The 57,671-nt window shown below is 74.8% G+C and carries 42 protein-coding genes and 1 pseudogene (1 of these 43 running past the window's edge); 24 read left to right on the top strand and 19 right to left on the bottom strand.

The window, feature by feature from the left end:
• From ACFWJ4_RS14810 to ACFWJ4_RS14820, 3 genes are all read left to right on the top strand, one after another.
• On the top strand, positions 1 to 4,851 hold a 4,851-nt coding region (locus tag ACFWJ4_RS14810; RefSeq protein ID WP_380543482.1), incomplete at its 5' end, for an amino acid adenylation domain-containing protein.
• Between the two features lie 311 nt (positions 4,852 to 5,162).
• Positions 5,163 to 6,590 (top strand): APC family permease, encoded by a 1,428-nt coding sequence (locus tag ACFWJ4_RS14815; RefSeq protein WP_380543641.1) that lies wholly within the window; start codon positions 5,163 to 5,165, stop codon positions 6,588 to 6,590.
• Positions 6,591 to 6,642: 52 nt separating this feature from the next.
• Positions 6,643 to 8,280 carry an amidohydrolase gene (locus ACFWJ4_RS14820; RefSeq protein ID WP_380543485.1) on the top strand — a complete coding sequence of 546 codons (1,638 nt, stop codon included), beginning with the start codon at positions 6,643 to 6,645 and terminating at the stop codon, positions 8,278 to 8,280.
• 190 nt (positions 8,281 to 8,470) lie between these two features.
• On the opposite strand, the gene ACFWJ4_RS14825 is transcribed toward ACFWJ4_RS14820, so the two are convergent.
• The 3 genes from ACFWJ4_RS14825 to ACFWJ4_RS14835 form a co-directional block, all read right to left on the bottom strand.
• Positions 8,471 to 9,178 (bottom strand): TetR/AcrR family transcriptional regulator, encoded by a 708-nt coding sequence (locus tag ACFWJ4_RS14825; protein WP_380543488.1) that lies wholly within the window; start codon positions 9,176 to 9,178, stop codon positions 8,471 to 8,473.
• A 72-nt stretch (positions 9,179 to 9,250) separates the two neighbouring features.
• Positions 9,251 to 10,606 (bottom strand): helix-turn-helix domain-containing protein, encoded by a 1,356-nt coding sequence (locus ACFWJ4_RS14830; RefSeq protein WP_380543491.1) that lies wholly within the window; start codon positions 10,604 to 10,606, stop codon positions 9,251 to 9,253.
• A 109-nt stretch (positions 10,607 to 10,715) separates the two neighbouring features.
• Complete coding sequence (locus tag ACFWJ4_RS14835) at positions 10,716 to 11,456, bottom strand: hypothetical protein (protein ID WP_380543494.1); 741 nt, start codon at positions 11,454 to 11,456, stop codon at positions 10,716 to 10,718.
• Positions 11,457 to 11,912: 456 nt separating this feature from the next.
• Between ACFWJ4_RS14835 and ACFWJ4_RS14840 the strand changes: the two genes are divergently transcribed.
• Positions 11,913 to 12,323 carry a metalloregulator ArsR/SmtB family transcription factor gene (locus ACFWJ4_RS14840; protein WP_359897608.1) on the top strand — a complete coding sequence of 137 codons (411 nt, stop codon included), beginning with the start codon at positions 11,913 to 11,915 and terminating at the stop codon, positions 12,321 to 12,323.
• A gap of 49 nt (positions 12,324 to 12,372) precedes the next feature.
• On the opposite strand, the gene ACFWJ4_RS14845 is transcribed toward ACFWJ4_RS14840, so the two are convergent.
• The 4 genes from ACFWJ4_RS14845 to ACFWJ4_RS14860 form a co-directional block, all read right to left on the bottom strand.
• On the bottom strand, positions 12,373 to 13,758 hold the full coding sequence (locus ACFWJ4_RS14845; protein ID WP_380543497.1) for a nitrate/sulfonate/bicarbonate ABC transporter ATP-binding protein: 1,386 nt from the start codon (positions 13,756 to 13,758) through the stop codon (positions 12,373 to 12,375).
• A gap of 14 nt (positions 13,759 to 13,772) precedes the next feature.
• The gene (locus tag ACFWJ4_RS14850) at positions 13,773 to 15,578 is read right to left on the bottom strand and encodes an ABC transporter permease (RefSeq protein ID WP_380543500.1); all 1,806 of its coding nucleotides are present in this window, start codon (positions 15,576 to 15,578) and stop codon (positions 13,773 to 13,775) included.
• Between the two features lie 148 nt (positions 15,579 to 15,726).
• A complete protein-coding gene (locus tag ACFWJ4_RS14855) occupies positions 15,727 to 16,110 on the bottom strand; it encodes a winged helix-turn-helix domain-containing protein (protein ID WP_380543503.1) in 384 nt (127 codons plus the stop codon).
• A gap of 26 nt (positions 16,111 to 16,136) precedes the next feature.
• On the bottom strand, positions 16,137 to 17,786 hold the full coding sequence (locus tag ACFWJ4_RS14860) for an NRAMP family divalent metal transporter (protein ID WP_380543506.1): 1,650 nt from the start codon (positions 17,784 to 17,786) through the stop codon (positions 16,137 to 16,139).
• Between the two features lie 649 nt (positions 17,787 to 18,435).
• On the opposite strand from ACFWJ4_RS14860, the gene ACFWJ4_RS14865 reads away from it, so the two are divergent.
• On the top strand, positions 18,436 to 19,746 hold the full coding sequence (locus tag ACFWJ4_RS14865; RefSeq protein WP_380543509.1) for a YhgE/Pip domain-containing protein: 1,311 nt from the start codon (positions 18,436 to 18,438) through the stop codon (positions 19,744 to 19,746).
• Between the two features lie 43 nt (positions 19,747 to 19,789).
• On the opposite strand, the gene ACFWJ4_RS14870 is transcribed toward ACFWJ4_RS14865, so the two are convergent.
• The 6 genes from ACFWJ4_RS14870 to ACFWJ4_RS14895 all read right to left on the bottom strand — a co-directional run bounded on the left by ACFWJ4_RS14870 (position 19,790) and on the right by ACFWJ4_RS14895 (position 28,369).
• The gene (locus tag ACFWJ4_RS14870) at positions 19,790 to 22,120 is read right to left on the bottom strand and encodes an FdhF/YdeP family oxidoreductase (protein WP_380543512.1); all 2,331 of its coding nucleotides are present in this window, start codon (positions 22,118 to 22,120) and stop codon (positions 19,790 to 19,792) included.
• A 128-nt stretch (positions 22,121 to 22,248) separates the two neighbouring features.
• Positions 22,249 to 23,166 carry a LysR family transcriptional regulator gene (locus tag ACFWJ4_RS14875; RefSeq protein WP_380543515.1) on the bottom strand — a complete coding sequence of 306 codons (918 nt, stop codon included), beginning with the start codon at positions 23,164 to 23,166 and terminating at the stop codon, positions 22,249 to 22,251.
• Between the two features lie 3 nt (positions 23,167 to 23,169).
• On the bottom strand, positions 23,170 to 24,057 hold the full coding sequence (gene fdhD / locus ACFWJ4_RS14880) for a formate dehydrogenase accessory sulfurtransferase FdhD (RefSeq protein ID WP_380543518.1): 888 nt from the start codon (positions 24,055 to 24,057) through the stop codon (positions 23,170 to 23,172).
• 26 nt (positions 24,058 to 24,083) lie between these two features.
• Entirely contained in the window at positions 24,084 to 25,346 is a 1,263-nt protein-coding gene (locus ACFWJ4_RS14885) for an MFS transporter (RefSeq protein WP_380543521.1), read from the bottom strand.
• 262 nt (positions 25,347 to 25,608) lie between these two features.
• Positions 25,609 to 26,076 (bottom strand): GreA/GreB family elongation factor, encoded by a 468-nt coding sequence (locus ACFWJ4_RS14890; protein ID WP_359897621.1) that lies wholly within the window; start codon positions 26,074 to 26,076, stop codon positions 25,609 to 25,611.
• 142 nt (positions 26,077 to 26,218) lie between these two features.
• The gene (locus ACFWJ4_RS14895) at positions 26,219 to 28,369 is read right to left on the bottom strand and encodes a UvrD-helicase domain-containing protein (RefSeq protein ID WP_380543524.1); all 2,151 of its coding nucleotides are present in this window, start codon (positions 28,367 to 28,369) and stop codon (positions 26,219 to 26,221) included.
• 257 nt (positions 28,370 to 28,626) lie between these two features.
• On the opposite strand from ACFWJ4_RS14895, the gene ACFWJ4_RS14900 reads away from it, so the two are divergent.
• The 5 genes from ACFWJ4_RS14900 (at position 28,627) to ACFWJ4_RS14920 (ending at position 37,209) form a co-directional block, all read left to right on the top strand.
• Positions 28,627 to 30,069 (top strand): glyceraldehyde-3-phosphate dehydrogenase, encoded by a 1,443-nt coding sequence (locus ACFWJ4_RS14900; RefSeq protein WP_380353038.1) that lies wholly within the window; start codon positions 28,627 to 28,629, stop codon positions 30,067 to 30,069.
• A 416-nt stretch (positions 30,070 to 30,485) separates the two neighbouring features.
• The gene (locus ACFWJ4_RS14905; RefSeq protein WP_380543527.1) at positions 30,486 to 31,025 is read left to right on the top strand and encodes a hypothetical protein; all 540 of its coding nucleotides are present in this window, start codon (positions 30,486 to 30,488) and stop codon (positions 31,023 to 31,025) included.
• A gap of 129 nt (positions 31,026 to 31,154) precedes the next feature.
• Entirely contained in the window at positions 31,155 to 32,201 is a 1,047-nt protein-coding gene (locus ACFWJ4_RS14910; protein WP_380543530.1) for a hypothetical protein, read from the top strand.
• 92 nt (positions 32,202 to 32,293) lie between these two features.
• Positions 32,294 to 34,162, top strand: coding sequence for an HSP90 family protein (locus tag ACFWJ4_RS14915; RefSeq protein ID WP_380543532.1), 1,869 nt, complete (start codon positions 32,294 to 32,296; stop codon positions 34,160 to 34,162).
• The gene (locus ACFWJ4_RS14920; protein ID WP_380543535.1) at positions 34,162 to 37,209 is read left to right on the top strand and encodes a hypothetical protein; all 3,048 of its coding nucleotides are present in this window, start codon (positions 34,162 to 34,164) and stop codon (positions 37,207 to 37,209) included. The genes ACFWJ4_RS14915 and ACFWJ4_RS14920 overlap by 1 nt, the downstream gene beginning before the upstream one ends.
• A gap of 84 nt (positions 37,210 to 37,293) precedes the next feature.
• Here the strand turns inward: ACFWJ4_RS14920 and ACFWJ4_RS14925 are convergent.
• Positions 37,294 to 37,377 (bottom strand): annotated as a pseudogene (locus tag ACFWJ4_RS14925) (hypothetical protein); the annotation flags it as partial.
• Positions 37,378 to 37,431: 54 nt separating this feature from the next.
• On the bottom strand, positions 37,432 to 37,983 hold the full coding sequence (locus tag ACFWJ4_RS14930) for a hypothetical protein (RefSeq protein ID WP_380543538.1): 552 nt from the start codon (positions 37,981 to 37,983) through the stop codon (positions 37,432 to 37,434).
• A gap of 210 nt (positions 37,984 to 38,193) precedes the next feature.
• Here ACFWJ4_RS14930 and ACFWJ4_RS14935 point away from each other — a divergent pair, with 210 nt between their 5' ends.
• Positions 38,194 to 38,514, top strand: coding sequence for a hypothetical protein (locus ACFWJ4_RS14935; RefSeq protein WP_380543541.1), 321 nt, complete (start codon positions 38,194 to 38,196; stop codon positions 38,512 to 38,514).
• 18 nt (positions 38,515 to 38,532) lie between these two features.
• Here the strand turns inward: ACFWJ4_RS14935 and ACFWJ4_RS14940 are convergent, their stop codons facing one another.
• Complete coding sequence (locus ACFWJ4_RS14940; protein WP_380543544.1) at positions 38,533 to 39,417, bottom strand: LysR family transcriptional regulator; 885 nt, start codon at positions 39,415 to 39,417, stop codon at positions 38,533 to 38,535.
• A gap of 185 nt (positions 39,418 to 39,602) precedes the next feature.
• On the opposite strand from ACFWJ4_RS14940, the gene ACFWJ4_RS14945 reads away from it, so the two are divergent.
• The 4 genes from ACFWJ4_RS14945 to ACFWJ4_RS14960 all read left to right on the top strand — a co-directional run bounded on the left by ACFWJ4_RS14945 (position 39,603) and on the right by ACFWJ4_RS14960 (position 42,979).
• Positions 39,603 to 40,547 (top strand): DMT family transporter, encoded by a 945-nt coding sequence (locus ACFWJ4_RS14945; RefSeq protein WP_380543547.1) that lies wholly within the window; start codon positions 39,603 to 39,605, stop codon positions 40,545 to 40,547.
• Between the two features lie 91 nt (positions 40,548 to 40,638).
• Positions 40,639 to 41,907 (top strand): sensor histidine kinase, encoded by a 1,269-nt coding sequence (locus tag ACFWJ4_RS14950; RefSeq protein WP_380543644.1) that lies wholly within the window; start codon positions 40,639 to 40,641, stop codon positions 41,905 to 41,907.
• Positions 41,892 to 42,548, top strand: coding sequence for a response regulator (locus tag ACFWJ4_RS14955; RefSeq protein WP_380543550.1), 657 nt, complete (start codon positions 41,892 to 41,894; stop codon positions 42,546 to 42,548). Before ACFWJ4_RS14950 ends, ACFWJ4_RS14955 begins: the two co-directional genes overlap by 16 nt.
• Before the next feature lie 68 nt (positions 42,549 to 42,616).
• Positions 42,617 to 42,979: a hypothetical protein gene (locus ACFWJ4_RS14960; protein WP_359897633.1), complete on the top strand. Its 363-nt coding sequence runs from the start codon at positions 42,617 to 42,619 to the stop codon at positions 42,977 to 42,979.
• On the opposite strand, the gene ACFWJ4_RS14965 is transcribed toward ACFWJ4_RS14960, so the two are convergent.
• Both ACFWJ4_RS14965 and ACFWJ4_RS14970 read right to left on the bottom strand, forming a co-directional pair.
• A complete protein-coding gene (locus tag ACFWJ4_RS14965; protein ID WP_380543553.1) occupies positions 42,951 to 44,111 on the bottom strand; it encodes a glycosyltransferase family 4 protein in 1,161 nt (386 codons plus the stop codon). The two genes, ACFWJ4_RS14960 and ACFWJ4_RS14965, sit on opposite strands and share 29 nt — an antisense overlap.
• The gene (locus ACFWJ4_RS14970) at positions 44,018 to 45,361 is read right to left on the bottom strand and encodes a hypothetical protein (RefSeq protein ID WP_380543556.1); all 1,344 of its coding nucleotides are present in this window, start codon (positions 45,359 to 45,361) and stop codon (positions 44,018 to 44,020) included. The genes ACFWJ4_RS14965 and ACFWJ4_RS14970 overlap by 94 nt, the downstream gene beginning before the upstream one ends.
• 223 nt (positions 45,362 to 45,584) lie before the next feature.
• Between ACFWJ4_RS14970 and ACFWJ4_RS14975 the strand changes: the two genes are divergently transcribed.
• The 7 genes from ACFWJ4_RS14975 to ACFWJ4_RS15005 all read left to right on the top strand — a co-directional run bounded on the left by ACFWJ4_RS14975 (position 45,585) and on the right by ACFWJ4_RS15005 (position 54,689).
• Positions 45,585 to 46,616, top strand: coding sequence for a GNAT family N-acetyltransferase (locus ACFWJ4_RS14975; protein WP_380543559.1), 1,032 nt, complete (start codon positions 45,585 to 45,587; stop codon positions 46,614 to 46,616).
• Positions 46,609 to 47,403: an aminotransferase class IV gene (locus ACFWJ4_RS14980; RefSeq protein ID WP_380543562.1), complete on the top strand. Its 795-nt coding sequence runs from the start codon at positions 46,609 to 46,611 to the stop codon at positions 47,401 to 47,403. Before ACFWJ4_RS14975 ends, ACFWJ4_RS14980 begins: the two co-directional genes overlap by 8 nt.
• Before the next feature lie 113 nt (positions 47,404 to 47,516).
• Positions 47,517 to 48,398 (top strand): ABC transporter ATP-binding protein, encoded by an 882-nt coding sequence (locus ACFWJ4_RS14985; protein ID WP_380543565.1) that lies wholly within the window; start codon positions 47,517 to 47,519, stop codon positions 48,396 to 48,398.
• Entirely contained in the window at positions 48,395 to 50,920 is a 2,526-nt protein-coding gene (locus ACFWJ4_RS14990; protein WP_380543568.1) for an FtsX-like permease family protein, read from the top strand. The genes ACFWJ4_RS14985 and ACFWJ4_RS14990 overlap by 4 nt, the downstream gene beginning before the upstream one ends.
• Positions 50,921 to 51,119: 199 nt before the next feature.
• Positions 51,120 to 51,602: a hypothetical protein gene (locus ACFWJ4_RS14995; RefSeq protein WP_380543571.1), complete on the top strand. Its 483-nt coding sequence runs from the start codon at positions 51,120 to 51,122 to the stop codon at positions 51,600 to 51,602.
• The gene (locus ACFWJ4_RS15000) at positions 51,599 to 53,221 is read left to right on the top strand and encodes a multicopper oxidase family protein (RefSeq protein ID WP_380543574.1); all 1,623 of its coding nucleotides are present in this window, start codon (positions 51,599 to 51,601) and stop codon (positions 53,219 to 53,221) included. The genes ACFWJ4_RS14995 and ACFWJ4_RS15000 overlap by 4 nt, the downstream gene beginning before the upstream one ends.
• A 109-nt stretch (positions 53,222 to 53,330) precedes the next feature.
• Positions 53,331 to 54,689 (top strand): DUF2252 domain-containing protein, encoded by a 1,359-nt coding sequence (locus ACFWJ4_RS15005; RefSeq protein ID WP_380543577.1) that lies wholly within the window; start codon positions 53,331 to 53,333, stop codon positions 54,687 to 54,689.
• A gap of 131 nt (positions 54,690 to 54,820) precedes the next feature.
• On the opposite strand, the gene ACFWJ4_RS15010 is transcribed toward ACFWJ4_RS15005, so the two are convergent.
• The gene (locus tag ACFWJ4_RS15010; protein ID WP_380543580.1) at positions 54,821 to 55,969 is read right to left on the bottom strand and encodes a Cmx/CmrA family chloramphenicol efflux MFS transporter; all 1,149 of its coding nucleotides are present in this window, start codon (positions 55,967 to 55,969) and stop codon (positions 54,821 to 54,823) included.
• 304 nt (positions 55,970 to 56,273) lie between these two features.
• Here ACFWJ4_RS15010 and ACFWJ4_RS15015 point away from each other — a divergent pair, with 304 nt between their 5' ends.
• Complete coding sequence (locus tag ACFWJ4_RS15015; RefSeq protein WP_380543583.1) at positions 56,274 to 56,873, top strand: hypothetical protein; 600 nt, start codon at positions 56,274 to 56,276, stop codon at positions 56,871 to 56,873.
• Between the two features lie 197 nt (positions 56,874 to 57,070).
• A protein-coding gene (locus ACFWJ4_RS15020; protein ID WP_380543586.1) for a hypothetical protein crosses the window boundary here: on the top strand, positions 57,071 to 57,671 show its 5' portion. It continues 20 nt past the right edge of the window; 601 of the gene's 621 nt are visible here — the first part of the coding sequence; its start codon is at positions 57,071 to 57,073; its stop codon lies beyond the right edge, outside the window.

The raw sequence follows: 57,671 nt of genomic DNA on the forward strand, positions 1-57,671 counted from the left end.
GGGACGGCGACGGTGCCGATCGGTGGGCCGGTCGGCAACACCCGGGTGTACGTGCTGGACGCGGCCCTGCGTCCGGTTCCGGTCGGTGTGGCAGGTGAGTTGTACCTCGCCGGTGTGCAGTTGGCACGTGGGTATCTGAACCGTCCGGGTCTGACGGCGGAGCGCTTCGTGGCCTGCCCGTTCGGCGAGTCCGGGGAGCGGATGTACCGCACGGGTGACCTCGCCCGTTGGCGCGAGGACGGCACGCTCGACTACCTGGGCCGGACCGACGACCAGGTGAAGGTGCGCGGTTACCGCATCGAGCTGGGCGAGATCGAGGCGGCCGTCCTCGGTCGGTCGGGTGTCGCGCAGGCGGCCGTGATCGTCCGCGAGGACGTTCCGGGCGACAAGCGCATTGCCGCCTACATCGTCCCCGCCGCCGCTGCGGAGATCGATACCGCCGCCTTGCGCGGCACCCTCGCGACGGTGTTGCCGGAGTACATGGTCCCGTCCGCGATCGTGCTGCTGGACGCGCTCCCGCTGACGGTCAACGGCAAGCTGGACCGCCGCGCTCTGCCGGCCCCCGAGATCACCGCGATCCAGGAGGCCTACCGGGCGCCGCGCACGGCGGACGAGCAGGTGGTCTGCGAGGTGTTCGCCGAGGTCCTGGGCCTGCCCCAGGTGGGCATCGACGACAACTTCTTCGAGCTGGGCGGTCACTCCCTGCTGGCGGTCACCCTGGTCGAGCGCCTGCGCTCGCGCGGCCTCCAGGTCTCGGTGCGTGGACTGTTCCAGGTGCCGACGCCCGCCGGGCTGGCGGCCGCCGACACCGGCCGGGCCTTCGTGGTGCCGGAGAACCGGATCCCGAGGGACGCGACCGCGCTGACCCCGGACATGGTCACGCTGGCCGAGCTGAGCCAGGCGGACCTCGACCGGATCAGTGCGGCGGTCCCGGGCGGTGCGGCGAACGTCGCGGACGTCTATCCGCTGGCGCCGCTGCAGGAGGGGATCTTCTTCCACCATCTGCTGGACGCGGACCAGGGGCGCGATGTCTACATCGTTCCGGTCGTTCTGGGCTTCGATTCGCGTGGGCGCATGGACGACTTCGTCGCCGCGCTCCAGCACGTCGTCGACCGGCACGACATCCTGCGGACGGCCGTGCTGTGGGAGAGCCTGCCCCAGCCGCTCCAGGTCGTCCTGCGCCGGGCAACTCTGCCCGTTCACGAGGTCACGCTGTCCCGTGACTCCCGTGACTCCCGTGACTCCGGTGATTTCGGCGACGACGCGGTGGCCCGGCTGCTGGCGGCGTGCCCGCCCTCGATGGACATCAGCCGCGCACCCATGATCGATCTGACGATCACTCAGGACGGTGAATCCGGGCAGTGGTTGATGGCTCTGCGCAGCCACCACCTCACTCGCGACCACCAGGCCCTGGAGATCCTCTTCGACGAGGTGCGCGCGCACCTGGAGCACGAGGAGGACCGCCTGCCCGAGCCGGCGCCGTACCGCGACTTCGTCGCCCACGCCCGCCTGGCGGTCACCGCCGAGCAGCACCGCGCGTACTTCGAGCGGGCGCTCGGTGACGTCGAGGAGCCGACCGCGCCGTACGGCGTGCTCGACACCCACGGCGACGGCAGCGGCACCGGCGAGGCGATCGTCGAGCTGTCGGCCGAACTGGCCGGCCGGGTCCGTGAGCAGGCGCGTCGCCACGGCGTCAGCGCGGCGGCGTTCTTCCACCTGGCCTGGGCCCGCGTCGCGGCCGCGACGACCGGGCAGACGCACCCCGTGTTCGGCACGGTGTTCCTGGGCCGGATGGACGCGGGAGGCACCGCGCACCGGACGCCGGGTCTGTACATCAACACCCTGCCGATCCGGATCGACGCGACCCGGGCACTGGACGCCGGACTGCGGGCCGCGCAGGTGCAGTTGGGCGAGCTGCTGCGGCACGAGCACGCCCCGCTGACCCTCGCCCAGCAGGCCACCGGCCTGCCGGCGCAGAGCCCGCTGTTCACCTCGCTCCTCAACTACCGCCACAGCCCCGGCGCGACGGGCGAGGGCACCGGCCTCGCCGGGATCCGGGTGCTGTACGGGCACGAGCGGACCAACTACCCGCTCACGGCCTCGGTGGACGACACCGGTGCCGGCTTCCGGCTCTCGGTGCAGGCGGGTTCGCCGATCGACCCGGACGCGGTGTGCGGTCTGCTGCACACGGCGGTCGAGAACATGGTCGGCGCGCTGGAGCGGGACGCCGGTACGTCGCTGGAGCGGATTCCCGTCCTCGACGACCGGCAGCGCGACCGGCTGCTGACCGCGTGGAACGACACCGCCTCCGACGTTCCGGCCGCGACGGTCGGCGAGCTCTTCGAGGCCCAGGTGGCGCGGCTGCCGGAGGCGGTCGCGGTGGCCGCCGACGGGGCCGAGGTGTCCTACCGGGAGCTGGACGCCCGGGCGAACCGCCTGGCCAGGCTGCTGGTGTCGCGGGGCGTGGGCGCGGAGTCCGTGGTCGGCGTCTGCCTGGAGCGCGGGGTCGGGCTGATGGTCGCGCTGCTGGCGGTGGTCAAGGCCGGCGGTGCGTACATGCCGATCGACCCGGCGTACCCGGCGGACCGGATCGGCTACATGCTGGAGGACGCGAGGCCGGTGACGGTGCTGGCCTCGGCGGGCACGGTGTCGGCTCTGCCCGGTTCCGGCGCGCTGGTCCTGGACGCGCCGGAGACGGTGGCGGAGCTGGCCGGCCTGGACGGCGGCGCGCTGGTGGACCGCGTGGTGCGGACCGCGGACGCGGCGTACGTGATCTACACCTCCGGGTCGACCGGTCGCCCCAAGGGCGTGCTGGTCTCCCACGCGGGTGTGGCGAGCCTGGTGGCCGGTCAGGTGCGGTACCTGGGGGTCGGCTCCGGGTCGAGGGTCGGGCAGTTCGCCTCGGCGGGCTTCGACACCTTCGGCTGGGAGTGGTTCATGGCCCTGCTGACCGGCGCGGCCCTGGTGGTGATCCCGCAGGACCGCCGCCTGGGCGAGGCCCTGCCGCACTTCCTGGCGGAGCAGCGGGTCACCCATGTGACGCTGCCGCCGGCCGTGCTGGCGACGCTGGACGAGCGGTCGATCGCCGACGACGTCGTCCTGGTGACCGCCGGTGAGGCCTGTCCGCCGGACGTGATGGCCCGCTGGATGCGCGACCACCGGGTGTTCAACTCGTACGGCCCGACCGAGACGACGGTGGACGCCACGATGTGGCCGTGCGATCCGTCGGCGGGCGTGGTGTCGATCGGTTCGCCGGTGGTCGACACCCGGGTGTTCGTGCTGGACAGGTTCCTCGCACCGGTTCCGGTCGGGGTGCCCGGCGAGATGTACGTGGCGGGTGCCGGCCTGGCCCGGGGCTACCTGGGCCGCCGGGGTCTGACGGCGGAGCGGTTCGTGGCCTGCCCGTTCGGTTCGGCCGGGGGTGGGCCCCTCGCCCCCAGCCTGGCGGCTGGGAGGTGCCCCCAGCCCGGTGGCGGGCAAGGAGGGAGGATGTACCGCACCGGTGACCTGGCTCGCTGGCGCGAGGACGGGACGCTGGAGTACCTGGGCCGTACCGACGACCAGGTGAAGATCCGCGGCCACCGCATCGAGCTGGGCGAGATCGAGGCCGCCCTGCTCGGCCGGCCCGGGATCGCGCAGGCCACCGTGATCGTCCGCGAGGACGTCCCCGGTGACCGGCGCATCGCCGCCTACGTCGTCCCGGCCGTGGCCGCGGAGGTGGACGTCGCCGAGGTCCGGGCCGGGCTGGGCGGGGTGCTGCCGGAGTACATGGTCCCGTCCGCGATCACGGTGCTGGACGCGCTGCCGCTGACGGTCAACGGCAAGCTGGACCGTCGTGCGCTGCCGGCGCCGGACCGGGCGGAGCTGCTGGAGTCGTCCTACCGGGCGCCGCGCACGGCGGACGAGCGGCTGGTCTGCGAGGTGTTCGCCGAGGTCCTGGGCCTGCCCCGGGTCGGCATCGACGACAACTTCTTCGAGCTGGGCGGGCATTCGCTGCTGGCGGTGACACTGGTCGACCGGCTGCGGTCGACGCTCGGGGTCGCGGTGGGGGTCCGGAACCTCTTCGAGGGCCCCACGGTCGAGTCCCTGGTCCGGGGGCTGCGCCGGCCGGCGGGCGCGGAGGGGCTCAAGGTCCTGCTCCCGCTGCGCGCGGGTGGCGAGCGGCCGCCGTTCTTCGCGGTGCACCCGGCCGGTGGTCTCAGCTGGTGCTACGCCCCGCTGACCGGGATCATGCCCGAGGAATGGCCGCTGTACGGCCTCCAGGCGCGCGGTCTGAGCGAGCCGGGCGCGTTGCCGGGTTCGGTCAAGGAGATGGCGGCGGACTACGTCGAGCAGGTCCGGGCGGTGCAGCCGAGCGGCCCGTACCACCTGCTGGGCTGGTCGCTGGGCGGTGTCGTCGCGCACGAGATGGCGGTGCAGCTGCAGGCCGTCGGCGAGGAGGTCGGCGCGCTGGTCGCGCTCGACGCCTACCCGTCGGTCACCGTGGACCAGGGCGTGGACGAGCCCGGGATCGAGGAGGTCGACTGGACCGACGCCGTCCTGCGGGTCGGCGAGCGCTTCGGCCTCGACCTCTCCGACGAGGAGCTGGCCGTGGCCGAGGGCGTCCGGGCGAACAACGTCGAGATCGCGACGGCGCACGTTCCGGGGACGTTCCAGGGCGACCTGATCCACGTGGCGGCGCTGCTGGGCAAGCCGGCCGGGACGCCGCTCGGGGTCCGGTGGAAGCCGTACGTCACCGGCGAGGTGGTGCAGACGGCCCTGCCGTGCGGGCACCACGAGCTGGCCCGGCCGGAGGCGCTGCGGGCGGCCTGGGACGCGACGAGCCGGTGGCTGGAGGGCCCGGAGGGTTAGGACCCCGGCAGGAAGCACCGGGAAGAGCAGGAGACACCGAGGGGCCCGCCGGACGACCGGCGGGCCCCTCGGGCCGGGCCGGGCCGGGCCGGGACGGGCGGCGATGGCGCGGAGGCTTATGACAACGCCATTGACGTGTGGCGGGGCCGCCGGTTTCATGGCTCGCACTTCCCGCCCGCGTCACCCTCTGCGACCGGTGCCGGGATTCCCCCACACGCGCACCCCACGACCAAGGCGGTGATCCGTTGGCATCGACGGTGAAGGACACGGGCGGCGGCCCGAGAGCGGACGCGCGAAGCTCCCACGTCACGATGCGCAAGTCGCTCGGCCTGGTGGACGGAGCGGTGATCGCCGCCTCCAGCACGGCCGCCACCAGCAGCATCGGGATCGGCCTGGGCCTGATGGCCGGGGTGGTCGGCCTGCACCTTCCGGCGATCATGCTGCTGGCCTTCCTGCCGGTGCTCGCCATCGCCGGCGGGTACGGGCGGCTGAACGCCGTCGAGCCGGACGCGGGCAGCAGCTACCGGTGGGTCGGGCGCATCCTCAGCCCCTGGCTGGGCTTCCTGACCGGGTGGGTGAACACCGTGGGGACCGTGGTCTTCATGGCGTACACCACGACCGTCACCGGCTCCTCGATCGTCCAGCTGCTGGACCAGGCCCACGTCCGCAGCGTCGCCGGGCTGCGGCTCGACGCCGACTCGACCGTCCAGTGCACCCTGATCGGCCTGGTGGTGCTGGTGGGCGCCGCACTGGTCGCGGTGCGCGGGCTGGACCTGGCGGCCAGGCTGCAGAAGGCGCTGCTGGTCTTCGAGTACGCCGTGCTGCTCGGCTTCTGCGGCTACGGGCTGTTCGCCGGCGACCAGCCGTTCTCGCTCCAGTGGTACAACCCCTTCGACATCCCCTCCTTCGACGCGGTCGCCCAGGGCATGGTGCTCGCGGTGTTCTGCTACTGGGGCTTCGAGTCGGTGTTCAGCGTCGGCGAGGAGGTGCGCGACCCGCGGGACGCCTCCCGGGGCGGTCTGCTGGCCCTGATGGTGATGCTGGCGCTGTTCCTGCTCGCCGGAACGGCCTTCCAGCGGGTGCTGCCGATCGACGAGTTGGCCGACAACGGCGCTCACGGGCTGACCTACTTCGGCACCAAGCTCGCCGAACAGCCGCTGGCCGCACTGCCGTTGATCGCGCTGATGTTCTCCGCCGTGGCCTCGCTGCAGTCCTCGGTGATCCCGACCGCCCGCGGGATGTACGCGATGGGGCGCGACCGGGTGCTCGGCCCGGTCTGGACCCGGCTGCACACCCGGCACGCCACGCCCGCCGTCGGCACCCTGCTGATCACCGGCGTCGCGGTCCTGCTGGCGCTGGCCTCGATCGCCATCCCGACCGTCAACGACCTGATCTCGGCCGCGGTCAACGCGATCGGCATCGTCGTCGCGCTCTACTACGCGCTGACCGCCGTCGCCGCCGCCGTCCGGTTCCGCGGGCTGCTGCGCACCGACCTGCCGGAGGGGCTGCGCGCGGTCGTCGGGCCGCTGCTGGGCGCGGCGGCGCTGCTCGCCGTCGGCGGGTACCTGGCCTGGAGCTTCTACGACTCCACGGACCACTTCGAACTCGCCGCGGACAACGGGTGGTTCGAGCTGTCCGTGGTGATCATGATGGTGGTCAGCGGGCTGCCGGCGGCGGCCTGGGCCCGCTGGCGGCGGCGCTCGCCGTACTTCCTGCGGGAGGGCGCCGTGGCCGAGTGACCCCGCGGTACGGCAGGACGAATCACGAGGACGCGAGAACGGAGCACCACCCATGACCGAGGCCGATCTGGTCTTCACCCACGGCCCCGTCCACACCGGCGACGCGGCCCGCACCCGGGCGAGCGGCCTGGCGGTCGTCGGCGAACGGATCACCGCCGTCGGGCACGACGAGGTCCGGGAGCTGATCGGGCCGAGGACGGAGGTCGTCGACCTCACCGGCAAACTGCTGCTGCCCGGCTTCCAGGACGCGCACATCCACGCGGTGTTCGGCGGCGCCGAGCTGGCTTCCTGCGACCTCACCGGGACGGTCGGCGTCGCCGACTACCTGGAGCGCGTCCGGGCGTACGCCGACGCCAACCCGGAGCAGGAGTGGATCACCGGCAGCGGGTGGTCGATGGAGAGCTTCGAGGGCGGACTGCCCACCCGGCAGCTGCTCGACTCCGTCGTCCCCGACCGGCCGGTGTACCTGACCAACCGGGACCACCACGGCGCCTGGGCCAACACCAGGGCGCTGGAACTCGCCGGGCTCACCGCCGACACCCCCGACCCGGCCGACGGACGGATCGAGCGCGAGGCCGACGGCACTCCCGGCGGCACCCTCCAGGAGGGCGCCACCGCCCTGGTCGCCCGGCTGGTGCCGCCCTCGACCGCCGCAGACCGGCTCGACGGACTGCTGCGCGCCCAGCGGCTGCTGCACTCGCTCGGCATCACCGGCTGGCAGGACGCGCTGCTCGGCGAGTTCAACGGCCAGCCGGACCCGTCGGACGCCTACCTGGCCGCCGCCCGCTCCGGCGCGCTGACCGCCCGGGTGACCGGCGCACTGTGGTGGGAGCGGGACCGGGGCGCCGAACAGATCCCCGAACTCGTTCGGCGACGCGCGGAGTTGAGCCACGGACGGTTCCGGGCCGGCTCGGTGAAGATCATGCAGGACGGCATCGCGGAGAACTTCACCGCCGCGATGACCAGCCCCTACCTGGACGGCTGCGGCTGCGCCACCGCCAACTCCGGCCTCAGCTTCGTCGATCCGGTGGCGCTGCGCGGCCACGTCACCGCACTGGACGCGCTCGACTTCCAGGTCCACTTCCACGCGCTCGGCGACCGGGCCGTGCGCGAGGCGCTGGACGCCGTCGAGGCCGCCCGCACCGCCAACGGCCGGCGCGGCGCCCGGCACCACCTCGCCCACCTCCAGGTGGTCCACCCGGACGACCTCCCGCGCTTCGCCCGGCTCGGCGCCGTCGCCAACATCCAGCCGCTGTGGGCCGCGCACGAGCCGCAGATGGACGAGCTGACCATCCCCTTCCTGGGGCCCGAACGGGCCGCCTGGCAGTACCCGTTCGGCGCCCTCCAGCGGGCCGGCGCCACCCTGGCGGCGGGCAGCGACTGGCCGGTGAGCAGCCCGGACCCGCTGGCGGGGCTGCACGTGGCGGTCAACCGGATGGAACCGGAGGCCACCGACGGGCGGGTCTTCCTGCCCGAGCAGCGGCTCGACCTGGGCTCGGCCATCGCCGCGTACACGGCCGGCAGCGCGTACCTCAACGGGCACGACGACGCCGGCGTGCTGGCGGCCGGGCGGCTCGCGGACCTGGTCGTGCTCGACCGGGACATCCTCACCGGGCCGCCGGAGGAGATCGCGCGGGCGCGGGTCCTGCGGACGTACGTCGGCGGCGAGTTGGTGCACGCGGCGGACTGAGCCGGGCAGGGGCCGGACCGGCCGTCGGCGGTGGGCGTACGGGGGCTCACCGCCGGCGGCCGGCGGCGTGCCCGGGCCCGGGCGGTGCCGCGCCGGGCGTCCGAGGCCGGCCGCCCCCGTCACCGCGCGCCGTGCCCGCCACGCCCGCCACGCCCGCCACGAGGAAGGTCACGCCGTCGGCCCGCCCGCCTCAGCCGCCCGCCGCTCGCAGCCGGGCCTCGGCGGCCTCCAGGAGCAGGTCCAGGGCGTACGGGTAGCCGCTGCGGCGCATGTCGGTGGTGAGCAGGTGGGCGGTGGCCGCGATGTGGGGGTGGTCGGCGGCGCCGAGCCGGGCGTAGGAGGCCTGCCAGACCTGGAGGTCGGCGTTCTGGGCAGGGGCCGGGAGGGCGAGCGTGGCGGCGTCCAGGGCGGCGAAGCCGAGGCTCTGGTCGACGAAGGCGTGGTAGATCCGGACGGCCTCCGGGTCCGGGAAGCCCGCCGTGCGCAGGACGCCGAGGATCGCCTCGACGGCGGCGATCTCGTGGGTGCGGCCGGTGGTGCGGTGGGCGGCGAGGATGGCGGCCTGCGGGTGGGCCAGGTAGCTGGCGTGGATGCGCAGACCGATGGCGCGCAGGTCGGCGCGCCAGTCGCCGGTGGGCCGCCAGCCGTGCTGGGCGCGGCCGATCAGCTCGTCGGCGACGGCGAGCAGCAGGTCGTCGGTGCTGTGGAAGTAGCGGTAGACCGCGCTCGGGTCGGCGCCGAGCGCGGCGCCGAGCCGCCGCACCGTGAGCGCCTCGGTGCCGTGGCTGCCGATCAGCCGGATCGCGGTCCCGACGATCAGCTCGGCGGACAGCACCACGCCCTGCTTGGTGGGGCGGCGTCGACGGCGCTGCGGTTCGGGGACTACGCGGTCGGTCATCCCCCGAGGTTATGCCCGCACCGTTGACGTAGGCCAGGGGTCGGGCGCCCCGGCCCCGGCCGTCGGCCGGACTCAGCCCTCGTTGTGGGCCGGGGCCCAGGAGGTGCCGTTGTGGATGTAGTTCGGCGCGCCCTGCATGCCGACGGTGCGGAACGGCTGCTGGTCGCCGAGGTCCACCCGCATCGTGCCCTTGCGGCCGTCCTTGCCGGTCCACACCAGTTCGAGGAACCAGCTGACGTCCTGGGAACGGGTGGCGGCGTCCACATCGATCACCTGCGGGTCGGTGGCCGAGATCCGGTACGGGAAGTCCGTCGTGCCGGTCCTCCGTTCGCCCTCCCGGCCCGCGACGGGGACGAGGCGCGGCGTGGCCGCGTCGAGGTCGACCGCGAAGGACGCCGGTTCGAGCCCGCCTCCGCAGCCGGACCCGGGCGTGTAGGCGTTCCACTTGGGGGCGGGCCGGGTGCTGACCACCTGTACGGACATGGAGTTCAGCACGACGGCGTCCGAGCTCGCGCCCAGGGCGGTCAGCTCGATGCGCAGGTGCCCGGCCGGGACCAGGCGCTGGGAGGCCGCCCAGCTGTCGATCCGGCCGGAGGACGACGGGGGCGGGGTCACCTGGGCGGGGGAGCGGGCGGAGAGGAACCACTGGTCGCAGGGGCTGCCCCAGCCGTTGCTGAGGACACTGACGTGGAAGGGCGCGGGGAGGTCCTCGGGGGCCGCCGGGGCGGCGGACGGGGTGTCCGGGGCGGCGGAGCCCGCGGGGGCCGGCGGCGCCGGGGCACCGGTGGGCGCGGTGCCGGCCCCCGCGGTGGCGGCGACGGACGGTGAGATGGGCGAGGAGGCGGGCGAGGAGGCGGAGGCGTTCGGGGTGCCGCCGGTGCCGCCGGTGCCGCCGGTGTCGCGCAGGAGGAGGCCGGAGGCCACGGCGGCCAGCGCGACCACGGCGGTCGCGCTCAGCAGCACCCGGGTGCGGATGCGGTGGCGCGGCCCGGCGGGCGGGGGCGCGAGGTGGGTGGTCGTCACCTCCTGTTCCTCCTCCGGCGCGGCGGCGGACTGCGGGTCGGGTGCGGCTTCCGGCCGGAGCCGCGGCTCCGCTTCCGGCTGCGGCTGCGGTGTCGGTGCGGGTGTCGGCGTGGGCGCCGGTGCGGCGGCGGCCGGGGTGCCCGCGGAGGAGGCCTCCCGGCGGCGGGCCGCGTCGGCCAGGATCCAGCGGCGGTGCAGCTCGACCAGTTCCTCGCCGCCGGCCCCGCAGACCCGGGCCAGCCGCTCCACCGGCGCGTACTCGGTCGGTACGGCGGCGCCGTTGCAGTAGCGGTGCAGGGTGGAGGTGCTGACGTGCAGCCGGGTGGCCAGGGCCCCGTAGCTGCGGCCCGAACGCTCCTTGAGTTCGCGCAGCATCGCCGCGAACTCCTCGGTCTCCACACTCATCTGCTGCCCTTCCCCCACCCCGGGCCCGGCCCGGGATGCCGTCGATCCGCGAATCACCGTACCGGCAGGCCGGGGCGGGGACCGGGGCAGGGGAGTGCGAAGCGGCAGGTCAGCTCCGGCCGGCCGTCTCCGTGGAGGCCGCCGCGTCGGCGACGCTCTCCCGGTACAGGCCGAGCTTCGGCTGCTTGCCCACCTTCGCGCCGGCGCCGAGCGGGAAGTTCCGGGTGTCGGCGTTGGGCATCTGGTCGTCGGGCAGGACGTTCAGCTGGTCCACGTCGGCCACCCCGCCGCTGCCGGGGTTGAGGTCCACCACCGCGTAGGTGCTCCTGCCGGGAGCCAGCGCGTAGGCCGGCGGGCCGCCCAGCCCGCCCGGAACCAGTGGGGTGAGGTCGTCGCCGTGCTGGGGGGCCTTCGAGCTGCCGAGGCCGATGAGCGGGTAGTAGCTCAGGCCGCAGTAGGCGGTGCCCTGGTTGTGGACCTCGATCACCCGCTGGTCGGGCGACCCGGCCCGGGCGGACACCTTGACCGTCAGCTTGTCGGCCTTGCAGGGGTGGGTGTAGGCGTACGCCTCGTCGCCGGCGGCTGCGGCCCCGCCGCCCGTGGCGGGGACCACGGGGGTCTTCGGGCGGGCGGAGCCGCCTGGGGTCGGCCGGTCGGCGGGCGCGGCGGGCGCGGCGGGCACGGCGGGTGCGGCGGGTGCCGCGGCACCGGGGGCGGTGCCGGCCGCGGTGGTCCCGGCGGGCTTCGCGGGCCGGGCCGCGTCGCCGCCGTCCGGCCCGCAGGCGGTCAGGGCGAGGGCGGCGCCCAGGGCGAGGGCGGCCGGGACGAACAGGGCACGGCGAGCGGACATGGAGGTTCCCCCGTGAGGTTGCGGATGAAGGAGGCGAGGAAGGCGGCGGGCCGTCGGCGCCGACCGCTGGGCAGCACTCTGGTCCGTCGTCCGGCCGGTCCGCCAGACCTCCCCGCCGAGCCGGGACGCTGGAACGGTTCCACCCCCGTTGACCTGCGGGTTCACACCCGCCTGGAACGGCCTCCCGGAACGCCGCGAGGCCCTCCGGGGCGCCGGCGGCGGAGCCGGGGCGCGTCGTGCGGACCTTCGCCGGGTGCACCACGCGCCCCCGGCGTCCGGCCGGGAGGTGCCCCCACCTCGGCCTCGCGAGGCACGCACTCCGAGGCCGCGCCCCGACGCCGCGTACACGACGCCGCGCCCCGATCCGACAGGACCCACCGGACACGTCCCGGGCCCGGCCGGTGCCATCGTCGAGGGGCGGGTCGGCGGGCCGGCGGGCGTCGGTACGATCCCTGTATGGGTGGTGCGCGGGAAGAGGCCTGGGACGCCGAGGCGGCGGAGCGGGCGGTGGCGGTGCTGAAGGCGGTGGCGGACCCGTCGCGGTACCGGCTGCTGTGGGCGCTGAGCCACCGGGAGCTGCCGGTGAGCGAGCTGGCCGAACTGCTGGGGGCGCACGTGTCGGCGACCTCGCAGCACCTGGCGAAGCTGCGCGCGGCCGGGCTGGTGGTGGCGCGCCGGGAGGGGACGCGGATCTTCTACCGGGCCACCGAGGTGCGCGGGCTGCTCACCGAGGCCGCGCTGATCGCCCACGACCTGCCCGCCCGCCGCGACGGCGACGACGACGGCGCCGCCCCGGCCGGTGCCACCGCGCCGCAGCCCTTCGCCCGCGCGGCCCGCGCGGTGCGCCGCCGCCCGGCGACCGGCTGAGCCCTCCCCGGCCCTCCGCAGTGCCTCGCCCGGCGTCGGGCCGGGCCGGTCAGCGGCCCGGCGCCGCCAGCCGGTACTCCTGCCGGTCGGCGTCGTACGCGAAGAGTCCCGCGTAGCGGCCCCAGTCGGTGGCGGTCTCCAACTGCCGGTCGGTCTGTTCGCCGGTGTAGTGGCGGCCGAGCAGGTCGCGCAGGAAGCCGGTGCGGACGGTGGCGCCGGGCCGGCCGCCGAGGCTGTTGGCGATCAGCTTGATCAGCGGGACCTCCAGGGCGGCGGCGGCGAAGACGGCGCGGGCCTCCTGGGCGTCGGCCCCGGTGTAGGCGGCGCCCGTCGCGGTGAGCAGCAGGTCGTCGCCGTGGACCTCGGCGAAGCCCAGCAGGTCGAGGGCGTCGACCTGGGGGAGCAGGTCGTCGATGTCCAGGCCGAGTTCGTCGGCGAGGCCGGCCAGGTCGCAGCTCCCGCCCCGGTGGGCGATCGTCTCGGCGAGACCGGAGAGGCCGTCCACGCCGGCGCTGGGCAGCGGGGTGGCGGCGACGGTGCGCCGTTCGGGGTCGGGTTCGGTGCGGCCGGACGGGCGGGTGTCCTTGGGCCGGCCGGTCATGATCCGGTACACCCGGTCCACCAGCTCGTCGAAGGCCGCCGAGTCGCGGTCGCGCGGCCGCTCCAGGGCGACCTCCACGGTCTCCCGGATCGTCCCGTACGGGCGGGCGCCGAGGACCACGATGCGGTCGGCCATCAGCACCGCCTCCTCGATGTTGTGGGTGACCAGGACGACGGCCCGGGTGGGGAACTGGCCGGACTCCCACAGCTCCATCAGCTCGCCGCGCAGGTTCTCGGCGGTGAGCACGTCGAGGGCGGAGAACGGCTCGTCCATCATCAGCACGTCCGGTTCGACGACCAGCGCCCGGGCGAAGCCGACCCGCTGGCGCATGCCGCCGGAGAGCTCCTTGGGGTAGGCGGAGGCGAAGCCGGTCAGGCCGATCAGGTCGATGGCCTGGTCGGCGGCCCGGGCGCGTTCCCGGGGCGGGACACCGCGGGCCTCCAGGCCGAGTTCGACGTTCTGCCGCACGGTCAGCCAGGGCAGCAGCGCGAAGGTCTGGAAGACCAGCGCGGTGCCGGGGTTGGCGCCGGTGAGCGGGGTGCCGCGGTAGCGGACGGTGCCGGAGCTGGGCGGGACCAGGCCGGCCAGGCAGCGCAGCAGGGTGGACTTGCCGGAGCCCGAGCGTCCGAGCACGGCGACGACCTCGCCGGCCCGGACGGTGAGGTCGATGCCGGAGAGCACCGGCAGTTCGCCGGCGGCCCCGGCGTAGGACTTGGTCAGACCGGCGGTCTCCAGCAGCGCCTCCCCGTCCCCGTCCCCGTCCTCGTGGGCGGCGGGTGCGGGTGCGGGGGCGGGTGCGGGCTCGGCGGCACGGTTGCGGAACGGGAAGCGCATCGGCGGACTCCGGACTACAGCGAGTAGCGGCGCTCGGCCAGCCGGTACAGCCGGCGCCAGAGCAGACGGTTGAGGGCGACGACGTACAGGCTCATCACCGCGACCCCGGCGAGCAGATGGGGGTGGTCGCCGCGCTCGGCGGCCCGGGCGATGTACGCGCCGAGGCCGGTCGCGGTCAGCGTGGTGGAGCCGAAGGTGACCACCTCGGCGACGATGGAGGCGTTCCAGGCGCCGCCGGAGGCGGTGATGCCGCCGGTGACGTACGCCGGGAAGACGCCGGGGAGGATCAGCCGCCGCCAGCGCTGCCACCCGCGTACGCCGAGGTCGTCCATGGCCTCGCGCAGGTCGGCGGGGACGGCCATGGCACCGGCGATGGCGTTGAACAGGATGTACCACTGGGAGCCGAGGGCCATCAGCAGGATGCCGCCGAGGTCGATCGACACCCCGGTGCGCAGCAGCAGCCAGACCACCAGGGGGAAGAGGAAGTTGGCGGGGAAGCCGGCCAGCACCTGGACGACGGGCTGGGCGATCCTGGTCAGCCGGGGCGAGAAGCCGATCTTCACGCCGATCGGCACCCAGACCACGGTGGCGACCGCGACCAGCACCACCACCCGGGCGAGGGTGGCGAGCCCGAGCAGCAGCGGCTCGCCGAAGACGCCGAGGCCGGTGCGGTCGGCCAGGTAGCGGCCGAGGTCGACGAGGCCCCACAGCACGATGCCGCCCGCGACGAGGGCGAAGGCCACGTCCCCGGCCCGCCGCCGGCCGGGGTGGACGGCCGGCGGGCGGTCGGCGGTGCCGAACACCCGCCCGGCCCGGTTCAGGGCCCGTCCGGCGGGGCGCAGCGCGCGGCCGAGTGCGGCGGGCAGCCGGGAGCGGCGCAGCAGGTCCAGCACGACCGAGCGCTGTACCTCGGTGGCCTCGGACTGCTCGTTCTTGAAGCGCTCGGCCCAGGCGGTGAGCGGCCGCCAGAACAGGAAGTTCACGCCGACCACCAGTACCACCATGGTGGCGATGGCCCAGCCGACCCGGCCGAGGTCCCCGGCGGCGATGGCCGCGCCCGCGTACGAGCCGACCCCGGGCAGCGCGTACCGCCGGCCGTCCACGGTGATCGCCTCGGAGGCGACCAGGAAGAACCAGCCGCCGCCGAAGCCGAGCATGCCGTTCCAGACCAGGCCGATCATGCCCGAGGGCAGCTCGACCTTCCAGAACCGCGTCCACCGGCTGAACCCGAAGGAGCGGGACAGCTCGTCGAGTTCGCGGGGCAGCGAGACCAGCGCCTGGTAGAAGGCGAAGGTCATGTTCCACGCCTGGGAGGTGAAGATGGCGAACACGGCGGCGCATTCGAGGCCGAGCACCGAGCCGGGGAAGAGGGCGAGGAAACCGGAGACCGCGAGGCTGAGGAAGGCGAGCACCGGCACCGACTGGAGGATGTCCAGCGCCGGGATCAGCACCCGTTCCAGCCGGCGGCTGCGGGCGGCCGCGTAGGCGTAGCAGAAGGTGAAGACGATCGAGAGGGCGAGCGCGGCGAACATCCGCAGCAGCGAGCGCGCCGCGTCGTACGGCAGCCGGGCCGGGTCGGTGTCGACGGCCGCGTCCAGGGTGGTGGAGAAGCGGACGGCGCCGCCCTGGCCGAGCCGCAGCACGAGGTAGAGCAGGACCAGGACGGCGGCCGCGACGACCAGGTCCGTCCAGACCCGCCCGCCGAGCCGGTGCGCGGTCCGGGTGGGCAGTGAGCCCCGGGACAGGCCCGGCAGCGAGCCCCGGGACACACCCGGCAGCGGGCTCCGGGACCGGCCCGGGGCGGGCTTCGTCAGGGTCATGGCGGTACCTCCGGGGCAAACCCGGGCAGTCTGCTCCCTCGGGACGTCCGTACGCAAACCCGCCCCGCCCCCACGGGGCCACCGGGTGCGCCCGGCCCCGGGTGGGGCGCCGTGTCCCGGCCCGGGGGCGCGCCGTCCCGGGCCGGGGTCAGGCGGTCCGGGCCAGCCGGGGGTCGTACTTGTAGCCGATCTGCCGGACGGTGGCGATCGCCTCCCGGTGCCCGGGGCCGAGCTTGCGCCGGATCCGGGCGATGTGGGTGGCGACGGTGCGGGAGTCGCCGGTGTCCGGGCGGCCCCAGACGTTCTCCATCAGCTGGCGCCGGGAGTGCACCCGCAGCGGGTTGCCGACCAGGTGCGCGAGCAGTTCGAACTCCAGGTACGGCATGGTGACGTGCCGGCCCTCGACGGTGACGGTGCGCTGGTCGGTGTCCACCACCAGGCCGGGCGCGGGCGCGGGTCGAGGGGCCGGGCGCCGGCCCGGGACGGGGTGGTGCGAGAAGACGGCGTCGAGCCTGGGGCGGTGCGGGACCATGGCGCGGGGGCTCCTTCGTGGTCGGCTCAGTGGTTCAGCGCGGTCTGGACGATCTTGACGACGACCATGGCCGTCGCGATCAGCAGGTAGGCGCGCAGCGCGCCCATGCCGACCTTGCGGGCGGTGGACAGCACCGGCTTGTCGAGGGTCTCCAGCGGCGGCATCCGCCAGTTCTCCCGGCCGGTGCGGTCGACGGGGTCCTCCTTGGTGCCGCGGCGCCCGAAGGTGAACGAGTACCCGGCGACGAGCACGCCCGCCACGCCGCAGCCGGCCATGATCCGGAGGATCGTCCCGGAGCCGATGCCGGGCCAGACCACGGCGGCGGTGAGGATCAGGGAGAGCATCACCAGGACGCCGACCACCAGCGAGGTGAAGGCGTTGGTCCGCGGCCCGTTCGTCCAGGGGCCCAGCACCGCGCGGTCGTTGCAGAGCAGCAGCAGGAAGACGGTCGCGGAGGGCAGCAGCACCCCGGCCAGCACCTGGACGAACTGGGTCATCAGGCCCTGGGTGTAGTCGGTGGAGAGCAGCGTGATCGCCGCCGCCGCGACCACCAGGCCCGCGTAGATCCCGTAGAAGCCCTTGGCGCCCTTCACCCCGCGGTGCAGGGAGTGCTTGATGCCGAAGACGTCGCCGATCGCGTACGCGGTGGACAGGGACACCGCGAAGGCGCCGATGATCGAGGCGTCCAGCAGGGCGATGGCGAACAGCACGCCGGCCAGGTGCCCGGCCTTGTCCTCGATGCCCCGGGCGACGGCGGCCGCGTCGGAGAAGTGCCCGAAGCCGTCGGTGCCCGCGAAGGCGGCGGCGGTGAGGCCCATCATGGCGGCGGCGCCGACGATCACGATCACGATGCCGATCCAGAGGTCGGCCTTCTCGTACGTCATGAAGCGCGGGGTGATCCGCTTGTCGATAACGTACGACTGCTGGAAGAACAGCTGCCAGGGCGCCACGGTGGTGCCGACGATGGAGATGATCACCAGCATCACGGCCGCCAGCCCGCCCGACCCGCCGGGCATGGCGGGCACCACGAAGTCGTGCGCCATCCGCGAGGTCTTCGGGTGGACCATGAAGTAGATCGGCACCAGCAGCAGCGAGCCCAGGCACAGCGTCACGGCGACCCGCTCGAAGCGCTGGAACGAGCCGGTGAAGGCCGAGGCGATGATGATCCCGGCGGCGAGCACCACCGAGGCCGCCTTCGGCAGGCCCAGGTACCCGGCCGCGAGGGTGACCCCGATGAACTCGGTGACCAGCGTCAGCGCGTTCAGCAGGAACAGGTCGATCACGCTGAACGCGCCCCAGAACCTCCCGAAGCGCTCCAGGATCAGCCGGGCGTGGCCGACGCCGGTGACGGCGCCCAGCCGCAGCACCATCTCCTGGTTGACGTACAGCACCGGGACCAGCATCAGCAGCGTCCACAGCAGCTGGGTGCCGTAGTTCTGCCCGGCCTGGCCGTAGGTGGAGAAGGCGCCGGCGTCGTTGTCGCCGACCATCACGATCAGGCCGGGCCCGACGATCGCGAGCAGGGTCTTCAGTCTCGCCGACAGGCCGTGCCGGGGCGTGGTGTCGTCGAGCCGGATGGTGCCGAGCGCGCCCTTGATGTCGCCGACGTGCGCGTCGTCGAGGACGGCCGAACGCGGCTCGGGCGGAGCGGAGTTGAGCGTGGCGTGGGTGGTCATGGGTTTCCTCCCTGGGCCCCGGAGGGGCGGTTCGGAGGCAGGCGGCGGCTCTCCCCGCGGGCGGGCACGGCGCATCGGCGCGCGGCTGCGCGGCCCGTACGGTGGCGTGCGGGCACGGCGGAGCCGCGTGCGGACATGGCGTGCCGTCGTCGCTGATGACTGCCGAAGAATGGTGACGGATCGTCAGGACGTGCTGCGGGGAAAGGTGTTACCGCATGCCGGAGGTGTGCGAGGGCAGGCGGGGGCAGGGGCAACTGTGGCCCGGACTACTGCAATCCATGTCTCTCGCCTCCTCCCGGCCGGCGCACCCCGTGGTGCGTGTCATCGACGCGGCAAGGAGCTCACCGGCCCGCGCGACGCGACCGCCGGTTCACCCCAACTCGTCAGAGCTTAGTCCCGCCCGGGAGCGATACTTGCGCACTTGGTAAAACCTTTACCTTTCTGTCGGCGTACGCCGGTGCCTGCCGTCGCTGCCCGCCACTGCCTGTCCGCGCCCGCCACTGCCCGCCGTTGCCCGCCGCCGCCCGTCCGCGCCCCGGGGCGGGCGGCGGCCGGCCGGGTGACGGGGGTTTGGCCGCCGGGCCGCCACGGAACGACTTCCCGCCGTACCGGCACCGGCACCAGGTCGTGCCCGAACCCGAGGGGTGGCATGGCGACCGCAGACTCCCAGGGGCCTCCCCGGCAGGCGCGGGCGCTGACGCTCGCACGGAACCCGAAACTGTGGCTCTTCCCGGGCGTCCTGTGCTGCCTGCTGGCCGTCCTCCTCTCCCTGCTCTACATGGGGGGCATCCTCAACCCGAGCGGGCACCTGCACCGGCTGCCGATCGCCCTGGTGAACGAGGACCAGGGCCCGCCGCCGCCCGGGCAGGCGGAGCCCCTCGGTGCCCGGCTGGCCGCGGCCGTGGTGGCCGGCACTCCCGACAGCACCGTCCAGTGGCGGCAGGTGGACGCGGCCGGACTGGGCGAACAGCTCGCCGCCGGCAAGGTCTACGGCGCGCTGGTCGTGCCGAAGGACTTCAGCGCCGACGTCACCGCGCTGGTCACCGGCGGCGCCGTCGAGCGGCCGACCGTCACCGTGCTGACCAACCCCGGCATGGGCAGCCTCGGCTCCTCGATCGCCGCGCAGATCGCCCAGAACGCCGCCCACCAGGCCTCGTCGGTGCTCGGCGGGCAGCTGCTGGCCGCCGTACCGGCCTCCGGCGCCCCGGGTCCGGACACCGGAGCCACCGCCCGACTGCTGCTCGCCGACCCGATCGCCGTCACCACCCAGGTCGGCCACCCGATCGGCGGCCACAGCGGGCTCGGCCTGAGCGCCTTCTACTTCACCCTGCTGGCCGTGCTGACCGGCTTCATCGGCGGCAACATCGTCCACAACGGCGTCGACGGCGCGCTCGGCTACAGCGACAGCGAGATCGGTCCCTGGCACACCCGCCGCCCGACCGTCCCGATCAACCGCACCCAGACCCTGCTGCTCAAGATGGTCATGACGGCCGGGATCATGCTGCTCACCACCTCGCTCGTGGTGCTCTGCTCGGTCGGCGTCCTGGGCATGGACGCCCCCCACCTGGCACAGCTGTGGATCTTCGCCTACTGCGCCAGCCTCGCCGTGGGCCTCGGAGTGCAGGCGATCAACGCCGCGTTCGGCGGGATCGGGCAGCTGGTGTCGATGTTCGTCTTCATCGCGCTGGCGCTGCCCTCCTCCGGCGCCACCGTCCCGCTCCAGGCGGTCCCCGGCTTCTACCGCTTCCTGAGCCTCTTCGAGCCGATGCGCCAGCTCAGCGACGGCATCCGGGCGATCCTCTTCTTCGACGCCAGGGCCGACGCCGGGCTCACCCGCGGCTGGGTCATGATCGGAATCGGCGCGGCGCTGGCCCTGCTGTTCGGCTTCGGGATGACCCGCTACTACGACCGCAAGGGCCTGCGCCGCTGGACGCCCCAGCCCTCCGGCCAGGACACCTGACCACCGGGGCCGGGCGGCCGGGGCGGTCAGGCGTCCTTGCCGGTCAGGACGACTTGGTGACGGTCACCTTGAGGTGCTTCATGATCGGCTGGTCGCTCTGGGTGCTGTAGTCGCCGATCGCGCACAGCACGTTCAGCTCCGGCATGTACCCGGCCGCGCAGCCGCGCGGGATGTCGTACGGGACGGCCAGGTAGCCGTGCACCGAGCGGGTGGACCCGTCCCGGGCGGTGCTGGTGACGTCCACCCGGTCGAACTCGTCCAGGCCGCGCTCGCGCATGTCGTCCCGGTTCATGAACACCAGCGTGCGCAGGTTCCGCACGCCCCGGTAGCGGTCGTTGTCCGAGTAGATGGTGGTGTTCCACTGGTCGTGCGAGCGCATCGTGCCCAGCGCCAGGGTGCCCGGCTCGGGGACGACGTCGGGCAGCGGGGCGGCGGAGAACTCGGCCTTGCCGGAGCGGGTGTCGAAGACCAGCTCGCGGGCCGGCTGCTTGATCCGGAAGCCCAGCGGCAGCCGCACCCGGCGGTTGAAGTCCTCGAAGCCGTCGAGGACCTGGGCCATGGTGTCGCGGATGCGGTCGTAGTCCTCGATGTACCACTCCCAGGGGGTGGAACTGTCCGGCAGCGCCGCGCGGGCCATCCCGGCGACGATCGCGGGCTCGGAGAGCAGGTGCGGCGAGGCCGGGCGCTTCATGCCGACCGACAGGTGCACCATGCTCATCGAGTCCTCGACCGAGGTGGACTGCACCCCGGCCCGCTGGTGGTCCTTCTCGGTCCGGCCCAGGCACGGCAGGATCAGCGCGGCCCGCCCGTGCACCAGGTGGCTGCGGTTCAGCTTGGTGCTCACCTGGACGGTCAACTCGCAGGACTCCAGGGCCTGGTAGGTGTACGGGGTGTCCGGGGCCGCGAGCGCGAAGTTGCCGCCCATGCCGACGAACACCGTGATGTCGCCGCGCCGCATCGCCTCGATCGTGCCGACGGTGTCCAGCCCGTGCTCGCGCGGCGGCTCGATCCCGCACACCTCGGCGAGCCGGTCCAGGAACTCGCCGGCGGGCCGGTGGTCGATGCCGCAGGTGCGGTTGCCCTGGACGTTGCTGTGCCCGCGCACCGGGGAGGGGCCGGCCCCCTCCCGGCCCAGATTGCCGCGCAGCAGCAGGAGGTTGACGATCTCCCGGACGGTGTCCACCCCGTGCTCGTGCTGGGTGACGCCCAGGCACCAGCTGAAGATCGAGCGGTCGGCCTCCCGGTAGACCCGTGCCGCCTTGAGGATCTCGGCCCGGTCCAGCCCGCTCTGCCGCTCGATCTCCTCCCAGGGCGTGGCCAGGCAGACCTCGCGGTACGCCTCGAACCCGCTGGTGTGGCGGTCGATGAACAGCAGGTCCAGGGCCCGGTCGTCGGCCGCGGACTGCTCCAGGATCGCCTTCGCCATGCCGCGCAGCAGCGCCATGTCGCCGCCGATCCGCGGCTGGAGGTTCAGGGTGCTGGTGCGGGTGGCCCGGTTCAGCGCCATGTCGGTGAAGTCGTGCGGGATGATCGTCCGGGTCGCCGCCGCCTCGACCAGCGGGTTGACGTGCACGATCTGCGCGCCGCGCTTGTACGCCTCGGCCAGCGAGGTGAGCATCCGGGGCGCGTTGGAGGCCGCGTTGACGCCCAGGATGAACAGGGCGTCGGTGACCTCCCAGTCCTTGAGGTCGACCGTCCCCTTCCCGGTGCCGAGCGAGGCCTGCAGGGCCCGGCCGCTGGCCTCGTGGCACATGTTGGAGCAGTCGGGCAGGTTGTTGGTGCCCAGCTCGCGGGCCATCAGCTGGTAGAGGAAGGTCGCCTCGTTGCCGAGCCGGCCGGAGGTGTAGAACGCGGCCCGGTTGGGGTCGTCCAGCCCGCGCAGGGTGCGGCCGACCAGGGCGAACGCGTCCTTCCAGCCGATCGGGACATAGCGGTCGGTGTCCCGGTCGTAGACCATCGGCTCGGTGAGCCGGCCCTGGTCCTCCAGCGCGAAGTCGCTCCACCCGGACAGCTCGGTCACCGTGTGGGCGGCGAAGAACTCCCGGCCGACCCGCTTGCGGGTCATCTCCCAGGTGACGTGCTTGATGCCGTTCTCGCAGATGTCCAGGTGCAGGCCCTTGGTGTCGTCGGGCCAGGCGCAGCCGGGGCAGTCGAAGCCGGTGTTCTCGTGGTTCATCCGCATCACCGCCCGCGGCCCGTCCAGGTACGCGCCCTCGCGCACCAGGAAGCGGGTGACGCTCTTGGCGGCGCCCCAGCCGGCGGCCGGATGGTGGTACGGCCGGGCCTGGGGCGGGCCGGCGGGGGAGGGGCCGACCTCCTCCTGCCCCGGGGGCTCCTGCGGGGGAGTGTTGACGGCGTCGTCGGAGGTGGTCACGGGCCTCGCCTTCCGTCGCACGGGGGTCGGACACCCGGCTTTGCAGTCGACGCTACGTCCGGCGCCCGGACCCCGCGCGTCGAGCGGTCGTGGCCCGGTCCCCGGTCGCCGGTCTCGGACCCGGGCGATCACGCCGCCGGCAGGCTGCCGAGCACGGTGGCCACCTCGGTGTGCCGGGCGACCTCCAGCAGGGCGCGGGCCATCACCGATCCGGGCTCCCGGGCAGCGATCACCAGCCCGATCGGCGCGCTGTGCGCCGGCTCCGTCAGCGGGACGGCCCGCATCCCGCGCGGCACGCCGAACACGTGCAGCCACGCGTACGGCACGACGCTCGCCCAGTGCCCGGTGCGGACGTGGGCGAAGAGCGAGGCCACCGAGTCGGTCTCGACCCGGGGCGTCGGCGCCAGCCCGAGCCCCGCGAACACCTCGTCCAGCACCCGGCGGCCCTGCATGCCCGGGTGCAGCAGGCACAGCGGCAGCCGGGAGGCCTGCTCCCAGGTCGCCCGCGGGTGCTGGGCCGGCTCGTCGGCCAGGCCGGTCAGCAGGACGTACCGCTCCTCGTACAGCGGGAGTGCGCGCAGGTCGTCCTCGCCCGGTCCGGGCAGGTAGGTGACGCCCGCGTCGATCTCGAAGTTCCGTACCTGGCGCAGGAGTTCATCGGATCGAAGGTCGGTGGACAGCTCCACGGCGGCCAGCGGGTGGGCGGTGCAGAACGGCCCGGTGAGCAGCGACACGGCGCCCGAGGCGGTCGGCACCGAGCCGATCCGCAGCCGTCCGCTCAGGCCGGTGCGCAGCGCGTCCACCTCGTCCCGGAGGGCGTCCCGGTCGGCCAGGATGCGCTGCGCCCACAGCACGATCCGCTCGCCCTCGGGGGTCAGGCCCTCGTAGGCGCGGCCGCGCCGCACCAGCAGCACCTTCAGCTCGTCCTCCAGCTTGCGCAGCGCCTCGGAGAGGGCGGGCTGGGAGACGTGGCAGGCCTGGGCGGCGCGGGCGAAGTGGCGCTCCCGGGCGAGCGCGACGAGGTACTCGAGCTGGCGGAACAGCATCGCCTACTCGACTCCGGTGGCGGTGGCGGTGGCGGGGGTGGTGGCCGGAGCGGTGGTGGCCGGCATGGAGGTGTCGACGCGGTCGGTGCGGGTGTAGACGTTCATCGAGTCGCCGCGCAGGAAGCCGACCAGGGTCAGCCCGCTCTCCTCCGCGAGGTCCACGGCCAGCGAGGACGGCGCGGAGACCGCCGCGAGCACCGGGACGCCCGCCATCACCGCCTTCTGCACCAGCTCGAAGGAGGCCCGCCCGCTGACCATCAGCACCGTGCCGCGGGCCGGCAGCAGGCCCTCGCGCAGCGCGTGGCCGACCACCTTGTCCACCGCGTTGTGCCGGCCCACGTCCTCGCGCAGGCAGAGCAGCCGCCCGTCGGCGTCGAACAGCCCGGCCGCGTGCAGGCCGCCGGTGCTGTCGAAGACCTTCTGGGCGGCGCGCAGCCGGTCGGGCAGCGCGGAGAGCAGCGCGGGGGTCACGCGCAGCCCGTCCTCGGCGACGCTCCACGGCGCGGTGGTGCGCACCGCGTCCAGGCTGGCCTTGCCGCACAGGCCGCAGGAGGAGGTGGTGTAGAAGTTGCGCTCCAACGAGGCGTCGGGCGCCGGCACACCGGGGGCGAGCAGGACGTCCACCACGTTGTAGGTGTTGCCCCCGTCGGCGGTGGCACCGGCGCAGTAGCGGATGCCCGCCACCTGGTCGGCGGCGTGCACCACGCCCTCGCTGACCAGGAACCCGGCCGCCAGGTCGAAGTCGCTGCCCGGGGTGCGCATGGTCACCGTCAGCGCGCGCCCGCCGACCCGGATCTCCATCGGCTCCTCGGCGGCCAGGGTGTCGGGACGGTACGAGGGCGCGCCCTGGCGCAGGCGCAGCACTCTGCGGGGGACAGTCACTCGGCCCATGGTCGTCGGCTCCTCGAAGGTCTCCGTCAGGTCTGTACGGATGAATCCTCCCCCCTGGCGGCGGTGTACGGGTCCGGCGGGTCGGGCAGGTGGCGGCGGCTGTGCGCGGCGGTGACCGCCAGGCAGAGCAGGCCGACGGCCGCCATGCCCGCCAGCAGCGCCGGGTAGGAGGCGTGGCCGGCGGTGCCGGCGAGCAGCAGCGGGGTCAGGAAGCCGCTGGAGGTGATGCTCTGGTAGAGGGAGGCGGAGGTCGGCCCGGAGGCGCGCGGGGTCAGCCGCTCCACCTCGTGCAGCCCCGCGCCGAGCGTCAGCCCGTAACCGGTGCCGAGGACGAGGGCGGCGGCCACCACCAGGCCCACCGAATCGAGGGCGGCGGCGAGGGCGCCGAGCAGCAGCCCGGCGATCACCGTGGCCATCGCGGTGAGGGTGGCCCGGGCGCTGTCCGCGTCGTCCAGCCGGGCGGCGAAGGGCTGGGCGACCACGCCCGTGGCCAGGGTCAGCGCCGCGACCAGGCCGCTGAACAGCGGCGCGTAGCCGGGCACCCGGTCCGCGACCAGCGGAGGCAGCACCACGTACGCCACCGTGGCGGCGCCGAGCACGGCCGGGCTGGCGGGCAGGACCACGTAGCGGAACCGGGGGTGGCGGACGGCCGCCGGTCCGCTGCCGTTGCTGCTTCCGCCGTTGCCGTTGCCGCCGCTGCCGTGGCTCCGGGCGGTCTCCGGGAGTCCGCGGGTGGCCCGCAGCACCAGCAGGCAGCCCAGCGCATGGGCGAGGGCGGGCAGCACCGTCGGGCCGGGCAGCCACTCGGCGATCACCCCGGAGGCCAGCGCGCCCGCCGCGAAGCCCGTACCGGTGGCGTACATCGCCCGGCGGGCGCTCCGCTCAGGCGGGACGGCGGGCCCGGAGAGTTCGCGCAGCCAGGCCGTCCCGGCCAGGAAGACCAGCCCGGCCGCGAAGCCGGTGGCCAGCCGGGCGGCGTACACCGAGGGCTCGTCCGGCAGCGCCAGCACCACGCTGGCGGCGGCGGACAGGCCCAGCGCGCCGCGCACCGTCCGCCGCCGGCCGTACCGGTCCGCGGCGGGCCCGCCCAGCAGCAGACCGGGCAGCAGGCCGAGCAGGTAGACCGAGAACATCGCGGCCAGCGAGAGCGCCGACCAGTCGGTGCGCGCCCGGTACACGGTGGCCAACGCGGTGAACTGGTTGGCGCCCCAGGCGGCGACGGCGACGGCGGCGGCCGCCGGGAGCCAGCGGGCGGTGCGGGGCGCGGGCATTCCGTCGGTACCGCCCATGCGCTGTCCTGCCCCGTTTCCGGCTTTCCGGCCATTCCTGGATTTCCGCAGTCCAGTGTGCGGTCCGTCGCCGCGGGGCGTCAAAGAAGTGAATCCTGTGAGCCGATAAGCGGCGCCTATCGGAGATTCGACGGATATTCCACTTTGCCGGGTGTCCGGAAAACCTGCCGGACATCCCGAAAGCGCGATCGGGAATTCCGCTCCGATCATTCCGTTCGGATTATTCCGCCCCGGCTGTTCCGCCCCGGCTATCGCGTGCCGGCTATTCCGTGCCGCCCACCGACAGCACCACCGCGCTGGCCGCGCCGGCCGGCGTCTCGTAGTTCACCGTCTCCCCGGCATGCCGCCCGAGCAGCGCCTTCCCGAGCGGGCTGTCGAAGGTCACCAGGGTGAGGTCCCGCTCCTCCGCCAGCTCGGAGATCTCGACCGTCTCCTCCGTGCCGTCGTCGAACCGCACGGTGACCGTCGATCCCACCCCCACCACCCGCGCGGACGGCTCCCCGGCCACCTCGGCCTCCCGCAGCCGCGCCTCCAGCTCGGCGATCCGCCGGTCCAGCCGGGTCACCTCCGACGCCCGCTGCAACTCGTCCGCCGCATCCGCCCGGTCCCCCACCGGCTCCAGCCCGCGCAGCGTCGCGGCCACCTTCCCCCGCTCCTCCCGCAACTGCGCCAGGTCCTCCTGCACCGCACGCAGGCCCTCGGCACTGATCGGTTCCGGCCCACCGCTCATCCCACGCTCCCGGGGCTGCTCGTCACACGCTCGAACACCGGCCGCCTCCCATTACCCCACCCCTCCGGGCCCCGGGCAACTTCCGGGCCGATCGACCACCCGGAGCGATTCGTCGAGGACGCGTCGCCCGGGGCGCCGCGGGTCACCGTGCGAGCAGCTGCGCCGGGACGACCGGTTCGAGGAAGACGCTCGGTGTGCCGTGCCAGGACACGCTGAGGGCCTCGCGTGCGCGCGTGCACGCCACGAAGAGCAGGCTCAACTCGCCGCTGAGGTCCTCCTGGTGCTGCAGCGGGTCGGTGTCCGCCGGGGTGATCGCGCTGCGCATGGGCACCAGGCCGTCGCTCACGCCCACCACGGCGACGCAGCGGAACTCCAGGCCCTTCATCCGGTGCATGGTCCCGACCCGCACGCCGGGGGACGGCGCGTTGCCGAGCACGTAGGCGGGCGTCCCGGCCTGCTCCAGGGCCTGGGCGATCTCGCGGCCGAGCTGGGCGGTGCGGGCGGCGACGCCGATGTCCTCCGGGGCGATGCCGGACGCGGTCCACTCCGCGATCCGGGCGACGAGGTCCTGGATCTCGTCGGCCTTGTCGACGTGGCCGTGCACCTCGGGGTGCGCGCCGTGCAGGGTCGAGTGGTAGCCGACGAGGGAGTCCTCGCCGCCGTCCATGTCGTCGGGCCGCTCGCCGGTGAGCAGGGACGCGGACCAGCTGATGATCTCGTGCGTGGTCCGGTAGTTGACCCGCAGTCGGGAGGACCGTCCGACGACCTGGATTCCGAGTGAGCGCAGCGAGACCTTGTTCCCGTAGATCCGCTGGTGCGGGTCGCCGGCGAGGAACAGGTCGTCCGGTCCGGACGCGACGATCGCGCGGAGGAACCTCCACTGCGCGGGGTGGAGGTCCTGCGCCTCGTCGATCACCACGTGCCGGAACGGGCGGTCGTCCTGTTCGTCGAGCGCCCGCGCGGCCTGCGCGCAGACCTGCAGGAACGTCAACTCCCCGGCCTGTCGCAGCTCGTCCTCGAACGCGGCCACCGCACGCCACACTTGGGCCTTCTGCAGCGGACCGAGGGCCGTACCGCGGCCGGACCGGGGTGCCTTCAGGTACTGTTCCGGGCTCTCGATCGCCTGGGCCAGGACGACCTGCCGCCACTCCTGGTCCAGGAAGACGTCGGTGAAGTCGATCCCGAGCCGGCGGACGATCCGGCCCCAGCGGGCGAGGACCGCGCGCTGGTTGAAGACGATCTTCAGTGGGGCGCCGCCCCGCGAGCGGCGGAGCACCTCGTTCGCCAGCGCGTCGACGGTGACCACCCGGACCTTCGCCCTGATCCGCTCGTCCGTGATGAGCAGCGTGAGGCAGCGTTCGAGCTCGCCGGCGAGGTCCTTGGTGAAGGTGGTCAGCAGAATCGATCCGTCAGGTGCGTCCGGCGGCAGCCGGCGCGCCAGGTGATAGGCCCGGTGCAGGGCCACCACCGTCTTCCCGGTCCCGGGGCCGCCGGTCACCCGGGCGGGCCCGTTGTACGACTCCCGGTAGGCGATCCGGTACTGGGCCGGGTGCAGGAAGATCCGCCACACGTCGAACGGGCGCTCCAGGATCTCCCGCAGTTCCTCGGGGCCGGACACCAGGGCGACCCGGCCGCGCGCGTGGGCCATCGCCGAGACCAGCCCGTCCTCGGGCTGCGCGGCGTTCACCGGAGCCGCCGCCCGCGCGTACGCCTGGACGATCTCACGGTCGATGTCGGCCGGCTCCATCCCGCTCGCGAGGCCGATCAGAACGTCGAACTGCTGCTCCGGCAGGACCCGGTGGAGCGCCTCCAGATGGGCCTCGTCCGGAAGCAGCCGGATGATCGGCAGGATCTCCTCCTCGATGCCCAGGCTGCGCAGGACCTTGTCGGAGCGGTCGGCGAAGAGCCTCCGGGGTTCGTCGGGGGCCAGGGCCCGCAGCGACTCGGTGGCGCGTTCCAGGGCGACGTCGTTGCGGATCTCGACGCCCTGGGTGGCGGCGTTCACCGAGGCCCGGTGCTTGTACGCCCAGTCGTTCGCCTTGTCGTGGGGGAGCACCTTCAGCAGCATGTACCCGTCGCCCCGGTCGGCCTTGAGGACCACCCCGCGCCAGAAGTCGGTGATCCGGATGGTCCGGATCCGGGGGTCCCGCTGGTGGGTGAGCTTCTCCAGATGCGCGCCGGTGTGCGTCGCTCCGGTGAACTTCTCGAACACGTCGAAGACCCTGCGCTGCACGGATTTCTCCAGTGCCGCGAACTCCAGCAGAAAGTCCCGGTGCATACCCAGCGTCGCCACCCCGGCCCCCTCGCGCGCCCCGGCCCGTCCGCGCGGCCGGGCAGTGCGCCTCACTGTACTGGCCCCGGTGATCACTCGCGGCGGGCCGCCCGGCGGCGGGCCGGTCCGGGGTGGCGGTGATCACCTTCGGGGGCGGGGGTGGGGTGAACGCGCAGGTCGTGGGCCCGGGCGGGAGGGGTCGGGGAGGGACCGGCGGTCGGGGCGCGGGCGGGCGAAGCTACCATGTGGGCAACACCCTCAGCTCGAAAGATGGACTTGTGACTGTCAACGACGACGTGTTCACGGACTGGAAGAACCGCGAGGAGATCGCGGAGTCGATGATCCCGATCATCGGGCGGCTGCACCGGGAGAGGGACGTCACCGTTCTGCTCCACAGCCGTTCCCTGGTGAACAAGTCGGTGGTCAGCATCCTCAAGACGCATCGCTTCGCCCGGCAGATAGCCGGCGAGGAGCTCTCGGTCACCGAGACGATGCCGTTCCTGGAGGCACTGACCGCCCTGGACCTCGGCCCCTCGCAGATCGACCTCGGCATGCTCGCCGCGACGTACAAGGCGGACGACCGCGGCCTGTCGGTGGCGGAGTTCACCGCCCAGGCCGTCGTCGGTGCCACCGGCGAGAACAAGCTGGAGCGCCGGTCCGGGCAGGACGTCGTGCTGTACGGGTTCGGCCGCATCGGCCGGCTGGTCGCCCGCCTGCTGGTCGAGAAGGCCTCGGGCAACGGCCTGCGGCTGAAGGCCATCGTCGTGCGCAACAGCGGCGGCGACGACCTGGTCAAGCGAGCCTCGCTGCTGCGCCGTGACTCCATCCACGGCCAGTTCCAGGGCACGATCACCGTCGACGAGGCGAACAACAAGATCATCGCCAACGGCAACGAGATCACGGTGATCTACTCCGACGACCCGACCAAGGTCGACTACACGGAGTACGGGATCAAGGACGCGATCCTGATCGACAACACCGGCCGCTGGCGCGACCGCGAGGGCCTGTCGAAGCACCTGCGCCCCGGTATCGCCAAGGTCGTGCTGACCGCGCCGGGCAAGGGCGACGTCCCGAACATCGTGCACGGCGTGAACCACGACACGATCAAGCCGGACGAGCAGATCCTGTCCTGCGCCTCCTGCACCACCAACGCCATCGTCCCGCCGCTGAAGGCGATGGAGGACGAGTACGGCGTGCTCCGCGGCCACGTGGAGACCGTCCACTCGTTCACCAACGACCAGAACCTGCTGGACAACTACCACAAGGCCGACCGCCGCGGCCGCTCGGCGCCGCTGAACATGGTGATCACCGAGACCGGTGCCGCCTCGGCCGTCGCCAAGGCCCTGCCGGACCTCCAGGCGAAGATCACCGGCAGCTCGATCCGCGTCCCGGTGCCGGACGTCTCCATCGCGATCCTCAACCTCCAGCTCAAGCGGGAGACCAACCGCGAGGACGTCCTGGAGTACCTGCGGAACGTCTCGCTGACCTCGCCGCTGAAGCGCCAGATCGACTTCACCGACTCGCCCGACGCCGTCTCCAGCGACTTCATCGGCTCGCGCCACGCCTCGATCGTGGACGCCGGCGCGACCAAGGTCGAGGGCGACAACGCGATCCTCTACCTGTGGTACGACAACGAGTTCGGCTACTCGTGCCAGGTGATCCGGGTCGTCCAGTACATCTCGGGCGTCGAGTTCCCGACCTTCCCGGTTCCGGCGGTCTGATCCACCGCTGGGCGGGACGACACAGCGGTACGACGAGCAGCACGGCGGGGCGGTGACCGACAGGTCGCCGCCCCGTCGGCGTTCGCGGGCGGGGCGGTCGCTATCTTGAGGGATCACTGACAGGTCTAGGGAGGGCGACGGGGATGAGTGGTCGGCGGGTGCTTGCCGCGGTGGCGGCGGCGGGGGTGCTGACGGGCGTGCTGGCCGGGTGCTCCTCCGGGGGGTCGAAGGGGGTCGGCGGGGCGGCGGCCGCGGGTTCGTCCGCGTCGGGTCCGGCGGCGGCGTCGGCGGGTACGGCCGGGGCGTCCGCGTCCGGGTCCGCGGCTGCGGCTGCGCCCGCGCCCGCGCCGAGCGGGTCGGACGCCGGGGCGCCTGGGGCGGGTTCGGCGCCCGCCTCCGCACCGGCCCCGGCCCCGGTGGAGGCGCCGCACGGGGACCTGGAGGTGGCGCTGCTGGACGACAAGGTGGTCGGGCAGGTGCTGCCGGACGCCAAGGCGATGGCCGGCTGGGAGGAGGAGAAGCGGAAGGTCGACACGGCCGACCACAAGGTCACCTGCACCGGTGCCGCCGCCGCCTCCTGCGCGGGAAAGCCGCTCAGCGGGTCGGTCCGGTTCTCCTCGGGGGACGTGGTCGTCCGCTTCCTGGTGGACACCCTGCCCAGCCGGGACGCGGCGGCGCAGCGGCTGAAGGAGAGCTACGCCTCGTACGCCGCCGGGCCGTTCAAGAAGGTCGACACCCCGGTGCTGGGCAGCGAGAGCCAGGCCTTCCAGGGGCCGTTGGCCGAGGGCGAGGGCGTCGGCATCGTGGTGCGCTCGGGCACCGTGGTGGCGAGCGTGACCAGCGAGGGTGGTCCGGTGGACGTGGCCGCGACGCGGAAGTTCGCGGTGATGCTGGTCAAGCGGATCGAGCAGGCCCAGGCCGGGAAGGCGCCGGACGCCGGGCCGGGCGTGGGCTGAGGGACCCCTCCCCGTACGGGCGGGGCGCTGGGCTGGGGAAACGGATGTCAGTCGACCGTGATATGTACCTATCTCGTGGCCACTGTGCGGCCATGCGAAAGATACCGATGACGTTCGAGGGGGCCAGACATGCCGCTGTTCCGACGCCGCTCCGGCGGGGAGGGCGCGGAGGACCGGGCCGAGCGGCGCGGGTTCGGGTTCGGCTTCGGCCGACGGGGAGCCGGATCGGCCGCGCCGGCCGGTGCTGCCGAGCCGCGGCTCGACCCGGCGTACGGGGACGAGTCGGTGCGTCTGGCGCTCCGCCAGGCCGCCGACGGGGACTGGGCCGCGCTGCGCCCCGCGCTCGCCGCCGCCGAGGGCGAGGACCTGACCTTCCTGGTCGGGGCGATAGCCGACGTGCCCCGGGTCGAGCAGTGGACGTCCCGCGCGCTGGCCGACACCCCGGACGACACGCTGCTGCTGTTGCTGTCCGGTGCCCGGCACATCGACTGGGGCTGGGAGGCCCGGACGGGCGCCCGGGCCAAGGACGTCACCGAGGAGCGGTGGAAGGTGTTCCACGAGCGGCTGGAGGTCGCCGAGGAGCAACTGCTGGAGGTCGCCGAGCGCGAGCCGTCCTGGCACGCGCCCTGGCGGTTCCTGCAGACCAGCGCCCTCGGGGCCTCGCTCGGCCCGGAGGTCGCCACCACCCGCTTCGAGGCCGCGGTGCGCCGGGCGCCCGGGAACTCCGCCTCGCACTGGGTCAGGCTGCAGCAGCTGAGCGCCAAGTGGGGCGGTTCGCACGAGGAGATGCACGAGTTCGCCCGCTCCGTGATGCTCGCGGCCCCGGAGGGCAGTCGCCTCGGTGAGCTGGTCGCGGTCGCGCACCTGGAGCACTGGCTGGCCCTCCCGGACGGCGAGGACCGCGCCTACCTGACCAGTCCGGCCGTGGTGGCCGGGCTGCAGGAGGCGGCCTTCCGGTCGGTCCTGCACCCGGCCTTCGTGCCGGCGCGCGGCTGGCAGGGCGCCTTCAACACCTTCGCGATGGCCTTCTCCCTCGCCGACCAGCCCAAGACCGCACGCCTGCTGTTCGAGGCGCTGGACGGCTTCGTGACCGAATCGCCCTGGCACTACCTGTCGGGCAATCCGGTCAAGGCCTTCCGCGCCCACCGCGACCGCTGCACCTCGTACTGGCGCTGAGGCGCACCGGCGCCGATCCGTACCCGGTTCCGGCGTCGGCGTCGAGCCGAACCCCACCACCGTCATCCACCCCGCGATCGAAAGAGCCTCCGGTGTCCCCTACCGACAACCCGACGAGTGCGCACACCTTCCAGGTGGACCTGCGCGGTCTGGTGGACCTGCTCTCCCACCACCTCTACTCCAGCCCGCGGGTCTACCTGCGCGAGCTGCTGCAGAACGCGGTGGACGCGATCTCCGCCCGCCGCGCCCTCGACCCGGAGGCGCCGGCCAGGATCACCGTCCGCGCCGACGACGAGCTGTCCGTCACCGACACCGGCATCGGCCTGACGGAGAAGGACGTCCACACCTTCCTCGCCACCATCGGCCGCAGCTCCAAGCGCGACGCCGACGGCCGGCTCGACGGCGCCGGGCTCGCCAAGGCCCGCGGCGACTTCATCGGCCAGTTCGGCATCGGCCTGCTCGCCTGCTTCGTGGTCGCCGACGAGATCACCGTGGTCACCCGCTCCGCCGCCGCCCCGGACGCCCCGGTGATCGAGTGGCGCGGCAGCTCCGACGGCAGCTACACCATCCGCACACTGCCCGCCTCGGCCAAGCCCGAGCCGGGCACCACCGTCACGCTGGCCCCGCGCGCCGACGCCGCCGAGTGGACCCGCCCCGGCCGGGTCCTCACCCTCGCCCGGGACTTCGGCAGCCTGCTGCGCCACGACGTCACGGTGATCGACGCCGCCGGCACCGAGCACCGGGTCAACCGCACCCCGCCGTGGGCCGAGCGCCACGCCTCCCCGCTGGCCAGGCGCGACGCGCTCACCGAGTACTGCCGCGCCGCCTTCGACTTCACCCCGCTCGACACCATCGAGCTGGACCTGCCGCTGGTCGGCCTGCGCGGCGTCGCGTACGTGCTGCCGGACGCCGCCCCGCCCTCGCGCCGCAACGGCCACCGGGTGCACCTGAAGGGCATGCTGCTCTCCGACCAGGCCGACGAACTGCTGCCGGACTGGGCCTTCTTCGTCCGCTGCGTCGTCGACACCGACGGGCTGCGCCCGACCGCCTCCCGCGAGGGCCTGTACGCCGACGAGACGCTGGCCGCCGTCCGGGACGCGCTCGGCGCCCGGATCCGCGACTGGCTGACCGGCCTGTCCGCGAGCGACCCGGCGCTGCTGCACCGCTTCCTTTCCGTCCACCACCTGGCCGTCAAGGAACTCGCCCGCTACGACGACGAGTTGCTGCGGATGATGCTGCCCTGGCTGCCGTTCGAGACCACCGACGGCAACGTCACCCTGGACGAGTTCGCCCGCAGCCACCCGACGGTGCTGGTGACCCGTACGGTCGAGGAGTTCCGCCAGGTCGCCCCGATCGCCGCCGCGGCCGGGCTCGGCGTGGTCAACGGCGGCTACACCTACGACCACGACCTGGTCCACCGGCTGCCCGAGATCCGGCCCGGCGTCTCGGTCTCCGACCTCGACCCGGGCACCGTCACCGCGCACCTGGACACCGTGGACCCGGCCGTCGAGCTGGCCGCCAACGCCTTCCTGGCGATCGCCCGCGAGGTCGTCGGCCGGTTCGACTGCGACGTCGCGCTGCGCAGCTTCCACCCGACCAACGCGCCCGCCCTGCTGCTCGACAACCGGGAGGCCCGGCACGAGCGCACCAGGGCCCAGCTCGCCGACGAGGCCGACGGGCTGTGGGCGGACATCCTCGGCTCGCTGCGCGCCGAGGTGCCCCGCGCCCAACTGGTGCTCAACCACCTCAACCCGCTGGTGCGCCGCGCCGCCACCGTCACCAGCCGCGAGCTGGCCGTCACCGCCGTCGAGGCGCTGTACGGGCAGGCCGTGCTGATGACCCGCCGCCCGCTCAAGGCCAGCGAGTCCGCCCTGCTCAACCGCTCGTTCATCAGCCTGCTGGACCACGCCATGCTCGGCCACGAGGCGGCGGGCACCCCCGAAGGCGACAAGGAGGCGTGATGCTGGACACCCCCGACGCGGTGATGGCCGCGCTGCGCGAGAACGACGCCCGCCCGTACGGCCGGACCAGGACCGTCACGGCCGAGGAACTCGTCGACGCCGCCGAGCAGTTCGAGGACACCGGGATCCGCTCGATGGCCCTGCTGGAACTGATGGAGGCCTACGAGTACGACGGCGAGCGCAGCAAGAGCCCGGTCGTCTTCGCCCGCATCCTCAAGCTCTGGGACACCGACCCGGACGGCTTCGGCGAATGGGCCCGGCGCCAGGTGCTCTGGCGCTTCAAGTGGGTCGCCGACGCGCTCAAGGACACCCCGGACGTCCCGCTCGCGGCGATCCGGCGCTGGCACACCGAGCTGCGCGACCGCTACCGCACGGCCGGCCACGACCTCCAGCCGTACTACGCCCAGCGCTACCACCTGGCCGTGCAGACCGGCCTCGACGTGCAGGACGCCTACGAGCTGTGGGCGGCCCGCCCGCGCTCCGAGCTGAGCGACTGCCACGCCTGCGAGACCCGCGCCCGCGCCCGGCACTTCATCGCCGCCGGGGACGACGCCCGGGCGCTGGAGGTGATCGCCCCGGTGCTGGACGGCCGCAGCGGCTGCGAGCAGGAGCCCTACCTCAGCCAGGCCACCGCCCTGCTCGCGCAGCTGCGCCGGGGCCGGTTGGACGAGGCCCGCTCCGGCCACCTCTCCGGCTACCGCTTCGCCCGGGGCAAGGCCTCGATGCTGAACGCCGTCGGCCTGCACATCGAGTTCTGCGCGCTGTCCGGCAATGAGCCGCGCGGCCTGGAGCTGCTCGCCGAGAACCGGGACCTGTTCGCGGTCACCGGCGAACCCGCCGCCCGGCTGGGATTCCTGACCGGCGTCGAGGTGCTGCTCGCCCTGCTCGCCGGGGCCGGCCACGGCGGACTCGCGGTGAGCGGCCCGGCGGGCACCACCTGGACGGTGGACTCCCTGCTGGCCCACGTTCGCACCGAGGCCGACGCGCTGGCCGCACGCTTCGACGCCCGCAACGGCACCGGCGCGGTCGGCGCCGAGCGGCGCGCCCGGCTGGCCGTCGAGCCGCTGCTCGCCGAGCCGCTGGCACTGGGTGTGCGGGCTGTTGCCGCGCCGGGGCTGTCCGACGCCCCGGTCGTCGCGCCCGCGCCGCGCCGGACGGTCGAGCCGGAGCCGGAGGACTTCACCGCCCTGGTGCTGCGGGCCCGCGAGCTGGAGGTGCTCGGCCACCCGGACGCCGACCGGCTGTGGAAGCGGGTCGCCGAGCGCGCCGGGGCCGCGGACTTCGTCCACCCGCGGAGCACCGAGCTGGGCGGCCCCGAGCGGCTGCGCGCCGAACTCGCCGAGCAGCGTGCCCACGAGGCGCTCCAGCGGGACGCGTACGCCGAGGGCAAGGCCGGGCTGCTGGCCGCCGCCGAGCTGTTCGAGCAGGCGGGGCTGGCCGGGTCGGCGCTGATGTGCCGTGCCCGGACCCTCATCGCGGACCTGGACGACGAGACCGACGGGGGCGAGGGCACCCGGAACGAGGGTGCCCGGAACGAGAACGCCGGGCACGAGAGCGCCGGGGGCGAGGGCGGCTCGGGTCGCAGCGCGGACGCGGATGCGGATGCGGATGCGGACACGGACACCGGGCACAGCGGCCGGCGGGCCGACTGGGCGGCGCTCGACGCGGCGCTGGTGCGGGCCGAGGAGTTGCGCGCCGGCGGCGAACTGACCGACGACGACTACCTGATCGTGCTGCAGACCCGCGCCTACGCCGCCCACCACGACCTGGTCGAGACGCTGCCCGAGCCCGCCGACGAGGTGGCCGAGCGCTTCGAGGCGGTGGTCGGGGCCTACCGGCGCACGGCCGTGGAGCTCGGCTCCGAGCGGCGGGCCGCCACCTCCCGGCAGTACACCGCCGACGCCGCCGCCCGGAAGGGCCTGCTGGCCGAGGCGGAGGCCGAACTGCGCGAGGTGCTGGCCCAGTTGGACGCCGCCGAGCTGCCCTGGCACACCCCGCGGGTGCTCGGCCTGCTGGGCCAGGTGCTGCTGCAGGGCTGCGAGCCGGGCCAGGCGGTCGAGGTGTTCCACCGGGCGCTGGCCGAGGCCGTGCGCTGGGGCGACGACTCCTACCCGTACGCGCCGACGTACATGATGCTCGGCCACGGCTGCCTCCAGGTGGGGGACCTCGGCGGCGCCGTCCGCGCGCTGTCGGAGGCGGCCGCGCGCTACGACCGCAAGGGCACCGAGGCGGTCGAGGAGGCCGCCCGGGTGCGCATGCAGCTGGCCGACGTGCTGCGCGACACCGGGCGGGCGGCGGACGCGGTGGCCGTGCTGGAGTCGGTGCTGCTGGACGCGTCGGCGGCCCGGCTGGATGTGCGGATGCTCGCCCAGGCCCGGCTGGACCTCGCCCGGGGGCTGTCCGAGCTGGAGGAGCACCGGGACGCCGCCGAGGAGTACCTGCGGCTGGCCGACCTGGTGGCCGGCTGGGAGGACCAGGAGACCCACACCATGGTCGCCTGCGAGGCCACCCTCGCGCTCGCCCGGGCGGAGCGCCCGGACGCCGCCGAGGCGGCGCTGGCCCGCGCCCGCGAGGCGCACGGCAAGGCCCCGCAGGTGGACCAGCTGGCGGCCACCCTGCGGGAGCTGGCCCGGATGACGATGCGGGAGCAGGGCGCGGAGGGGCTGGCGGCGGCGCTCGCCCTGCTGGCCGAGGCGGACGCGGTCGGAGAGGCGGCCGAACAGGGCGGCGAGGAGTACAACTCCTGGTACCTGCGCGGTGGTTCGCACTACGAGCGGGCGCGCTCGCTGGCCGTTGCGGGGCGGTACGAGGAGGCGCTGGCCGAGGCCGAGCGGGCCGTTCCGGAGTACGAGGCGGGCGGCGAGCGGGCCGAGTCGCCGCGGGCGGAGTCGGTCCGGCTGGCCGCGCTGATCGAGGGCAGCGACCTCGGTCGCACCGAGGCGGCGGTGGCCCGGCTGACCGCCGGCATCGCGCGCTGCGAGGCGGCCGGGCTGTCGGAGGCGGCGGAGGTGCTGGTGGAGCTGCGGGAGCGGTTCGCCGGGGAGTGACCTGCACGGTGCCCCGCCGGGTCGGCCCGCACCCAGCCGTCAGCGGCGGGGTGCGGGCCGACCCGGGGCGCCGGCAAGCTGCGCTCAGCAGGGCCCGTCGTCGGCCCAGACGCCCCACTGGCCGCCGGCGCTCGGCACCTCGTTCAGCGTCCACCACTTGGCGTGGTAGTTGTGCCCGTTGTACGAGACCTTGGCGCCGCCGGTGTACGTGGTGCTCGCGCTTCACGCCGGGGCGGTGCAACTGCCGGGGGTGGTCGGAGGAGCGAGGCGGTGCTGGACCTCGACGGCGAGTCGATCGTCGTCGAGTCCGGCTCGGGCGCCGGGACCGACGCGGGCGCCGGGGCCCCCTCGCCGGCCGACCTCGGCGCGGCGGGCCGCGCCGATCTCGTTGTGGATGGCTGTGGTGTTCTCGTACTCCGGCTCCTCCAGGTCGAAGTCGATCGCCTTGAGGCCGTACTTGGTGATCACCTTCTGGTAGCCGGCGGCGGTCGCCTCGGGGGTGCCGCAGACCTGGCCCAGCTTGGTGCCGCCGTACCCGCCGACCGACACCGAGACGTCCCCGCCCTTGCCGCGCACGGTCTGGATGACGCTCGGCATGGTGGTGTCGGTGTCGATCGAGGAGGTGCCGCCCCAGGCGGGCGAACAGCTGTTGTCCTGGGCCAGGATGAACGCCAGTTGGAAGGCCTTCTGGCCGGTGGCGTCCATGACGGCGGCGACGTCCGGCGGGTTGTTGTCCTCGGGCATCAGGTACGGCGCCCACCCCAAAAGGGTCAAGCCCGCCCGTCCGTCACGGGCGCGACAGCACGCGAGGAGTCCGGCTGGTGCGCGGACGGGCGGAAATGCCGTGGATCGCCGGCCGGGCCCGTGGCAGCATGGCGCCCATGACGACCGACCGAAAGGACCGTGCCGCGTAGTCGGCCGGGACGGATCCGCGCAGAGCTTCCGCGCCGCCGGGTCCGAGGAGCGCAGCCGGCGATCGACGGGGTGTCCGCGCGGGCCCTCGCCGAGATCGCGCGGCTCGAACGTACACGGAACCACCTGCGGCCCGGGGACACGTCGGCCGCACTGCGTCGGTGGCGGGCGTACGTCCACCGTCCCGAGCGCCGGCTGTGGGAGGACTACGCGGAGGGCGACCTGTACTGGTTCTGCTGCGGTTGCCCGTGGGACGACCGGGACCTGCTGGAGGCGGTGATGCTCGCGCTGTCGCCCCGGCACGCCCGTCAACTGCGCGCCGTCGTCGCCCGGTTCGACGCCCGGTGGGACGTGCCCGTACCGCCCTGGCTGCCGTCGGACGGATGGAGCTGAGCGCCCGGCGCCGGGGGCTCAGGCCCCGACGGCGGTGTCCGCGCCCACCCCCGCCAGCAGTCCGCCGACCGCGGGGGCCCACGGGCGGCCGGTCGGCCCGGTCAGCGACAGCGTCCGGTGGACGGCGGGCCGGATCGGGACCAGCACGCAGTCGGCCGGGAGCATGGTCAGCGCCAGCGCGGGCATCACCGAGACCCCGACGCCCGCGTGCACCATGCCGATCAGGGTGTTCAGGTCGCGGATGCGGTGCCGGGGCGTGAAGCGGGTACCGGCCCGCCGGTAGGCCTCGCGGATGTGACGCTCGCAGCCGCCCTCCGAGAGCAGGAAGTCGTCGTCCTCCAACTCGGCCACGTGGACGGTCGGCTGGTCGGCGAGCGGGTGGTCGCGGCGCAGCAGTGCGTGCATCGAGTCGGCGCCGAGCGCGACCGCCCCGGGCGGCAGCGGACCGGCGTCCACCAGCACGGCGGCGTCGACCGTGCCCGCCTCCAGCCAGGCCGCCAGCTCGTCGTCCTCGCCCTCGAAGACCCGGACGGTCAACTGCGGGTGGGCCGCCCGCCAGTCCTTCAGCAGTCCGGGCAGCAGCGCCTGGCAGACGGTGGTGGGCGCCGCCAGCCGTACGGTGCCGGTCAGGCCGCCGCAGTGCCGGGTGGCGATCGCGCGGACGGCGGCGGCCGAGGCGACGGCCGTCCTGGCGTGCGGGAGGATCTGCTCGCCGAGCGGGGTGGGGCGGCACGGGCTGCCGCGCCGCAGCACGGGTGCGCCGAGGTTGCGCTCCAGCGCGGCGACGGCGTGCGAGACGGCGGACTGGCTGATGCCCAGCTCGTCGGCGGCCGCTCCGAAGCCGCCGGTGTCGGCGACCGCGACCAGTGCCCTGAGCTGGGCCAGGTTGACGTCCGAGGTCATGAGACTTCCTCATCACGGGTGTCCTGCCACTTGTTGGACTCATGGTCCGGTGCCGGGCCACGCTCTGTCCAGTTGATGACTCGGCCACAGGCACGGCCACAGGCACGGCCACAGGCACGGCCACAGGCGCGGCCACGGCCACGGCCACGGCCACGGACACGGACACGGACAAGAAGGACAAGGAGGTGGTGGAGGTGCGGCGCTGGCTGCCGGGCTTCGTGGCCCTGTCGGCGATCTGGGGTGCGAGCTTCGCCCTGATCAAGGTCGCGGTCGACGCGGGGGTGCCGCCGCTCTGGGTGGCGCTGTGGCGCTGCCTGCTGGGCGCGGCCGCGCTGTGGGCGATCCTCGTGGTGCGCGGCGAGCGGGCCCCGCGCGACCGGGTGCTGTGGGGCCACTCGGCGGTGGTGGCGGTGCTGCTCAACGCGGTGCCGTTCACCCTCTTCCCGTTCGGCGAGACCAGGGTCAGCTCGGTGCTCGCCGGAGTGATGAACGCGACCACCCCGCTGTTCACCCTGCTGTTCGCGGTGCTGGCCGTCCCCGGGGAGCGCCGCCCGGGCGCCCGCCGACTGGCCGGCCTCGGGCTCGGCTTCCTCGGCGTGCTCACCGTGCTCGGGGTCTGGCGCGGCCTCGGCACCGGGGCGACCGCCGGCGCGCTGGCCTGCCTGGCCGCCGCCTGCTGCTACGGCGCCGGCTTCTCCTATCTGCGCCGCTTCCTGTCCGGCCGCCCGGAGTCGGTGACCACCCTCTCCGCGCTCCAGATCGCCTGCGCCGCCGCCGAGTTGGCGCTGGTCGCGCCGTTCGCCGCAGGCGCCCCGCACTGGCCCGGGGCGGGCCCGGCGCTCGCCCTGCTGGTGCTCGGCGTGGTCGGCACCGGCCTGGCGTACCTGCTCAACCTGGCCCTGGTCCGCGGCGCGGGGACGACGGTGGCCTCCGCCGTCACGTACGTGATGCCGCTCTGGTCGACGGCGCTGGGCGCGGCCTTCCTGCACGAGCCGGTGGGCTGGAACGCGCTGGTCGGCGGCGCGCTGGTGATCGCTGCCGTCGCACTGGCCCGGCCGCGCCCGGCCCCGGTGGCGGCCGAGGGCGGGGCCCCGGCGGAGGACCCGAAGGGCCGTCAGCCCGTCGGTTAGGGTGGACCGGGTGAGCGAGGTCAGCGACGGCGAGGGCGGCGGGGACGGAGGCGGCGAAGGGGGCCGCGAGGCGGATCCGCAGCCGACGGCCGTGGGCGAGGCGCTGTGGGCGCACCCGCTGCGCTTCCCGTTCACCCGCTGGGTGCCGCGCTGCTGGGCGTACCTGCTGGGCAGTGCGCTGCTCGGGCCGGTGCTGCTGGCGGTCCTCGTGGTGCTGCTGGTGCTCGGCCTGGGCCTGGGGGTGATCGGCGTCGGGATCCCGCTGCTGGTCGCCCTGGCGCTCATCGGCATTCCGACCGCCACCGCGGCCCGGTGGCGGCTGCGGCTGGTGGAGCCGGTCCCGCTGCCCGACCCGCACCGCAGCCTGCCCGGGGCGGGCCGCCGGGCCCGCATCCGCACCCGGCTGCGCGAGCGGGCCACCTGGCGCGAACTCGCCCATGCCGCACTCGCCTCGACGGTGCTGGCCGCCGCCGCGCTCGGCTTCACCGCGCTGCTGGTGCTCTCCGGCCTGTACGTGCTCTCCCCGCTGGTGGTCTGGGCGCTCGCGCCGGAGACCGTGATGCTGATCCCCGGGCGCGCCGTCCCCGGGCCGCTCGCCGCCCTGCCGTTCACCGCCGCCGGGCTGGCGGGCCTGCTGCTCTGCGCGTACGCCGGGGCGCTGCTGACCGCCGCCGAGGTCGCGCTGGCCCGCTTCCTGCTCGTCCCCCGGGAGGACGACCTCGGCCGCCAGGTGCTCGAACTCACCCGTTCCCGGGCCAGGTTGGCCGACGCCTTCGAGGCCGAGCGGCGCCGGATCGAGCGCGACCTGCACGACGGGGCGCAGCAGCAGCTGGTCGCGCTCAGCATGACCCTCGGGCTCGCCGAGTACGAGCTGCGCGACCGGCAGGGCCGGGCGGCGGACCTCGTCACCCGGGCGCGCGGCGAGGCCCGGCAGGCGTTGGAGCAGTTGCGCGGACTGGTGCGCGGCATCCACCCGCAGGTGCTCACCGACCACGGGCTCGCCGCCGCCGTCGCCGAGGTCGCGCTGCGTCACCCGATCCCGGTGGTAGCCGACATCGAACTCCCGGAGCGGCTGCACCCGGCCGTGGAGACCACCGCCTACTTCACCGTCACCGAGGCGCTCACCAACGCCGCCAAGCACAGCGGCGCCACCGCGATCACCGTCCACGGGCGGGTCGCGGGGGGCCGGCTGGTCGTCCAGGTGACGGACGACGGCCGCGGCGGGGCGGACCCGGCCGCCGGGGCCGGACTGGCGGGACTCGCCGACCGGGTGGCACTGCTGAGAGGACGGCTGATGGTGACGAGCCCGACGGGCGGCCCGACGACGCTGCGGCTGGAGGTCCCGTGCTCCGGGTCGTGATCGCCGAGGACGCGGTGCTGCTGCGCGCCGGACTGGTCGAACTCCTCGCCCTCGGCGGCCACCGGGTGACCGCCGCCGTCGGCGACGCCGAGGCGCTGGCCGCGGCCGTCGACGCCGAGCGGCCGGACATCGTGGTCACCGACGTCCGGATGCCCCCTGACCACACCGACGAGGGCCTGCGCGCCGCCCTCGCCCTGCGCGAGCGCCACCCCGGCCTGCCCGTCCTGGTCCTGTCCCAGTACGTGGCCACCCCGTACGCGACCCGGCTGCTGGCCGCCGCCGGTGCGCAACCGGCCGGTCTGGGCTACCTGTTGAAGGACCGGGTCGGTGACGTCGCGGACTTCCTGGACGCGCTGCGGCGGGTCGCGGACGGGGAGACGGTGATCGACCCCGACGTGGTCCGGGTGCTGCTGCGCGCCCGGTCGGGCGACCGCCCGCTGGCCCGCCTCACCCCGCGCGAGCGCGAGGTGCTCGCGCTGCTGGCCGAGGGACTCAACAACCAGGCCGTGGCAGCCCGGTTGAGCATCACCGAGGCCTCGGTGGTGAAGCACTGCGGGAACATCTTCATGAAGCTGGACCTGGACCCGACCGAGGGCAACCGGCGGGTGCTCGCGGTGCTGGCGCACCTGCGCGGCGAGTGACCGGTCCGCCCGTCCGACGGCAATTCACCCACTTGTCACCGGGGTTGTGCGGCCGGAACGATGGCGTCATGGAGAGGACACGGGAACCGCAGAGCGCAATCGTCAACCGGCTGCTCAAGGGCGAGGCGACCAGGGAGGACACCACGACGGCGCAGACCAACTTCCTGCTGTGGCTGCGGCAGGAGTGGGCCGGGGACGGCGACCGGGCGCTGGCGGCCTGTCAGGACACGCTGACGGCGGCCGGGGGCGAGGAGTGGCGGGCCATGCCGGAGCGTGATCTGTCCGCCCACGTCTGGCTGTTCAGCTTCTCCTGCCCGAGCCGCGACGACCTGCCGGGCCAGGCGAGGAACTGGGTGACGGCGGTCCGTGCCAACGGCGGGGCGCCCGCCATCGCCCGACTGGTCAGGCACCTGCGGGGGCAGGCGGAGTGACCGGTCCGGCCGGAGCCTCCTGACCGGCCGGGGGACGGGGAACGGCCGGAACAGCCGGAGCGGCCGGGGCGCCCGGGCCCGGCAGCGGCGAAGCGGGGTCCAGCAACTCCGTGAGCCGCCGCGCCGAGGCCTCCCAGGTCCAGTGCTCCTCGACCCAGCGCCGCCCCGCCGCCCCCATCCGGGCCCGCTCGGCGGGCGGGGCCAGCAGGAGGCGGGTCAGGGCGGCGGCCACCTCGGCGGGATCGCGGCCGTCGACGACCGTGCCGGTGACGCCGTCCAGGACGGTGTCCGGGGCGCCGCCGGAGCGGCCGGCCACCACCGGGAGGCCGGCCGCGGCCGCCTCCAGGAAGACGATCCCCAGGCCCTCGGCCTCCAGGCCCAGCCGCCGGGTGCGGCACGGCATCGCGAAGACGTCCGCGCCGGCGTAGTGGACGGCCGTCCCGGCGTGGTCCAGGCCGCCGGTGAACACCACGCTGCCCGGCTCGGTCAGCCGGCCGGCCAGGCCCCGCAGCCGGTCCTCGTCCGGGCCCCGGCCGACCAGCACCAGGGTGGTCCCGGGCACGGCCCGGCGGATCGCGGGCAGCGCGCGGATCAGCGCGTCCTGCCCCTTGCGCGGGACCAGCCGCGCCACGCAGAGGACCACCGGGGCGGCGGCCGGCACCCCGGTGGTGCCGGCCGGCCGGAAGACCGACGGGTCGACCCCCGGTACCAGGCGCACCAGCCGGGCGTCAGGCCCGAGCGCGGGGGCGATCCGGGTGCGGGTGTAGGCCCCGAGGAAGGTCACCGCGTCCGTGCTGCGGCCGATCCGGCGCAACAGGCCGCGGGCGCCCGGGGTGCGGGCCCACCAGATCTCGTGTCCGTGCGTGGTGGCGACCGTGCGGCGGATGCCGGGCGCCAGCCGCCGCAGGCCGGGCGTCATCGCGGCGAGCGGGGCGGCGGCGCCGAACCAGACCCGGTCGCAGCCGTGCGCGCGGGCTATCGCGGCGGCCCGGCGGGTGGCCCGCGTGGTCGGCAGCAGGGTGCGGGCGCGGTCGCGGATCACCGGGTAGGGGAGAGCGGCGTCGTGGCGCTCCGCGCCGGGTTCGGCCGAGGTGTAGACCACGACGTCGTGGTCGGGGACGCGGTCGGCCATGGCCCGGACGAAGGTTTCGATGCCGCCCTGGCGCGGTGGGAAGTCGTTGGTGACGACGAGGGTGGTGCCCATGGCAGGCCTTTCGGAGCGGAGAGCGGAACGGAGGACGAGAGAACGGAGGACGAGAGAACGGAGACCGGAACGGAGGACGAGAGGGGGAGCAGGACGAGGACGAGCGGCAGCGCGAGGTAGCCGAACCGCCCGGCGGGTGCCAGCAGGAAGGCCGCGGTCAGCCCGAGGGCCAGCCGGTGCGCCGCCGCGGCCGCGGTGCGGGGCGGTTGGGCGACCAGCGACGCCCCGACGGCGAGCCCGGCGAGCAGCAGCAGGCCGACGGCGGCGTACCAGCCGGGCGGGCCGAGATCGGCGAGCAGCCGTCCGGGCAGCGGGCTGGCGGCCGGGGTGGGCAGCCGGCCGCGCCCGGTGGGGAAGGCGAACACCTGCTCCACCAGCGGCCCGGGCGCGCGCAGCGCCACCGGCAGTACGGCCACCGCCGCCGCGCCCACCGCGACGGCCGCCCCGCGCAGCGCCGCGCGCCGTCCGGCCGTGGCCGCCAGCAGGGCGGTCACCACGGCGAGTGCGGGCCAGGCCGTCCACTTCAGCGAGCAGGCGGCGGCCAGCGCCAACCCGGCCGCCACCGGCCGCCGTTCGGCGGCGTGGACCAGGGCGAGCCAGCAGAGGCCGATGAGCGGCAGGTCGACCCCGCTGACACAGAGCGGCAGCGCGACCACCGGCGAGACGGTGAGCGCGGCGGCGCCGAGCCGGCGCCCGGCGGGCACCGTCCGCAGCACGCAGACCAGGAACACCGCCGCACACCAGAGCCGGGCGTCGCCCAGCGGTGACCCGCCCAGCGGCGTGTTGCCCAGCAGCGCCCGGGGCAGGCCCAGCAGGGCCATGCCGGGAAGGTACGGGGTGTACTGGGCGACGGACGCCGGCTCGGCCAGGTACGGCGTGCCGGTCTGCAGCAGCAGCGACCCGGAGCGCTCGATCACCCCGACCTCGCTCTGCCCCCGCCCGTCCAGCACCAGCACGAGCAGCGGCACCAGCACCGCCCCGACGGCGGCGACCGCCACCGACACCTCACGCCCGCGCCGCCGCACCAGCGCCATGGCGAGTGCCGCCGACAGGTACCCGCAGGCCGCGAAGGTCCCCCAACTCCGGTGCGGCCCGAGCCCGGACAGCACCGGAAACGCCCCCGCCCACCCGGCCGCCACCAGCCACCCGCCGCACCACCACCACGCCCGTTTCGTCACCCCTTCATTGCATCGCCGCAGCTCGGCGGGGTCATCATGGCCAGGTCGAGTCCTGTGGTCGGGTTTCCCCCACCTCCGCCAGGACGGCCGCGGCCGCGGTGGCGAGGGTCGGGGAGGGCCGCGGAGGGGCCTCGGGGCGCGGCGGGGACGGGACCGCTCCTGCGCTGACGTTCGGTGGCCGGTGGATTACTGATCGTCCCCGGCCCACCGCTATCCTCGCCCTGTGGTGAGGTCGTGGGATGCGGCGGTGGAGCGGGCACAGGACCGGCTGGCGGCGGGGCCGCGGCTGCGGGCGGCCGGTCCGGGGGAGGAACGGCGGTTCGCCCTCTGGGACTTGGCGTCCCTGGTGGAGGGCGAGCTGGGTGAGCGGGTGGACCCGGACGGGCTGGCGCCGCCGGTGGAGCGCGGGTGGCGGGAGCGGCTGGGGGAGAGCGGGCGGGAGTGGCCGGGCGGGGAGCTGTACCGGCGGCGCTACTGGATCCAGGACGACGCGGGCGCGGTGGCGGGCACCGTCGCGGTGGACAACTGGACCAAGGGCCCGAGCCAGCTCGCCGTCTCCTCCCTCTACGTGACGCCGGCCGCGCGCGGCCGGGGCCTGGCCGCCGCCGCGCTGGACGAGGTGTACGCGGCGGCCACCGCCGAGGGCCTGCCGGGGTTCCGGCTGGAGGCGCACTGGACCTGGCAGCCGGCGGTCCGCTACTACCTGCGCCGGGGGCTGTGGGTGGTGGGCTGGAAGCATGCGCTGTCCTTCGCCCGGATGCCCCAGCTCCCCGTGCACCGGGTGCGGGAGGAGGACGGCCGGCTGCTCCTGCTGGTCGCCGACCGGCTGCGCGGCTGGGTGCCGATACTGGCCGCCGGGCAGGAGGGCCGCTGGCTGCGGCTGGACGAGACGGCGGACTACCGGGGCTGCGACGGCTGGGTGCACGAGTACGCCCGCTCCACGCTGGCCCTGTGCCTGGCGCTGGCCGGCCGCCCGCTGGTGCGCGGCCCGCAGTGGTGGGCGGAGGCGTGGCGCTGGTCGGACGCGGGGGAGCCGGAGGGTCTGGCGTACCGGATCGAGGAGTTCGAGCGGGCGGCCCGGAAGGCGGGCCGGCCGATGGTGAGCCCGTACCGCCCGGCGTCGCCGCCGCAGTCCGGGCCGCCGCAGTCCGGACCGTCGCGCTCCGAGCCGTCGCAGTCCGAGTCGTCTCGGTCGGGGCTGCCGGAGCAGGCTCCGCCGGCATTCCCGCAGCTGGCAGACTCGGGGGATGGCTGAGATCGAGATCGACGGCGCCCCTGCCGACCCGGCGCGGCTGGCCGCGCTGGGGCTGCTCAACTACGGGCACTTCACCACCCTGCGGGCGGAGGAGGGCCGGGTGCGCGGTCTGGCGCTGCACCTGGACCGGCTGGTCCGGGACTGCCGGGTGCTGTTCGGCGCCGAGCTGGACCGGGCGGCGGTGCGGGAGCGGATCGGCGCGGTGCTGCCCACCGACGGCGCGCCGGTGACCGTCCGGGTCACCGTGTACGACCCGGAGCTCGGCCTGGAGCGCCCCGCGGCCCCGGCCGCACCCGCCCTGCTGGTGACCACCCGCCCGGCCACGGCCGCCGCGCCCACCCCACTGCGGGTCCGCACCGCGGCGTACCGGCGGGAGCTGCCGGAGGTGAAGCACGTCGGCCTGTTCGGTTTGGTGCACCACCGCCGCTTGGCGCAACTGGCGGGCTTCGACGACGTGTTGCTGGTCGACGAGGACGGCCTGGTGGTCGAGGGCGCGACCTGGAACGTGGGCTTCCTGGCCGAGGAGAAGCTGGTCTGGCCGCAGGGGCCGAGCCTGCCGGGTGTGACCGAGGCCCTGCTGTCCGGCGCGTACCGGGGTCCGCAGTCCCGCGAGCCGCTGGCCGCCGACGGGCTGGACCGCTTCACCGCCGCCTTCGCGGTGAACGCGGGTGTCGGGGTGTGTCCGCTGGCGGCCGTGGACGGCACCGCCTTCGACCCCGCCCACCCGGTGCTCGCCGAGCTGCGCGCCGTCTACCTGGGGGTTCCCGCCGAACCGGTGGGGGGATAACCCCACCTCCGGTCCGCCGGTGGCCTGCATGGTTCGCGGAGTCCGTCCTCCCTAGGTTGGAGCACGTTGACGACGAGCGACGCTACGACGCGGAACCGAAGGAAGGCCCACCCATGGCACGCCGCCAAGACCGCCGCAGGACCGACGAGTTCGGGACGGACCAGTACGGCACCGATGGGTACGCCCCCGCCGGCCCCGCCGCCCACGCCGCCCCCGTGTACGGCACCCCCTACGGCACCGCCCCGCAGGCGGCCCCCGCGATCGAGCTGCGCGGGGTGCGCCGCACCTACGGGCGCGGCGAGGCGACGGTGCAGGCGCTGCGCGGGATCGACCTGGCGCTGGCCCACGGCAGCTTCACCGCGGTGATGGGCCCGTCCGGCTCCGGCAAGTCCACCTTCCTCCAGTGCGCGGCGGGCCTGGACCGCCCGGACTCCGGGCAGGTCCGGCTCGGCGGCGAGGACATCACCGCGCTGAGCGAGAACCGGCTCACCAAGCTGCGCCGCAGCCGGATCGGCTTCGTCTTCCAGTCCTTCAACCTGCTGCCCTCGCTGACCGTCGAGCAGAACGTGCTGCTCCCGCAGCGGCTCGCCGGGGAGCGCCAGGACCGCGCCCGGGCGCGGGAGCTGCTGGGCCGGGTGGGTCTCGGCGAGCACGCCCGGCGCCGGCCCGGCCAGCTCTCCGGCGGCCAGCAGCAACGGGTGGCGATCGCCCGCGCGCTGATCACCCGCCCGGACGTGGTGTTCGCCGACGAGCCGACCGGCGCCCTGGACACCCGGACCGCGCACGAGGTGCTCGCCCTGCTGCGCCAGGCCGTGGACGCGCTCGGCGCGACCGTGGTGATGGTGACCCACGACCCGGTGGCCGCCTCCTTCGCCGACCGGGTGCTGTTCCTGGCCGGCGGCGAGATCGTCGACGACCTGCCGCACCCGAGCCCGCAGACCGTCGCGGACCGGATGGTCGCGCTGACCGCCCGCCCGGTGGGAGTGGCCGCGTGACGAACGGACTCGCGCGCTCCTCGGTGCGCTTTCGGCCCGCGTCCTTCGCGGGCACCCTGGTCGCCCTGCTGCTGGGCGCCGTCGTGGTGGTGGCCTGCGGCGTGCTGCTGCAGACCGGTCTGACCGCGAGCCTGAAGCCCGCCCGGTACGCGGACGCCCCGGTGGTGGTCGCGGCCGAGCAGGCGGTGAAGATCCAGAAGAAGGTCGGCCAGGACACCGAGACCGTGGAGCAGGCCACCCCGGAGCGGGCCCGGACGGACGCCGCGCTGGTCGGCCGGCTGGCCGCGCTGCCCGGGGTCACGGCCGCCCGCCCGGACACCGCCTTCCCGCTGCCCGCCACCGGCCCGGCGCCGGCCCTGACCGGCCGGGGCTTCGCCGCGCTCGGCATCGCCGGGCCGGGCGACACCCTGGTCGAGGGCCGCGCGCCCGGCGCGAACGAGGTGGTGCTGGACGCCGACACGGCGCGCGCCGCCCACCTCGCCCCCGGCGCGCGCCTCACGCTCACCGCGCCCGGCGGCACCGCGGACTACCGGGTCTCCGGCCTGGCCGCCGCCCAGCAGGCCGGGCCCACCGCCTGGTTCGCCGACGCCACCGCCGACCGCCTCTCCGGCCACCCGGGCCGGATCGACGCCGTCGCCGTCCAGCCCCGCGCGGGCGTGAGCACCGCCGCGCTCGCCGCACAGGTCCGCCAGGCCGTCGGCGGCGACGCCAGGACCTTCACCGGCGACGACCGGGGCGCCGTCGAGCACCCCGCCCTCGGCGGCGCCCGCAGCCTGCTGATGGCCCTCGGCGGCACCTTCGGCGGCTACGCCACCATGACCGCGGTCTTCGTGGTGATGAGCACCGTCGCCCTCGCCACCGGCCAGCGCGCCCGCGAGTTCGCCCTGCTGCGCGCCGTCGGCGCCACCCCGCGCCAGATCCGCCGCACCATCGCCGCCGAGGCGATGCTGGTCGCGCCGCTCGCCGCGGCGCTCGGCATCCTGCCCGGACTCGCCCTCGCCCGCTGGTGGTTCGGCCAGCTGGTCGAGCGCGGCGCCGTCCCCGCGGACGTCCGCCTGGACATCGGCCCGCTGCCGATGCTCGTCGCCGTCCTCGCCTGCACCCTCGCCGCGCTGACCGCCGGCTTCCTGGCCTCCCGCCGGCCGTCCCGGATGCGGGCCGCCCAGGCGCTCGGCGAGGCCTCCGTCGAACCGCCCCGCCCGGGCCGGGTGCGCACCGTCCTCGGGCTGGTCTTCGCCGCCGGCGGCGCCGCGGCCGCCGCCGTCGCCAACTCCCTGGACGGCGCCCAGGCCGCCCAGACCGCGCTCGGCGTGGTGATGTGCCTGATGATGGCCGTCGCCCTGCTCGGCCCCTGGCTGGCCCGGGCCGCCGCCGTGATCCTCGGCGCCCCGCTGCGGGCCGGCGGCGCCCCCGGCTCGCTGGCCGCCGACAACACCCGCGCCAACGCCCGCCGGCTGGCCTCCGCGATCACCCCGATCGTCCTGGTCACCGCCTTCTGCGGCACCCTGCTGATCCTGCAGAGCACCGTGCGCCACACCGCCGGCGAGAACGTCCGGGCCGGCGTCACCGCCGACCACGTGGTCGGCGCCACCGGCCCCGGCCTGCCCGCCGGGACGGCCGGGCGGGCGGCCCTGGTGCCCGGCGTGGACACCGCCGTCGGCGTGCTGCGCACCGGCGTCGTCTACGAGAACGGCGGCCAGCTGGGCTCCGCCCCCGTGCTCGGCGTCGACGGCGACCCGGCGCGGCTGCCGAAGGTGCTCGACCTGGGCGTGCGCAGCGGCTCGCTCGCCGACCTCGGCCGCGCCCCCGACACCATCGCGCTGAGCGCCACCCTGGCCGACGCGCTCGGCGCCGGGGTCGGCGACCGGGTCCCGCTCCGGCTCGGCGACGGCACCGCCGTCCGGCCCGCCGTGGTCGCGGTGTACGACCGCGGGCTCGGCGTCGGCCAGGCGCTGCTGCCCCGGGCCGCGGTGGCCGCGCACGTCACCGCCGGGTACGACAGCCAGGTGCTGGTCGCCGACGCGCCGGGCGCCGATCCCGCGGCGGTGGCCGCCGGGCTGGGCACGCTGGCCGGGGCCGCGGTGACCGACCGGGCCGGGTTCGTCGCCCAGTCCGACAAGGACCTGGAGCTCAGCGGCTGGGCCAACACCGTGATGGCCGCCGTGCTCGGCGGGTTCGCCGCCGTCAGCGCCGCCAACACCCTGGTGATGACGGTGCTGGACCGGCGCCGCGAGGTCGCGCTGCTGCGCCTGGCCGGCACCACCCGGCGCCAGGTGCGCGGCATGATGCGCTGGGAGGCGCTGCTGGTGGCCTCGACCGGGCTGGCGGTCGGCGCGGCCATCGCCGGGATCACCCTGGTGCCGGTAGCCCGGGGCGTGGCCGGCTCCGCCCCGTACGTGCCGCCGATGCTCGCCCTGCCGCTGGCCGCCGGAGCCGTGCTGCTCTGCCTCGCGGCGACCGGGATGCCGGTCCGGGCGCTGCTGCGGACCCGGCCGGCGGCGCTGGGCGCGGTGCGCCAGTAGCGGGGCCGGGGCGGGAAGGGGGTGCCCTTGAGGACGACTCAAGGGCACCCCCTTCCTTCGGGTGGGAACGACGGCCCGAGCGGGGGGTTCATGGGAAGCACATGACCTTCCAATGACCTTGACAAGGGCTGATCGTGATGTCGTATCAGCTACGCTCGCGCCCGCCCCGCCAGACCGTCGACGCAGAGAGTAGCCCGACATGAGCAGTCCTCCCGCGGCCCCCGCGGCCCCCGCGCCCCGCTGGCCGCTGATCCTGCTGCGCGCCTCCACCACCCTGCTGGCCCTGCTGTCACTGCTCCAGGTCATGCTGGCCGGCAGCTTCCTGAACGGCACCTACGACTCCCTGAAGGACCACGAGGGCAACGCGATGATGCTGGCCACCGTGGTGGTGATCCAGCTCGCGGTGGCCGTCGCCGTCCGGTGGCCCGGTCGGGGCCCGCTCTGGCCGCTGTGGACCACCCTCCTGCTCACCGTCGCCGTCGTCGGCCAGATCACGGCCGGCTACGCCCGGGCGCTCGGCGTGCACGTCACGCTCGGCGTCCTGCTGGTCAGCGGCGTGCTCTTCGGCCTGGTCGGCGCCTGGCGGCTGCCGCTGCCCGCCGGGCACGCCCCGGCCGTCGGCGGTCCCGACGGCACCGGACGGCTGCCGCGCCCCGGCGGACCGGTGGAGGTGTCCCGGTGAACCGGCGCCGGTTCCTGGGCGTCGGCGCCTCCGTCCTCGGCGCGGGCGCCCTGGCCGCCGTCGCCGTCCCCTCCGCAGCCCGGCTGCTCGCCGAGGGCCGTCCCGGGCAACTGCTGAGCAGCGAACTCGACCTGCCGGAGGCCTTCCGGGCCGCGCTGCCGGTGCCGCCCGTGCTGCAGCCGGTGCGCAGCGACGCGACGAGCGACTACTACGAGATCACCCAGCAGGTCGCCCGGCTGGAGATCCTGCCCGGGGTACGGACCGAGGCCTGGACGTACGGGGGCTGCTTCCCCGGGCCGACCGTGGTCACCCGCGCCGGGCGGGCGGCGGTGGTCAAGCACCGCAACGAGCTGCCGGTGCCCTCGGTGACCCACCTGCACGGCGGACACACCCCGGCGGACAGCGACGGCTACCCGGTCGACCTGCTGCTGCCGGTCGGGTCCTCGGCGGACGCCACGTCCGGCGCCTCCGGCACGGCCGGAATGGCGGGCATGGCGGGCATGGCCGGCATGGCGGGGATGGCGGGGATGGCCGGGACGGACCACCCGGCGGCCCGCACCGCCGTCGGCGAGCGCACGTACACCTATCCCGGCAAGCAGCGCGCCGCCACCCTCTGGTACCACGACCACCGGATGGGCTTCACCGGCCCCGGCGTCTGGCGCGGACTGGCCGGCTTCCACCTCGTGCACGACGACGAGGAGGCCGCGCTGCCGCTGCCGCGCGGTGAACGGGACCTGCCGCTGATGATCGCCGACCGCTCCTTCGCCGCCGACGGCTCCTTCCGCTACCCCGCCGTCGACCCGAAGCTCGCCGAGCCGGGCGTCACCGACGCCTACGCCAACGGCGTGCTCGGCGACGTCATCCTGGTCAACGGCGCGCCCTGGCCCCGGCTGGACGTCGACCGGGCGCACTACCGGCTGCGGCTGCTCAACGCCTCCAACGCCCGGCTCTACCGGCTCGAACTCGACCCGCAGCCCGACGACGGCGGCGCCCTGGTCCAGATCGGCTCCGACGGCGGCCTGCTCGCCGCCCCGGTCCGGCACGACGGCATCGAGATCGCCCCCGCCGAACGCTTCGACGTCGTGGTCGACTTCTCCCGCTACGCGCCCGGCACCCGGGTCCGGCTGGTCAACCGCTTCGGCAGCGGCCGGACGGCCGAGGTGATGCGCTTCGACGTCACCGCGAAGCAGCCTGCCGACGACGCGACGGTGCCCGACCGGCTCGCCACCGTCGAGGCCCTGGACGCCTCCGCGGCCGTCACCACCCGCGACTTCACCTTCCGGCGCAGCCGCGGCGACGGCTGGACCATCAACGGCCGCCCGTACACCCCCGGCCGGAGCATCGCCACGCCCGCCCTCGGCGCGGTCGAGCTCTGGCGCTTCTCCACCGACCTGCACCACCCGGTGCACGTCCACCTGGACCACTTCCAGGTGATCGGCCGCAACGGCGCGGACCCGGGCCCGTACGACGCGGGGTGGAAGGACACCGTGGACCTGCGTCCGGCCGAGGCGGTGGAGGTGCTCGTGCGCTTCAGCGACTACGCGGGGGCGTACATGCTGCACTGCCACAACCTGGAGCACGAGGACATGGCGATGATGGCGGACTTCACGGTGCGCTGAGGAGCGGGCCACCCGGACGGCGCAGTGCCGGAGGGCGTGCGCTGCGCCCTCCGGCACTCCTGCCCTAGCGTCGCGGGAAGAGGACCCGCCGACGGACGGAGCCGCCGCCATGACCACCCCCGCCGAACGCCGCCGCCGCGGCCGGGCCGCCCGGGAGCGGATCTCCCGCTCCGCCCACGGCCGGTGGATCCCCGCCGCCGACCGGCCCGACCCGCTCGACGTGCTGGAACGGCAGTGCGAGGACCGGATCACCCGGCTGCTGCCGATCCGCCGCGGCCGGATGGCGGCGAGCCCCTTCGCCTACCTGCGCGGCGCCGCCGCCGTCCTGGCGGCCGACCTCGGCGCCCTCCCCGAGACCGGCCTCACCGTCCAACTCTGCGGCGACGCCCACCTGTTGAACTTCGGCCTGTACGCCTCGCCGGAACGCGCACTGCTCTTCGACGTCAACGACTTCGACGAGACCCACCCCGGCCCCTTCGAATGGGACGTCAAACGGCTCGCCGCCAGCGTCGCCGTCGCCGCCCGCGACAACGGCCAGGACGAGCAGCGGGCGCGCCGGGCCGCGCTCACCGCCGTCCGGGGGTACGCGGACGCCATGCGGCGACTGGCCGGGAAGGGCGAACTCGACGTCTGGTACGCCCGCGTGGACACCGCCGACCTCCCGGCACTGCTGGGCAAGCCGGGACAGCGCAAGCAACTGGAGTCCGGCCTCGCCCACGCCCGCAGCCGCACCAGCCTGCAGGCCTTCGGCAAACTCACCGAGGAACGGGACGGGCGGCGCCGGATCATCAGCGCACCGCCGCTGATCGAACCGCTGAAACGGACCGAACTGCGCGCCGTCGGCCAGGTGTTCAGCGACTACCGGTCGACCCTCCCGGAGTCCCGCCGGGTGCTGCTGGACCGCTTCCGCTTCGTCGACGCGGCGACCAAGGTGGTCGGCGTGGGCAGCGTCGGCACCCGCTGCTACATCCTGCTGCTGGAAGGCCGGGACGGCCGCGACCCGCTGTTCCTCCAGCTCAAGGAGGCCGGCCGGTCGGTGCTGGAGGAACACCTGCCGCCGCTGCGGGTGGACGCCGAGGTGTCCGCCCACCACGGCGGCCGCCGGGTCGTCACCGGACAGCACCTGATGCAGGCCGCCAGCGACATCTTCCTCGGCTGGACCACCGGCCCCGGCGGGCGCCACTACTACGGCCGCCAGCTGCGCGACATGAAGGGCTCGACGGAGATCGCCGACCTCACCCCCTCCGGCCTGCGCGCCTACGCCGAGCTCTGCGGCCGCACCCTCGCCCGCGCCCACGCCCGCACCGGCGACCGCCTGGCCATCGCCGGCTACCTCGGCAGCGCGGACACCTTCGCCGAGGCCGTCGCCGACTTCGCCCTCCGCTACGCGGACCGCACGAAGGCCGACCACGGCGAGCTGGTGGCGGCGATCGCGGACGGGCGGCTGGCGGCGGTGTCCGGGGTATGAGCCGGGCGCTTTGAGGCGGGTGCCTTGGGGCGGGCGCTTTGAGGCGGGGGGTGTGAACCGGACGGTGCGTGCGGAGCGGCTTCACCAACATCCCGTCGGTGACGAGGTCTTCGAACTCCTCGACTCCCGGCTCAACCGACCCTCCGACGCGCTGCCGCCACCAGCAGCGCGGCGGCGACCAGCAGGCCGCCCGCGTAGAACGGGCCGAGCCGGCCGGCCGCCGTGCCGAGGGAGGCGGCGGCCAGCAGCGGGCCGGCGGTGGCGCCGAGGTTGAGGGCGGCGGTCGCACAGGCGCCGGCCAGGGAGGGGGCCCCGGCCGCCTCGTACAACACCCGGGTGATCAGCGTGCCGCCGACCGCGAAGGACAGCGCGCCCAGCAGGAACACCAGCGGCAGCAGCGCGCCCGGTGCCCCGGCCAGAACGGCGAGCGCGGGCCAGCCCGCCAGCAGCAGCGGGCCGCCGACCGCGAGGACCGGACCGGAATGCCGGTCCGCGAGCCGCCCCGCGACGGTGACCCCGGTGAACGAGCCGGCGCCGAACAGGACCAGCGTGGCCGGCACCCACAGTTCGCCCAACCCGGCGGGTCCGGTCACCACGGGGGCGAGGAAGGTGAACCCGCCGAAGGTCGCCGCGTTCACCAGCCCGGCGAGCAGCATCGCGCGGAGAAGTCCTGGGCGGCGCAGCTCGGCGAGTTCCGCCCGCAGGGCCGTCGTCGCGGACCGGTCGGCGCGAGCGGCGACGGACGGCAGACCCCTGGCGATGCCGACGGCGGCCGGCAGGCAGAGCAGCGCGACCGCCCAGAACGCGGCCCGCCACCCGAACACCGCGCCCAGCACCGCCCCGCCCGGGACACCGGCCACCGTCGCCACCGTCGTCCCCGACAGCAGCACGGCGAGCGCCCGCCCCTTGCGGTCCGCCGGAACCAGCGCGGCGGCGGTGGTCAGCGCCACGGCCAGGAACCCGGCGTTGGCGAGCGCGGCCACCACCCGAGTGGCCAGCAGCACCGGGAAGCTCGCGGTGACCGCCCCGACCGCGTGCGCCGCCGCGAACGCCAGGACGAACCCGAGCAGGCTGCCGCGCCCCGGCCGGCTGCGGACGAGTACGGCCATCAGCGGCGCGCCGACCGCCATCCCGACCGCGAAGGCCGAGGTCAGCCCGCCGGCCGTGCCGACGGTGACGCCGAGGTCGGCGGCGAGGCCGGGCAGCAGCCCGGCGAGCATGAACTCCGAAGTGCCCATGGCGAACACGGCCAGGGCGAGCAGATAGAGCGGAAGGGGCATCGAGAGGCTCCGAAGTGGGGGAACGAGAAGGACGGACGTCTCGTCACCGCACGCTCAACCCCCGGGCGGCGCGGACGTGGCGCTCGCTCGGACCTCGGTGGTTCAGTGCTTCCGGGTTTCAGGGGGCTGACGGCGCGTGACCGAAAGCCCCCACCCTGGATGCCTCAGGGCTCGACATGCCCGGCAGGCTACCCGACCCTCCGCCGTCGAAGCATCCGGTTTTCCAGGTGGACGGGCCCGGTCCGCGGTCGTCCGCCTGCGCCGGGATCGTCACGCCGTCCAAGGTGCCCCGCAAGGGGGTTCGATGAATCGTGTGAGAATCGGCGGGGTCCTGGCCGCGACGGCCCTGTTGCCGCTGGCCGTGGGCGCGGTGGGGCGGTTGGAGTCCCGCAGTGGCGGACGGGCCGTGGTGGCCGACGCCCTGAACCGGCCGGTGCTGCTGGTCGGCGCGGCCGGCGTCCTGCTCCTGGCCGCGCGCCTGGTCCGCGGCCGTCGGGACACGGTCGGCGGGGTGGTGACGGCGGTCGGGGTCCTCGGGCTGCTGTTCGCGGTGGGCGCATCCGTCCTCGGCTCGTTCCAGGAGCCGGTCCGATCGGGCACCCGCACGAGTTCCCCGGGCCGGACGGACCACGTCCTGACCGTGGTCAACCGCGGCTACTCGGAGCAGGAGAGCAACACCTTCCACATCGCGCTGGAGACCGGCACCGGCCTCTCGGCCCGCCGCTGGCACGTCCTCACCGTCCAACAGGCGTTCCCGGGGCAGGGCGAGTTCGTCTCGGCGCAGTGGTCCGACGCCGGCCACGTCCGCATCACCACCGACGCCGGCTACCGTGTCTTCACCGTCGACCCCGCCACCGGCGAACCGACCCTCACCGAGAGCGCCGGCAAGGTGCGGACCGTCTAGGTTCCCGGCCGGACACGGGGATCGAGGAGGGGCCCGCACCCTCCTTGAGCCTGGTGCGAGGCACGAGGCTCCCGGCGAAGGGGCCGGCGGCCACGATGCGCGGCTCGACCACCGCCGGGGGAACAGGGCGCCGGACAAGCTTTCGGCCGGGCCGGGAGGCCACCTCTAGGATGCCGGGAAACCGAAGAGGGGGTTCGATGACGAACCGTGGGAGAGCCGGCGGCATCGTGGCCGCCACCGCGCTGCTGCTGCCGCCGGCGCTGTGGGCGGTGGGGCGCATGGAGTCGGGCGACGGCGGGCGGGCGGTGCTGGCCGACGTCCTGAACCGGCCGTGGGCGATGCTCGGTCTGGCCGCCGTCCTGCTGCTGGTCGCGGTCGTGGTCCGCGGCCGGTGGGACGTCGTCGGCGGGCTGGCGGCGGCGTTCGCGGTGTTCGGGCTGCTGCTGACGGGTGGCGGCCATGTCCTCCAGACGTTCGGCCCGAAGGTCCACGGGGTGAGCCGCACCGCCTCCCCGGAGCGGGCGGACCACGTCCTGACGGTGGCCCACCACGACGACCCGGAGGGCTACAACGGCCGCTACTTCGTCCGGCTGGAGACCGGCACCGGCCTGTCGACCCGCCGCTGGGACGTGCTCGCCCTCCACACGGGCGGCTTCCGGGGCGAGGGGGAGTTCGTCTCGGCGGAGTGGGCCGGGTCCGGCCGGGTCCGCGTCAACACCGACGCCGGCTACCGCGTCTTCACCGTCGACCCGGGCTCCGGCGAACCGACCCTCACCGAGAGCGTCGGCGAGCTGAAGT

The organism is Kitasatospora sp. NPDC127067 (genome assembly GCF_042724755.1).
GTDB lineage: Bacteria > Actinomycetota > Actinomycetes > Streptomycetales > Streptomycetaceae > Kitasatospora > Kitasatospora lactacystinica.

Excerpts from the sequence above, each read along its gene's own strand:
- ACFWJ4_RS14815 (WP_380543641.1), top strand. The coding sequence starts at position 5,163 with ATGCGCAAGTCGCTCGGCCTGGTGGACGGAGCGGTGATCGCCGCCTCC.
- ACFWJ4_RS14820 (WP_380543485.1), top strand. The coding sequence starts at position 6,643 with ATGACCGAGGCCGATCTGGTCTTCACCCACGGCCCCGTCCACACCGGC.
- ACFWJ4_RS14825 (WP_380543488.1), bottom strand. The coding sequence starts at position 9,178 with ATGACCGACCGCGTAGTCCCCGAACCGCAGCGCCGTCGACGCCGCCCC.
- ACFWJ4_RS14830 (WP_380543491.1), bottom strand. The coding sequence starts at position 10,606 with ATGAGTGTGGAGACCGAGGAGTTCGCGGCGATGCTGCGCGAACTCAAG.
- ACFWJ4_RS14835 (WP_380543494.1), bottom strand. The coding sequence starts at position 11,456 with ATGTCCGCTCGCCGTGCCCTGTTCGTCCCGGCCGCCCTCGCCCTGGGC.
- ACFWJ4_RS14840 (WP_359897608.1), top strand. The coding sequence starts at position 11,913 with ATGGGTGGTGCGCGGGAAGAGGCCTGGGACGCCGAGGCGGCGGAGCGG.
- ACFWJ4_RS14845 (WP_380543497.1), bottom strand. The coding sequence starts at position 13,758 with ATGCGCTTCCCGTTCCGCAACCGTGCCGCCGAGCCCGCACCCGCCCCC.
- ACFWJ4_RS14850 (WP_380543500.1), bottom strand. The coding sequence starts at position 15,578 with ATGACCCTGACGAAGCCCGCCCCGGGCCGGTCCCGGAGCCCGCTGCCG.
- ACFWJ4_RS14855 (WP_380543503.1), bottom strand. The coding sequence starts at position 16,110 with ATGGTCCCGCACCGCCCCAGGCTCGACGCCGTCTTCTCGCACCACCCC.
- ACFWJ4_RS14860 (WP_380543506.1), bottom strand. The coding sequence starts at position 17,786 with ATGACCACCCACGCCACGCTCAACTCCGCTCCGCCCGAGCCGCGTTCG.
- ACFWJ4_RS14865 (WP_380543509.1), top strand. The coding sequence starts at position 18,436 with ATGGCGACCGCAGACTCCCAGGGGCCTCCCCGGCAGGCGCGGGCGCTG.
- ACFWJ4_RS14875 (WP_380543515.1), bottom strand. The coding sequence starts at position 23,166 with ATGCTGTTCCGCCAGCTCGAGTACCTCGTCGCGCTCGCCCGGGAGCGC.
- fdhD (WP_380543518.1), bottom strand. The coding sequence starts at position 24,057 with ATGGGCCGAGTGACTGTCCCCCGCAGAGTGCTGCGCCTGCGCCAGGGC.
- ACFWJ4_RS14885 (WP_380543521.1), bottom strand. The coding sequence starts at position 25,346 with ATGGGCGGTACCGACGGAATGCCCGCGCCCCGCACCGCCCGCTGGCTC.
- ACFWJ4_RS14890 (WP_359897621.1), bottom strand. The coding sequence starts at position 26,076 with ATGAGCGGTGGGCCGGAACCGATCAGTGCCGAGGGCCTGCGTGCGGTG.
- ACFWJ4_RS14910 (WP_380543530.1), top strand. The coding sequence starts at position 31,155 with ATGCCGCTGTTCCGACGCCGCTCCGGCGGGGAGGGCGCGGAGGACCGG.
- ACFWJ4_RS14920 (WP_380543535.1), top strand. The coding sequence starts at position 34,162 with ATGCTGGACACCCCCGACGCGGTGATGGCCGCGCTGCGCGAGAACGAC.
- ACFWJ4_RS14940 (WP_380543544.1), bottom strand. The coding sequence starts at position 39,417 with ATGACCTCGGACGTCAACCTGGCCCAGCTCAGGGCACTGGTCGCGGTC.
- ACFWJ4_RS14960 (WP_359897633.1), top strand. The coding sequence starts at position 42,617 with ATGGAGAGGACACGGGAACCGCAGAGCGCAATCGTCAACCGGCTGCTC.
- ACFWJ4_RS14965 (WP_380543553.1), bottom strand. The coding sequence starts at position 44,111 with ATGGCCGACCGCGTCCCCGACCACGACGTCGTGGTCTACACCTCGGCC.
- ACFWJ4_RS14980 (WP_380543562.1), top strand. The coding sequence starts at position 46,609 with ATGGCTGAGATCGAGATCGACGGCGCCCCTGCCGACCCGGCGCGGCTG.
- ACFWJ4_RS14985 (WP_380543565.1), top strand. The coding sequence starts at position 47,517 with ATGGCACGCCGCCAAGACCGCCGCAGGACCGACGAGTTCGGGACGGAC.
- ACFWJ4_RS14995 (WP_380543571.1), top strand. The coding sequence starts at position 51,120 with ATGAGCAGTCCTCCCGCGGCCCCCGCGGCCCCCGCGCCCCGCTGGCCG.
- ACFWJ4_RS15005 (WP_380543577.1), top strand. The coding sequence starts at position 53,331 with ATGACCACCCCCGCCGAACGCCGCCGCCGCGGCCGGGCCGCCCGGGAG.
- ACFWJ4_RS15010 (WP_380543580.1), bottom strand. The coding sequence starts at position 55,969 with ATGCCCCTTCCGCTCTATCTGCTCGCCCTGGCCGTGTTCGCCATGGGC.
- ACFWJ4_RS15015 (WP_380543583.1), top strand. The coding sequence starts at position 56,274 with ATGAATCGTGTGAGAATCGGCGGGGTCCTGGCCGCGACGGCCCTGTTG.